This window comes from Geodermatophilus sp. SYSU D00691, assembly GCF_054050275.1.
The window spans coordinates 1-49,140 of the sequence record NZ_JBJGYZ010000041.1 but is presented as its reverse complement, the minus strand read 5'-3'; the positions used below and the strand labels follow the sequence as shown (position 1 = coordinate 49,140).

Annotated in this window: 52 protein-coding genes; 17 read left to right on the top strand and 35 right to left on the bottom strand. The window is 74.6% G+C overall.

What is annotated here, in order from left to right:
- The 11 genes from ACI797_RS23905 to ACI797_RS23855 form a co-directional block, all read right to left on the bottom strand.
- A partial coding sequence (locus ACI797_RS23905; RefSeq protein WP_456862112.1) for an FAD-dependent monooxygenase occupies positions 1 to 2,593 on the bottom strand: 2,593 nt, incomplete at its 3' end.
- Positions 2,590 to 2,934, bottom strand: coding sequence for an antibiotic biosynthesis monooxygenase family protein (locus tag ACI797_RS23900; protein WP_456862110.1), 345 nt, complete (start codon positions 2,932 to 2,934; stop codon positions 2,590 to 2,592). The genes ACI797_RS23905 and ACI797_RS23900, both read right to left, overlap by 4 nt.
- On the bottom strand, positions 2,931 to 4,166 hold the full coding sequence (locus tag ACI797_RS23895) for a beta-ketoacyl synthase N-terminal-like domain-containing protein (protein WP_456862108.1): 1,236 nt from the start codon (positions 4,164 to 4,166) through the stop codon (positions 2,931 to 2,933). Before ACI797_RS23895 ends, ACI797_RS23900 begins: the two co-directional genes overlap by 4 nt.
- Positions 4,163 to 5,455, bottom strand: coding sequence for a beta-ketoacyl-[acyl-carrier-protein] synthase family protein (locus ACI797_RS23890; RefSeq protein ID WP_456862106.1), 1,293 nt, complete (start codon positions 5,453 to 5,455; stop codon positions 4,163 to 4,165). The genes ACI797_RS23895 and ACI797_RS23890 overlap by 4 nt, the downstream gene beginning before the upstream one ends.
- Positions 5,452 to 5,880, bottom strand: a complete 429-nt coding sequence (locus ACI797_RS23885; RefSeq protein ID WP_456541728.1) for a cupin domain-containing protein — start codon at positions 5,878 to 5,880, stop codon at positions 5,452 to 5,454. Before ACI797_RS23885 ends, ACI797_RS23890 begins: the two co-directional genes overlap by 4 nt.
- Positions 5,877 to 6,842, bottom strand: a complete 966-nt coding sequence (locus ACI797_RS23880; protein WP_456862104.1) for an ACP S-malonyltransferase — start codon at positions 6,840 to 6,842, stop codon at positions 5,877 to 5,879. Before ACI797_RS23880 ends, ACI797_RS23885 begins: the two co-directional genes overlap by 4 nt.
- Entirely contained in the window at positions 6,839 to 7,330 is a 492-nt protein-coding gene (locus ACI797_RS23875) for an SRPBCC family protein (protein WP_456541730.1), read from the bottom strand. Before ACI797_RS23875 ends, ACI797_RS23880 begins: the two co-directional genes overlap by 4 nt.
- 1 nt (position 7,331) lies before the next feature.
- The gene (locus ACI797_RS23870) at positions 7,332 to 9,071 is read right to left on the bottom strand and encodes an acetyl-CoA carboxylase biotin carboxylase subunit (RefSeq protein ID WP_456862102.1); all 1,740 of its coding nucleotides are present in this window, start codon (positions 9,069 to 9,071) and stop codon (positions 7,332 to 7,334) included.
- 10 nt (positions 9,072 to 9,081) lie between these two features.
- Positions 9,082 to 9,597: an acetyl-CoA carboxylase biotin carboxyl carrier protein gene (gene accB / locus ACI797_RS23865; RefSeq protein WP_456862100.1), complete on the bottom strand. Its 516-nt coding sequence runs from the start codon at positions 9,595 to 9,597 to the stop codon at positions 9,082 to 9,084.
- 1 nt (position 9,598) lies between these two features.
- A complete protein-coding gene (locus ACI797_RS23860; protein ID WP_456862098.1) occupies positions 9,599 to 11,320 on the bottom strand; it encodes an acetyl-CoA carboxylase carboxyltransferase subunit alpha in 1,722 nt (573 codons plus the stop codon).
- A 35-nt stretch (positions 11,321 to 11,355) separates the two neighbouring features.
- Positions 11,356 to 11,682 (bottom strand): TcmI family type II polyketide cyclase, encoded by a 327-nt coding sequence (locus tag ACI797_RS23855; protein ID WP_456862096.1) that lies wholly within the window; start codon positions 11,680 to 11,682, stop codon positions 11,356 to 11,358.
- A gap of 379 nt (positions 11,683 to 12,061) precedes the next feature.
- On the opposite strand from ACI797_RS23855, the gene ACI797_RS23850 reads away from it, so the two are divergent.
- The 3 genes from ACI797_RS23850 (at position 12,062) to ACI797_RS23840 (ending at position 14,887) form a co-directional block, all read left to right on the top strand.
- On the top strand, positions 12,062 to 12,784 hold the full coding sequence (locus ACI797_RS23850) for a LuxR C-terminal-related transcriptional regulator (RefSeq protein ID WP_456862094.1): 723 nt from the start codon (positions 12,062 to 12,064) through the stop codon (positions 12,782 to 12,784).
- A gap of 206 nt (positions 12,785 to 12,990) precedes the next feature.
- Entirely contained in the window at positions 12,991 to 13,749 is a 759-nt protein-coding gene (locus ACI797_RS23845) for a response regulator transcription factor (RefSeq protein WP_456862092.1), read from the top strand.
- Between the two features lie 61 nt (positions 13,750 to 13,810).
- The gene (locus ACI797_RS23840; RefSeq protein WP_456862091.1) at positions 13,811 to 14,887 is read left to right on the top strand and encodes an alkene reductase; all 1,077 of its coding nucleotides are present in this window, start codon (positions 13,811 to 13,813) and stop codon (positions 14,885 to 14,887) included.
- Positions 14,888 to 14,941: 54 nt separating this feature from the next.
- Here ACI797_RS23840 and ACI797_RS23835 read toward each other — a convergent pair whose 3' ends face one another.
- The 5 genes from ACI797_RS23835 to ACI797_RS23815 are packed head-to-tail and all read right to left on the bottom strand — an operon-like array spanning position 14,942 to position 20,928.
- The gene (locus ACI797_RS23835) at positions 14,942 to 15,595 is read right to left on the bottom strand and encodes an SRPBCC family protein (RefSeq protein ID WP_456541738.1); all 654 of its coding nucleotides are present in this window, start codon (positions 15,593 to 15,595) and stop codon (positions 14,942 to 14,944) included.
- Entirely contained in the window at positions 15,592 to 18,015 is a 2,424-nt protein-coding gene (cutA, locus tag ACI797_RS23830; protein WP_456862088.1) for an aerobic carbon-monoxide dehydrogenase large subunit, read from the bottom strand. The genes ACI797_RS23835 and cutA overlap by 4 nt, the downstream gene beginning before the upstream one ends.
- Complete coding sequence (locus tag ACI797_RS23825; protein ID WP_456862087.1) at positions 18,012 to 18,527, bottom strand: (2Fe-2S)-binding protein; 516 nt, start codon at positions 18,525 to 18,527, stop codon at positions 18,012 to 18,014. The genes cutA and ACI797_RS23825 overlap by 4 nt, the downstream gene beginning before the upstream one ends.
- A complete protein-coding gene (locus ACI797_RS23820; RefSeq protein ID WP_456862085.1) occupies positions 18,524 to 19,399 on the bottom strand; it encodes an FAD binding domain-containing protein in 876 nt (291 codons plus the stop codon). The genes ACI797_RS23825 and ACI797_RS23820 overlap by 4 nt, the downstream gene beginning before the upstream one ends.
- Positions 19,400 to 19,413: 14 nt before the next feature.
- Complete coding sequence (locus ACI797_RS23815; protein ID WP_456862083.1) at positions 19,414 to 20,928, bottom strand: uracil-xanthine permease family protein; 1,515 nt, start codon at positions 20,926 to 20,928, stop codon at positions 19,414 to 19,416.
- Positions 20,929 to 21,110: 182 nt separating this feature from the next.
- Here ACI797_RS23815 and ACI797_RS23810 point away from each other — a divergent pair, with 182 nt between their 5' ends.
- Positions 21,111 to 22,610, top strand: a complete 1,500-nt coding sequence (locus ACI797_RS23810) for an FdrA family protein (protein WP_456862081.1) — start codon at positions 21,111 to 21,113, stop codon at positions 22,608 to 22,610.
- On the top strand, positions 22,607 to 24,025 hold the full coding sequence (locus tag ACI797_RS23805) for a DUF1116 domain-containing protein (RefSeq protein ID WP_456862080.1): 1,419 nt from the start codon (positions 22,607 to 22,609) through the stop codon (positions 24,023 to 24,025). The genes ACI797_RS23810 and ACI797_RS23805 overlap by 4 nt, the downstream gene beginning before the upstream one ends.
- Before the next feature lie 41 nt (positions 24,026 to 24,066).
- Here the strand turns inward: ACI797_RS23805 and ACI797_RS23800 are convergent, their stop codons facing one another.
- A complete protein-coding gene (locus ACI797_RS23800; RefSeq protein WP_456862078.1) occupies positions 24,067 to 24,807 on the bottom strand; it encodes a DUF2470 domain-containing protein in 741 nt (246 codons plus the stop codon).
- Positions 24,808 to 24,873: 66 nt separating this feature from the next.
- Between ACI797_RS23800 and rpsD the strand changes: the two genes are divergently transcribed.
- Positions 24,874 to 25,476, top strand: coding sequence for a 30S ribosomal protein S4 (rpsD, locus tag ACI797_RS23795; protein ID WP_456862077.1), 603 nt, complete (start codon positions 24,874 to 24,876; stop codon positions 25,474 to 25,476).
- A gap of 62 nt (positions 25,477 to 25,538) precedes the next feature.
- Here the strand turns inward: rpsD and ACI797_RS23790 are convergent, their stop codons facing one another.
- A complete protein-coding gene (locus tag ACI797_RS23790) occupies positions 25,539 to 26,027 on the bottom strand; it encodes a beta-class carbonic anhydrase (protein ID WP_456862075.1) in 489 nt (162 codons plus the stop codon).
- Positions 26,028 to 26,111: 84 nt separating this feature from the next.
- On the bottom strand, positions 26,112 to 26,234 hold the full coding sequence (locus ACI797_RS23785) for a hypothetical protein (RefSeq protein ID WP_456862073.1): 123 nt from the start codon (positions 26,232 to 26,234) through the stop codon (positions 26,112 to 26,114).
- 106 nt (positions 26,235 to 26,340) lie between these two features.
- On the opposite strand from ACI797_RS23785, the gene ACI797_RS23780 reads away from it, so the two are divergent.
- The 3 genes from ACI797_RS23780 to ACI797_RS23770 are packed head-to-tail and all read left to right on the top strand — an operon-like array spanning position 26,341 to position 28,749.
- Positions 26,341 to 26,931 (top strand): ArsR/SmtB family transcription factor, encoded by a 591-nt coding sequence (locus ACI797_RS23780; RefSeq protein ID WP_456862071.1) that lies wholly within the window; start codon positions 26,341 to 26,343, stop codon positions 26,929 to 26,931.
- Positions 26,928 to 28,166: an MFS transporter gene (locus tag ACI797_RS23775; protein WP_456862069.1), complete on the top strand. Its 1,239-nt coding sequence runs from the start codon at positions 26,928 to 26,930 to the stop codon at positions 28,164 to 28,166. Before ACI797_RS23780 ends, ACI797_RS23775 begins: the two co-directional genes overlap by 4 nt.
- Before the next feature lie 28 nt (positions 28,167 to 28,194).
- Entirely contained in the window at positions 28,195 to 28,749 is a 555-nt protein-coding gene (locus ACI797_RS23770) for an RNA 2'-phosphotransferase (protein WP_456862067.1), read from the top strand.
- Between the two features lie 43 nt (positions 28,750 to 28,792).
- Here ACI797_RS23770 and ACI797_RS23765 read toward each other — a convergent pair whose 3' ends face one another.
- From ACI797_RS23765 to ACI797_RS23720, 10 genes are all read right to left on the bottom strand, one after another.
- Entirely contained in the window at positions 28,793 to 29,053 is a 261-nt protein-coding gene (locus ACI797_RS23765) for a hypothetical protein (RefSeq protein WP_456862065.1), read from the bottom strand.
- A gap of 13 nt (positions 29,054 to 29,066) precedes the next feature.
- Entirely contained in the window at positions 29,067 to 30,074 is a 1,008-nt protein-coding gene (locus tag ACI797_RS23760; RefSeq protein ID WP_456862063.1) for an SRPBCC family protein, read from the bottom strand.
- A complete protein-coding gene (locus ACI797_RS23755; protein ID WP_456862061.1) occupies positions 30,074 to 31,582 on the bottom strand; it encodes a hypothetical protein in 1,509 nt (502 codons plus the stop codon). The genes ACI797_RS23760 and ACI797_RS23755 overlap by 1 nt, the downstream gene beginning before the upstream one ends.
- 76 nt (positions 31,583 to 31,658) lie before the next feature.
- On the bottom strand, positions 31,659 to 32,402 hold the full coding sequence (locus tag ACI797_RS23750; protein ID WP_456862059.1) for a GvpL/GvpF family gas vesicle protein: 744 nt from the start codon (positions 32,400 to 32,402) through the stop codon (positions 31,659 to 31,661).
- Positions 32,403 to 32,404: 2 nt separating this feature from the next.
- Positions 32,405 to 32,845, bottom strand: a complete 441-nt coding sequence (locus tag ACI797_RS23745; protein ID WP_456862056.1) for a gas vesicle structural protein GvpA — start codon at positions 32,843 to 32,845, stop codon at positions 32,405 to 32,407.
- Positions 32,842 to 33,144 (bottom strand): gas vesicle protein K, encoded by a 303-nt coding sequence (locus tag ACI797_RS23740; RefSeq protein ID WP_456862055.1) that lies wholly within the window; start codon positions 33,142 to 33,144, stop codon positions 32,842 to 32,844. The genes ACI797_RS23745 and ACI797_RS23740 overlap by 4 nt, the downstream gene beginning before the upstream one ends.
- Positions 33,141 to 33,338, bottom strand: coding sequence for a gas vesicle protein GvpJ (gene gvpJ / locus ACI797_RS23735; protein ID WP_456541758.1), 198 nt, complete (start codon positions 33,336 to 33,338; stop codon positions 33,141 to 33,143). The genes ACI797_RS23740 and gvpJ overlap by 4 nt, the downstream gene beginning before the upstream one ends.
- Positions 33,331 to 34,317: a GvpL/GvpF family gas vesicle protein gene (locus tag ACI797_RS23730; protein WP_456862052.1), complete on the bottom strand. Its 987-nt coding sequence runs from the start codon at positions 34,315 to 34,317 to the stop codon at positions 33,331 to 33,333. Before ACI797_RS23730 ends, gvpJ begins: the two co-directional genes overlap by 8 nt.
- Positions 34,310 to 34,702: a gas vesicle protein gene (locus ACI797_RS23725; protein ID WP_456862050.1), complete on the bottom strand. Its 393-nt coding sequence runs from the start codon at positions 34,700 to 34,702 to the stop codon at positions 34,310 to 34,312. Before ACI797_RS23725 ends, ACI797_RS23730 begins: the two co-directional genes overlap by 8 nt.
- Positions 34,702 to 34,974, bottom strand: a complete 273-nt coding sequence (locus ACI797_RS23720) for a gas vesicle protein GvpO (RefSeq protein ID WP_456541761.1) — start codon at positions 34,972 to 34,974, stop codon at positions 34,702 to 34,704. Before ACI797_RS23720 ends, ACI797_RS23725 begins: the two co-directional genes overlap by 1 nt.
- A 261-nt stretch (positions 34,975 to 35,235) precedes the next feature.
- On the opposite strand from ACI797_RS23720, the gene ACI797_RS23715 reads away from it, so the two are divergent.
- Complete coding sequence (locus tag ACI797_RS23715; RefSeq protein WP_456862049.1) at positions 35,236 to 35,616, top strand: hypothetical protein; 381 nt, start codon at positions 35,236 to 35,238, stop codon at positions 35,614 to 35,616.
- A gap of 74 nt (positions 35,617 to 35,690) precedes the next feature.
- A complete protein-coding gene (locus ACI797_RS23710; protein WP_456862047.1) occupies positions 35,691 to 37,226 on the top strand; it encodes a signal peptidase I in 1,536 nt (511 codons plus the stop codon).
- A gap of 1 nt (position 37,227) precedes the next feature.
- On the opposite strand, the gene ACI797_RS23705 is transcribed toward ACI797_RS23710, so the two are convergent.
- Together ACI797_RS23705 and ACI797_RS23700 are read right to left on the bottom strand one after the other, a co-directional pair.
- A complete protein-coding gene (locus ACI797_RS23705) occupies positions 37,228 to 37,818 on the bottom strand; it encodes a hypothetical protein (RefSeq protein ID WP_456862045.1) in 591 nt (196 codons plus the stop codon).
- Positions 37,819 to 37,930: 112 nt separating this feature from the next.
- Positions 37,931 to 38,773, bottom strand: coding sequence for an SDR family NAD(P)-dependent oxidoreductase (locus tag ACI797_RS23700; protein WP_456862043.1), 843 nt, complete (start codon positions 38,771 to 38,773; stop codon positions 37,931 to 37,933).
- Between ACI797_RS23700 and ACI797_RS23695 the strand changes: the two genes are divergently transcribed.
- Both ACI797_RS23695 and ACI797_RS23690 read left to right on the top strand, forming a co-directional pair.
- Positions 38,658 to 39,245, top strand: coding sequence for a TetR family transcriptional regulator (locus ACI797_RS23695; protein WP_456862041.1), 588 nt, complete (start codon positions 38,658 to 38,660; stop codon positions 39,243 to 39,245). The two genes, ACI797_RS23700 and ACI797_RS23695, sit on opposite strands and share 116 nt — an antisense overlap.
- A gap of 46 nt (positions 39,246 to 39,291) precedes the next feature.
- Positions 39,292 to 40,341 carry a zinc-binding dehydrogenase gene (locus ACI797_RS23690; protein ID WP_456862039.1) on the top strand — a complete coding sequence of 350 codons (1,050 nt, stop codon included), beginning with the start codon at positions 39,292 to 39,294 and terminating at the stop codon, positions 40,339 to 40,341.
- 60 nt (positions 40,342 to 40,401) lie between these two features.
- On the opposite strand, the gene bar is transcribed toward ACI797_RS23690, so the two are convergent.
- Positions 40,402 to 41,505 carry a barbiturase gene (gene bar, locus ACI797_RS23685; protein WP_456541768.1) on the bottom strand — a complete coding sequence of 368 codons (1,104 nt, stop codon included), beginning with the start codon at positions 41,503 to 41,505 and terminating at the stop codon, positions 40,402 to 40,404.
- A gap of 13 nt (positions 41,506 to 41,518) precedes the next feature.
- Positions 41,519 to 42,466, bottom strand: a complete 948-nt coding sequence (locus ACI797_RS23680) for a carbamate kinase (protein ID WP_456862034.1) — start codon at positions 42,464 to 42,466, stop codon at positions 41,519 to 41,521.
- Positions 42,467 to 42,703: 237 nt separating this feature from the next.
- On the opposite strand from ACI797_RS23680, the gene ACI797_RS23675 reads away from it, so the two are divergent.
- Complete coding sequence (locus ACI797_RS23675) at positions 42,704 to 43,837, top strand: sensor domain-containing phosphodiesterase (protein ID WP_456862032.1); 1,134 nt, start codon at positions 42,704 to 42,706, stop codon at positions 43,835 to 43,837.
- A gap of 9 nt (positions 43,838 to 43,846) precedes the next feature.
- On the opposite strand, the gene ACI797_RS23670 is transcribed toward ACI797_RS23675, so the two are convergent.
- Complete coding sequence (locus tag ACI797_RS23670; protein WP_456862030.1) at positions 43,847 to 44,374, bottom strand: N-acetyltransferase family protein; 528 nt, start codon at positions 44,372 to 44,374, stop codon at positions 43,847 to 43,849.
- A gap of 41 nt (positions 44,375 to 44,415) precedes the next feature.
- Here ACI797_RS23670 and ACI797_RS23665 point away from each other — a divergent pair, with 41 nt between their 5' ends.
- Entirely contained in the window at positions 44,416 to 44,982 is a 567-nt protein-coding gene (locus tag ACI797_RS23665) for a helix-turn-helix domain-containing protein (RefSeq protein WP_456862028.1), read from the top strand.
- A 4-nt stretch (positions 44,983 to 44,986) separates the two neighbouring features.
- On the opposite strand, the gene ACI797_RS23660 is transcribed toward ACI797_RS23665, so the two are convergent.
- Entirely contained in the window at positions 44,987 to 45,805 is an 819-nt protein-coding gene (locus ACI797_RS23660) for a PHP domain-containing protein (RefSeq protein WP_456862026.1), read from the bottom strand.
- 82 nt (positions 45,806 to 45,887) lie between these two features.
- Here ACI797_RS23660 and ACI797_RS23655 point away from each other — a divergent pair, with 82 nt between their 5' ends.
- Positions 45,888 to 48,119 carry a DEAD/DEAH box helicase gene (locus tag ACI797_RS23655; protein WP_456862024.1) on the top strand — a complete coding sequence of 744 codons (2,232 nt, stop codon included), beginning with the start codon at positions 45,888 to 45,890 and terminating at the stop codon, positions 48,117 to 48,119.
- A 49-nt stretch (positions 48,120 to 48,168) separates the two neighbouring features.
- A complete protein-coding gene (locus ACI797_RS23650) occupies positions 48,169 to 48,798 on the top strand; it encodes an alpha-ketoglutarate-dependent dioxygenase AlkB (protein ID WP_456862022.1) in 630 nt (209 codons plus the stop codon).
- Positions 48,799 to 49,140 lie beyond the last annotated feature (342 nt).

Below are 49,140 nucleotides of genomic sequence, written 5' to 3'. Positions count from 1 at the left end.
ACACCGCGACCTCGCGCTCAGGGGCCGCCGCCCGCCCCCCCCCCCCCAACCCCCCCACCCCCCCCCCCCCCCCCCCCGCCCCCCCCCCCCCCCCCCCCCCCCCCCACAGCAGCAGCGTGGTGTGCGTGCCCCGCGTCAGGTTGAACAGCCGGAGGTCGTGGGCGACGCCGAACCGGCGCAGCCCGAGCACGTCCGGCGCCCGGTGCCCCGGCTCCGGCCCGCCGGCGAACTCGCCGTCCTGCCCGACCAGCGGGCTGCCGGCGTAGTTCATCGTCATCTGCATCTCGAGCAGGAACTGCGCCTTCTCGTCCTCCATGTCCATCTCGTCGGTGAACGCGATGGCGACGGCCCGGTCGACGATCATCTTCCCGGCCGGCCGACGCTCGGCCTCGTAGCTGTCCAGCAGGCCCGGAGCGGCCCGCCCGCGGACCGCGAGGGCGAGCTTCCAGCCCAGGTTCCAGGCGTCCTGGATGCCGGTGTTCATACCCTGCCCACCGGCTGGCGGGTGCAGGTGCGCGGCGTCGCCGGCCACGAAGACCCGGCCCCGGCGGTAGTGGTCGACGATGCCGTGCTTGATCCGGAAGATCGATGACCAGCGCAGGTTGCTCGCCGTCGTCCCGGCCGGGCCGAGGTCGTCGATCGCAGCCTGCATGTCGGCCAGCGTCGGCGGCTCGTACTCCTGCCAGAACCCGGCGGGGACGACGCCGGTGCCGACCGCCTCCTGCCAACGCTGGGGGGCCAGGGTGGCGATCCGGTAGCGGCTGCGGCCCTTGAGCGGGACGCAGACGAGCATCCCGGTGAAGTCGTCGTCGTTCTCGATGCGCACGAACCGCACCAGGTGCCCGGCCGGCAGGTCCCAGTCGACGTCGACGTCCCCGAGCATGAACAGCTGCGGGAACATGGACAGCCCGCCCTCGAAGGACAACCCGAGCCCGGACCGGACGGCGCTGTGTGCCCCGTCGCAGCCGACCAGGTACTGCGCCCGGGCGGCCTCCACCTCGCCCGCGGGATGCCGCAGCTGCGCGGTGACGCCCTCGTCGTCCTGGGTGAACCCGAGCAGCTCGACCCCGCGTTCGACGACGACGCCGAGGGAGGCCAGCTTCGCGCCGAGGATGCGCTCGGTGTCGTACTGCGGCAGCCCGAGGTGGGCGTAGGGCAGCTCGTCAAGGCCGGCCCAGTCGACCTGGTGGGTCTGCACGCCGTTGACGAACACCGTCTGGCCGTACAGCCAGACCCCGGCGTCCATCGCCTCGGTGACGATGCCCTGGTCCTCCCAGATCTCCATCGTCCGGCAGTGGATGCCGATCGCCTTGTCCGCCTGCGTGGACGGGTGGGGCCGCTTGTCCACGATCCGGACGGCGATGCCGCGCCGGGCCAGCTCGATGGCGTGCGTCAGGCCGGCCGGCCCGGCGCCGACGACGAGCACCTCGACCGTGCGCACCGGGGTGCGGTCGGTGCTCCCGACGACGGACGGCGCCGCCACGGCAGCTGCGTGGCTGTCGTCCGGCTTCTCCACGAACTCCTGCACGCTCGCGCTGGGAACCGGGCTGGGCACGGCCTCCTCGACGGGAGCCGGCGGTTGCGCCGGCTCGCTCGGGGTCCGGGCGGCCACCGCCGGCGGTACCGGGCGCGCGCGCAGCTGGAAGACCCGGCGCTCCTCGCCGCGGGCCAGCCAGCGGCCCAGCGGCCCGGCGGCCCAGTTCGCCGGCTCCGCCGCCCAGTCGGTGAACCTCTGCTCGGAGTCCCACTCGGCGACCACGTGGTAGCGCTGCCCGTCGGTCTCGCGGAGCAGCTCCTCGCGGGCGTGGCCGGGAGCGGAGCGGGCGAGCTGCGCGGCGGCGAGGTAGGCGAGCTCGAAGGCCTCCTCCTCCCAGGGCTCGACGGCGACCGCGGAGTCGACGCGCACCCGCTCCACCTCGACGTCCCCACCCGGGGAGAGCAGCAGCGGGAAGTCGTCGTCCGCGCCGGGCCGCTGGCGGATCTCCAGCACCTCGCGCTGGAACTCCACCGAGTGCCACCGGGCCAGCGGTGCCCCGGCGTGCATGTGAGCGGGGTCCTCGAGCCACTGCACGAAGTCGTCCTCGGACGCCCACTCCGCGAAGATGTGGTAGCGCAGGCCGGCGGCGTCGCGGAGCAGCTCCTCGCGCACGTACCCGGGCGAGTCCCCGATCCGCTGGGTCACCGTCGTGTACGCGCGCTCGAACGCCTGCTGCTCGCCGGGCTTGACGCTGGTGGAGAAGTCGATGCGCACCGGGCGCCGCTGCTGGGCCTCCACCGTCGCCAGCACGGCGAAGGTCGAGCGGGTGGCGTCCTCGCGCAGGTCGCGCAGCGCCTCGGTGAGCCTCTCCCTGGCGGCGCTGCGCCCGAAGGCGTCCACGTGGGCCCGGTCGGTCCAGTCGCTGGCGATGGCGAACCAGCGCGGGTCGCCGTCGTCGCGCATGAGCTCCTGCCGCAGGTTGCCGGGCACCCGGCTGATCTCCGCGGCGGCCCGGTGCCAGGCCTCCTCGAACTGCGCCTCGCAGCCTTCCCGGGCGCGCATCCGCAGGATGGTCCGCACCGTCGCCCGGCCGCCGACGCCCGGCGCCGCCGTCATGCCGGCCCCTCGTCCGGGACCTGCCCGCCGGGGATGGTGGCCAGCACCTCGTACGTGTTCCGGGAGGCGTCCTCGCGCAGGTCGCGCAGCGCCGCGGTGAGGGTCTCGCGGGCGCTGCTGCGGCCGAACGCGTCGACCGACGCGCGGTCGGCCCAGTCGGCCGTGATCAGGAAGGTCCGCGGGTCGTCGGCGTCGCGCACCAGCTCCTGCCGCAGGTTGCCCGGCACCCGGCTGATCTCCGCCGCGGCCCGCCGCCAGGCCTCCTCGAACTGCGCCTCGCAGCCTTCCCGCGTGCGCATCCGCAGCAGGGTGCGCACGCCGCCGCCGTCCACCGTCGTCACGCCGCCTCCTCGACCCGGCGCAGCACGAGGCTGCTGTTGAAGCCGCCGAAGCCGCGGGCCAGCACCACGACGGTCCCGACGTCCTGCACCCGGGGGTGCCGGAGGAGCTCGACGCCGGGGGCGTCGACCGGGTCGTCGAGGTGCGCGGTCCCGGGCGCGATCCCGTCGCGCATGGCCAGCAGCGCGGTGGCCACGTCGAGGGCGGAGCCGCCGGCCATCAGCCGCCCGGTCCAGGACGACGGCGCGGTCACCGGCACCGGCGTCGAGCGACCGCCGAACACGTCGGCGAGCGCCTGCAGCTCCAGGGCGTCGAGCTCCGGCGTGCCGGCGCCGTCGGCGATCACGAGGTCGACCTCCTCGGGCCGCACGCCGGCGTCGACCAGCGAGAGCCGGATGGCGCGGGCGTACTGCACGGCGTCGGGTGCGGGGTCCTCGTGGTGGTGGGCGTCGTGCGTGGCGCCGTAGCCGGCCACCTCGCCCCACACGTGACGGACCCCGCGCGCCCGCGCGGCACCGGGCTCCTCGAGCAGCAGGATCGCCCCGCCCTCGCCGATCACCGAGCCGTTGGCCCGCCGGTCGAACGGCCGGTAGGCGTCCTCCGGCCGGGTCGCCGTCGACAGCCGGCCGCTCGTCGCCTGGCAGAGCACCGCGTACGGGCAGATCCCGGCCTCCGTGCCGCCCACCAGCACCGCCGGCGTGCCGCGGCGCACCACGCGCCGGGCCCAGCCGATGCTGTCCAGGCCGCCGGCGCCCTCGCTCACCACGACCCCCGACGGGCCCTTCCAGCCGTCGCGGATGGAGATCTGGCCGGTGCTCGCGGCGTAGAACCAGGCGATCGACTGGTAGGCGCCGACCGACCGCGGTCCCTTGGCCCACAGGCCCTGGATCTCGTGCTGGCTGAACTCGTTGCCGCCCGAGCCGGCGGCGAGGAACACCGAGGTGGCGTAGACGTCCTCGGGCGGCTCGTAGCCGGCGTCCTGCACCGCCAGCGTGGCGGCGGCCAGCGACGTCCACGTCCACCGGTCGGTCTGCACCATCAGCTGCGGCGCCACGTGGTCGCCGGGGACGAAGTCGCGGACCTGCCCGGCCAGGGTCACGCCGTAGCGCGACGCGTCGAAGCCCTCGATCGGCCCGATGGCCGACCGCTCGGCGAGCAGCGAGGACCAGTGCGCCTCGGCACCGATCCCCGTCGGGGCGACGACGCCGATGCCGGTGACGAGCAGCCCGGTCACGGCATCCGCCGCGAGGGGTGCGCCAGCACGATCGCCGACTGGAACCCGCCGAAGCCGCTGCCGACCGACACCGCGACGTCGACCTTCTGCTCCCGGGCGGTGACGGGCACGTAGTCGAGGTCGCACTCGGGGTCGGGGACCTCGTAGTTGGCGGTGGGCGGGACGACGCCGCGCTGCACGGCCAGCGCCGTCGCGGCGATCTCGATGGACCCGATGGCCCCCAGCGAGTGCCCGACCATCGACTTGATCGAGCTCATGGTGATCCGCCGCGCGGTCTCACCGAGGCTGAGCTTGACCGCCGCCGTCTCGTGCCGGTCGTTCTGCTTGGTCCCCGAGCCGTGCGCGTTCACGTAGCCGACCTCGTCGGGGTCGGTGCGGCCCTGGTCCAGGGCCTGGCGGATCGCTTCGGCCATCTCGGTGCCGTCGGGCTTCAGGCCGGTCATGTGGAAGGCGTTGCACCGGTTCGCGTAGCCGGTGATCTCGCAGTAGGGCTCCGCGCCGCGGGCCCGGGCGTGCTCCAGCTCCTCCAGGACCAGGACGGCGGCGCCCTCCCCCATCACGAAGCCGTCCCGGCGGGCGTCGAACGGCTTGGCCGCGTGCTCGGGGTCGGCGTTGTTGCCCGTGGTCGCCCGGATGGTGTCGAAGCAGGCCATCGAGATCGGCGAGATGGGGGCGTCGCTGGCCCCGGAGACGACCACGTCGGCGTCGCCGTCCTCGATCAGCTGGCTGCCGTAGCCGACCGCGTCGATCCCCGACGTGCAGCCGGTGGAGACGACGGTGGCCGGCCCGTGGGCGCCGAACCGGACGGCGAGCTCGGTCGCGCCGCAGCTGGGCACCAGCGCGTGGTGGAGGAACCGGGAGGCGTAGCGGGGGTCGACCAGCCAGTGCCGCCCGGCGTCGCTGACCGCGACGTACTCCTGCTCCAGCCGCATGGTGGCCCCGACGGCGCTGCCGAGGGTGACCCCCACGCGCTCGGGGGGCGGCGCGTCGTCGGCGCCCGAGCCCAGCGCCAGCCCGCTGTCGGCGACCGCCTCGTCGGCGGCGACCAGCGCCATCTGCACGAAGCGGTCGTTGCGGTGCACCTCCTGGGCGGTGAGCCCGAGCAGGCGGCCGTCGAAGTCCACCTCCGCCGCCACCTGCGAGCGGAACCGGCTCGGGTCGAAGAACGTGATCCGCCGGGTCGCCGTCCGCCCGGCGGTCAGCATGTCCCAGAAGCCCTCGCGGCCCATCGAGCCGGGCGCGACGACGCCGATCCCGGTGACGACGACCCGGCGCCCGCCCGCGCTCACCGGGCGCCGTTCGACGCGGCGGGGACCTCGGTGTCGACGTGCCCGAGCTCGGGGCGGGGCGCCAGCGGGCCGCAGAGGAAGACGAAGAACGCCGTCGTCGTCCCGTCGTTGACGATCCGGTGGCGCACGCCGATCGGGATGTGCACCGCCGACTCGGCGACCAGCCGCCGCTCCTCGCCGTCCAGGGTGACCAGGACGTCCCCGCGCTCGCAGTAGAGGTACTCCTCCGAGTACGGGTGCCAGTGCTCGGTCACGACCTCGCCCGGCTCGAGGGTCAGCGTGCCCATGAACCCGGCCGTGGCCCCGACGCTCGTGGGGGACAGCAGCACCCGGATGTCGCCGCCGCGGCGCCGGTTGGGGACGACGTCGGCCCGGTGCACGGTCGGGCCGCAGCGGACCGCCGGGGCGGACTGGATGGTGGTCATGTCTCTCCTCGGGTGGGGACCGGGCTCGCCAGGGCGGGTTCCCGGGGTGCGACGGGGACGGGCAGGTGCGGGCCCGAGGCGAGGCAGACCGGGAGCTCGGGGTGGACCTGCCGGACCAGCGGCCCCAGGACGGGCACGCTGCCGACCTCGACGACGGCGGTCGCGCCGGCCGCCACCAGCGCGGTGGACGTGCCCTCCCACTGCACGGGGGAGGTCAGGTGGGCCCGCAGGCAGGTGGCCAGCCGGTCGCCGTCGCGGGTGGGCACCGGATCGGCGTTCGGCACCACGGGCACGGTCGGGTCCGACCAGTCGAGGCCGGCCAGGGCGGCGGCGAGGCGGACGGCGACCGGCCGCATCAGCGGGCCGTGGCAGGCCGCGCGCCCCGGCAGGCGGACCATGTCCAGGCCGGCCGCGAGCACCGCCCGCCGGGCGCGGGCGAGCTCTTCGCGGGTGCCGGAGAGCACGACCTGCCGCGGGCCGTCGACGCACGCGACGGCCAGCGTGCCGGAGCTGCCGGCCTCGGCGACCAGCATCCGGGCGACCGTGCCGGCCGCCGGGCCGATGACGGCGGCCATGCCGGCGCAGGACGGCCGGGGGGACAGGCTCAGCAGGTCGGCCCGCCAGTGCACCAGCTCGACGACCTGGTCCAGCGGCAGGGCGCCGGCGGCCACCAGCGCGGCGTACTCGCCGACCCCGTGCCCGGCCACGACGACCGGGCGCAGGCCCTGCGCCGTGAGGCTGCGGACGGCGGCCACGCCGGTCACCACCACGGCCAGGTGGGCCGCTGCGGCGTCGGCCATGGCCAGCGGGTCCCGCCACCAGTCGACGACGTCGCGGCCGATCACGGAGGAGGCCTCGTCCAGCACCTCGGCGGCCGGGTCGTCGAACCGCCACGGGGTGGCCAGCCCGGCGAAGGCGCCGCTCTCGCCGGGCAGGACGACCGCGACCGGCCCGGTGCTCACGTCTCCTGCTCCCGCGCCCGGGCCGCCGCCTCGACCTTGTCGCGGATGACGGCCATCTGGACCTTGCTGTTGGTGTCGATCCGCCGGGTCATCCCCGCGGTGTCGATCGGTGCCTCCGGGCGCATCCGGAAGTCCTGGACCCACCGCATCCGGGTGCCGGTGCCCTCCGGCGCGTAGGTCCAGCGGATGTCCATGAACTCGAACGGCCCCGGCTCGAGGCGGCGGGCCACGACCTCGTGGGCGGCCTCGTCGAGGGTGCGCTCGGACACCCAGCTCCACACCCGGCCGGACTCGTCGGGGTGCATCTTGAGCCGGAAGCGGAACGTCGACCCGGTCCGGGCGAGGATCTCCACCTCGGCGTACTCGGTGAACAGCTGCGGCCACGACTCCAGGTCGTTCGTCATCCGCCAGACGTGGTCGAGGTCGGCGTCGATGAAGATCGAGTTGTCGGTGTGGCCGATCGTCTCCCGCTCCAGGGTGCTGCTCATGTCAGGCCATCCCGGCCGGCGCGGAGCCGCGGACCGTGGCGACGATCTCGCCGAACGTGTAGCGGCCCGGGCTGTCGTCGGGCATCTCCACGCCGTAGCGGTCGTGCAGCTCGGTCTGCATGGAGAGGAAGGCCAGCGAGTCCAGGCCGATGTCCTCGAACCGGGCGTCGGGGTCGTCGGTGCGGTCCGCCGGCGGCAGGCCCGCCTTCTGGGTCAGCAGGTCCATGAGGTCGTCGAGGGTGAAGTCGGGGTGGGGCACGGCAGGGGTCCTTTCGCGGGGAGGGAGCGGCTCCGGTCGGTCCGGGGTCGCGGGACGGACGAGCTGCAGCGAGCCGCGCGCGTCGGGGAGGGCGGGCGCCGGCTCCTCGCCGAGCACGGCCGTGCGGGCCAGCAGCTCGGGCAGGGTGCGGTCGAGGAACTGGACGTCGTGCCGGTCGGCGAGCACGTCCGGGTGCCGGAGCAGCGCGCGGTGCAGGTCGGCGGTGGTGTGCACCCCCGGGCCCTCGACCCGCAGCTCCGCCAGGGCGCGGTCCATGCGGCGGACCGCCCGGTCGCGGTCGGGGGCCCAGACGACGAGCTTGCCCAGCAGCGAGTCGTAGTGCGGGGGGACGTCGTCCCCCTGGCGGTAGCCGGTGTCGAAGCGGGTCCACGGCCCGTCGGGCACGCGCAGGACCTCCAGCCGGCCGGGCGCCGGGGCGAACCCGCGGGCCGGGTCCTCCGCGTTGATCCGGCACTCGATCGCCGCGCCGCGGGGGACGACGTCCTCCTGGCGCAGCTGGAGCCGGCGGCCGGAGGCGACCAGGATCTGCTCGCGCACCAGGTCCACCCCGGTGAGCAGCTCGGTGACCGGGTGCTCCACCTGGATCCGGGCGTTCATCTCCATGAAGTAGGCGCGCCCGGCGCCGTCGACGAGGAACTCCATCGTCCCGGCGCCGGTGTAGCCCACGGAGAGCGCGCCGTGGACGGCGAGGGCGCCCAGGCCGCTGCGCTGCGCGGGGGAGAGGTGCGCGGCCGGGCCCTCCTCCAGCAGCTTCTGGTGCCGGCGCTGCAGCGAGCAGTCCCGCTCGCCGAGGTAGACGCCGTTGCCGTGGGTGTCGCAGAGCACCTGCACCTCGACGTGCCGGGCGCCGGGCAGGAACCGCTCCACGTAGACGGCCGGGTCGCGGAACACGGCCCGGGCGGTGGCCCGGGTGGCGGTGAAGGCCTCGGCGAAGTCGCCGGGCGCCGTCACCACGGTCATGCCGCGCCCGCCGCCGCCGGCCGCGGCCTTGATGATCACCGGGTAGCCGATCCGGTCGGCGATCTCCCGGCCCTCGTCGGCCGTGCGGACCGGCTCGACCACGCCCGGCAGCAGCGGCAGGCCGGCGTCGGCCATGAGCCGGCGGGCCGTGGCCTTGTTGCCCATCTGCTGCATCACCGTGGGCGGCGGGCCGACGAAGGTGAGCCCCTCGGCGGCGCAGATCTCGGCGAAGTCGGGGTCCTCGGAGAGGAACCCGTAGCCGGGGTGCACGGCGTCGGCGCCGGTGCGCAGCGCCGCCTCCACGATGTTGGGCACGTGCAGGTAGCTGCACCGCGGGGCCGGCGGCCCGATGTGCACCGCCTCGTCGGCCATCTCGACGACGGCGGAGTGCCGGTCGGCGGTCGAGAAGACGGCGACCACCTCGATCCCGAGCTCGCGGCAGGCCCGGGCGATGCGGACGGCGATCTCCCCGCGGTTGGCGATGAGCAGGCGGCTGATCACCGGGACCGCCTCACGATGGCCGCCGCAGCAGCATGAGCACCTGGTCGTACTCCACCGAATCCGCGTTCTGCACGAGGACCTCGGCCACCACGCCGGCCTCGTCGGCGAGGATCGGGTTCATCAGCTTCATCGCCTCGACGATCGCGAGGGTCTGGCCGACCTCGACCGCCTCCCCGGCGCGGACGAACGGGTCGGCGTCCGGCGACGGGGCCGAGTAGAAGGTGCCGACGAGCGGCGCCCGGACGGCGACGAGGTCCTCGGGCACCTCCTCGGCCGGGGGATCGGTCCGCTGCGGGGGCGCGGCCGGTGCGGGGTCGGCGGCCGCGGGGGCGGGCGTGCCCGGTGCCCACTCGATCTCGATCGCCCGGTCGCCGCTGCGCACGGTGAGCCGGCGCAGGTCGCCCGGCAGCGCGCGGGCCAGCTCCACGACCTCGTCGCGCAGCGCCCGGGCGGGGTCGGCCTGGGGCGAGGGGTGGCCGGACGCGCCGTTCATCGCCGTCCTCGGGGGCTGCTCGGTGGCGGTCACGTCAGTCACCGCCCGGGACGGCGGGCCGCACGGCCCGCAGGAAGAGGGCGTCGTCCCCGCCGATGCGGGACAGCCGCCGGCAGCGGGACCCGACGAGGGTGTCGGGGTCGAGCAGGGACAGCTCGTCGAGCTCGCGGAGCAGCGCCTCGCGCAGCGCCTGCGCGGTCGCGTCCGGGTCGGTGTGCGCGCCACCGGCGGGCTCCGGCACGACGGCGGTCGCGATGCCCGTGCCGTAGAGGTGCGCGGCGCCCAGCCGCATCGCCCGGGCCGCGGTGGGGGCCGCCGCGGCGGTGCGCCAGAGGATGGCGGCGCACCCCTCGGGGCTGATCACCGACAGGTAGGCGTTCTCGAACACGAGCAGCCGGTCCGACGTGCACAGGGCCAGCGCCCCGCCGCTGCCGCCCTCGCCGGTGACGACGGCGACGACCGGGACGCGCAGCCGGCTGCTGCGCTGGATGATCTCGGCGATCGCGTGCGCCTGCCCGCGCTCCTCGGCCTCCGGCCCCGGGTGCGCCCCCGGGGTGTCGACGAGCGTGACCACCGGGAGGCCGAACGTCTCGGCGTGGCCGAGCAGGCGCAGCGCCTTGCGGTACCCCTCGGGGTGCGGCATGCCGAAGTTGCGGGCGACCCGGTCGCGCACCGAGTGGCCCTTCTCGTGGCCGATCACCACGACCGAACGCCCGCCGATGGAGGCCACGCCCCCGACGATCGCGGGGTCGTCGGCGAAGGCCCGGTCGCCGTGCAGCTCGACGAAGTCGTCGAACGCGGCGTGCAGGTGGTCCAGCGTGGTCGGCCGCTCGGGGACCCGGGCCCGCTGCACGACGTCCCACGGGTCCAGGTCGAGCAGCGCGCCGGGCCCGTGCCCCGGCTCGGGCCTCCGGCGGGCCGGAGGGGACGGCGGGCGGCGGCGGTGCAACGCGATGAGCCGCGCCAGCAGCGGGCGCAGCTCCGCGCGGCTCTCGACCCGGTCGACCAGCCCGTGGGCCAGGAGGAACTCCGCCGTCTGGAAGTCGTCCGGCAGCTCGGCCCGGATCGTCTCCTGGACGACCCGCGGGCCGGCGAAGCCGACGTGCGCGCCCCGCTCGGCGACGAGGACGGAGGCGAGGGTGGCGTACGAGGCGGAGACGCCGCCGTAGGTGGGATCGGTGAGGACGCAGACGCTGAGCAGGCCGGCCTCGCGCAGCCGGGCGAAGGCGGCGCTGGCCCGCGCCATCTGGAACAGGGAGAAGACGCCCTCCTGCATGCGGGCGCCGCCGCTGGCGCAGACGGTGACCAGCGGGAGCCCGCGCTCGAGGGCCAGCTCGGCGGCGCCGGAGACCCGCCGGCCGACCTCGGTGCCCATGCTGCCGCCGAGGAAGCCGAAGTCCATGACCGCGACGACGACCGCGTGCCCGCCGATCGCGGCGGTGCCCACGACGACGGCCTCCGACTCGCCCGAGCGCCGGGCCGCGTCCTCGAGCCGGTCGGGGTAGGCGCGCAGGTCGGTGAAGGCCAGCGGGTCGCGAGGGCCGGGCGGGAAGACCGTCTCGGCGAAGCTGCCGGCGTCCACGAGCTGCCCGATTCGCTCCCGGGCGCCGAGCCGGAGGTGGTGGTCGCACTCGGGGCAGACCGAGAGGTTGCGGTCGAGCCGCTTGCGGTAGAGCAGCCACCCGCAGGCCGGGCAGGGGAGCCAGCCCGCCTGGTCGGCCGGCGTCGCGGGGGTCGCCGGGGCCGTCGTCGTCATCTCGTGCCTCTCAGCCGTGTCCGCCGGTGCCGGCGTCACTCGGGGCGGGACGTCCAGTGGTAGAAGCGCTGCGCCATCGCGTCCTGCGGGGAGCGCCAGTTCGGGTCGTAGGCCTCGATGTAGGGCCGGAGCTCGTCGCTCACGGCGCGGAACGCCGGCAGCGACTGGGCGATCCGCATGGCCTCGGGTGCCGGGCGGTCGAAGTCGATGAGGTGCACGTAGAGGCTGTGGAAGCGGAACAGCGACCGGCTGCGCACGCCGATCTCGTGCGGCATCGAGGTGGCGTCGTAGCGGCCGAAGACGGCGGCGACGTCGTCGGCCGAGTCGGGCGCCATCTTCGCGATGATCATGGTCTGGTGCACGGGGTCCTCCGCCGTTCCCCCCGGCCGGATCGGGGATGCTGCGGAACGCTAGGTCGCCGCCGCCGCCGGCCACATCGGCCGGGCGTCGAGTTCGGCGGCGCGCCCCCGGGTGCGTCGCCGGCGGGCCCCGGGGAGCAGGTCGGTCCTCCTCGGGGAGCGCGACCCCCCTCCGGAGGAGGCCGTCCTCGACCCGCGCCGGGTCCCGGTCGCGCGTCCCGGAGGAGGAGACCCCCTACCCGGGTATGAACCCGGCCGCTGACCGGCCGCGTCGCGCCGTGTCCTGTGGCGGCTCGGCAAGGGCATGGCCTAGCTTCCGGTTCCACCACACTGGCGGCGCCGCTGAACGGGGGCGGCTGGGCCGGGACGGGAGCTGGCGAGCATGGTCGGCGAACCGCACCACGACGCCCCCACGGGAGCCGCGGTCGAAGGGGATACGCCGCTGCGAGTGCTGATCTGCGACGACGCCGAGGTGCTCCGCCACGGCCTGCGCACGGTGCTGCGGTGGTCCCGCGACCTGCTGGTCGTGGCCGAGGCCGCCGACGCGGAGGAGGCGCTGCGGCTCGCCGCCCTGCTGCAGCCGGAGGTGGCGCTCGTCGGCCTGGGGGCGCGGGGGCCGGCGGTGCACGCCCTGGTCCACGCGCTGACCGGGCTGGGGTGCCGTGTGGTCCTGCTCGGGGAGACGGGCACCGGCAGCGACTACGTCGACGCGCTGCGGGCGGGGGCGCGCGGGTACGTCCACGCGTCGGCGAGCCCCGAGCGCCTGGTCGAGGGCGTGCGCGCGGTCGCCCACGGCGGGACCGTGCTGGACGCCGCCGTCACCGGCGAGCTCCTGCACCAGCTCGAGGAGCCGCGGGAAGGGCTGCCGGACGCCGAGCGGCCGGGCACGGGGGCGTTGACCGCGCGGCAGCAGGCGGTCTGCGGACTGGTGGCCGAGGGGCTGACCAACGCCGAGATCGCCGACAGGCTGCAGCTGAGCCGCGCGACGGTGAAGGGCCACGTCACCGTGGCGCTGCGCCGCCTCGGCCTGCGGGACCGGACGCAGCTGGCGATCCACGTCCACCGCCGCGGGCGACCGGGCGACGCCGGTTCGCTGAGTGGCTGAGCCGGTACGGCAGGTGAGGCCGCGTCGGGACGCGCCGATCCGCTGTGGATCGGCTGGAGAACCGGTGGGAGTTCTCTGGACAAGACCGATGCATTGCGCGCTATCGTTTCGCACGGAGCGTCAGGACTGACAGGTGCCGGAACCGATTCGGTCACCGTTCTCGGAGCCGACGGCCGGTGGCCCGAGCCGGGCAGGGGGCTTCTTCCATGAGCCATGACCACAACGGCGCCGGACCCGGGCGCGTCCGCCCGCTCGCCGCGCCGTCCAGCCGGTCGACCACCAGGCCGGGCCCGCGCCCCGTCGCCGTCCGCCCGCCGACCTCGTTGGTGCGGGTGGTGCTCTGCGAGGACCAGGAGGTCTTCCGCGTCGGGTTGCGGGTGGTCCTCGAGGCGGAGCCGGACATGGCGGTGGTCGCCGAGACGGCCCAGCTCCCGGAGGCGCTCGCGGCGACCGACGCGACCGGCACGCAGGTCGTCGTCGTCCGCCAGGGCCTGGTGGGCGGGCCCACCCTGCCTCTGCTGCGCGACCTCTGCCGCCGCGGGACCGCCGTGCTGGTGCTCGCCGAGCCGGGCGGGGAGGCCGCGGAGAGCGAGCTCGTCGAGGTGCTGCAGGCCGGCGTCCGGGGCTACCTCCCGCGGCGGTCGTGCGCCCAGCGCCTCGTCGACGGTGTGCGCGCGCTGGCACGCGACGAGGCGGCGCTGGACCCCGCCGCCACCAGCCGGCTGGTGCGCTACCTCGCCGAGCCCGACCCGGGACGGGGCGTGCTCGACCAGCTCACCGAGCGGCAGCGCGACGTCGCCGAGCTGGTGGCGCAGGGGTTGAGCAACGAGGAGATCGCCGGCCGGCTGTTCCTCAGCCTGGCGACGGTCAAGAGCCACCTGACCGCCTCGATGCGCCGCCTCGGCGTCCGCACCCGCACACAGCTGGCCATCCTGGTGAACCGGGGCCGGTCACCCGCCGCGTGACGCTCGCCGCAGTCGTTCCCGTTCCGGAATCCGGGGCGCGCGAGGGCCGGTTGCCCCTCGCATGGACCTCTTCACGCCCGTCACCCTCGGCGACCTCGAGCTGGCCAACCGCGTCGTGATGGCGCCCCTCACGCGGATGCGCGCCGGGCGGTCCGGCGTCCCGAACGAGCTGCTGGTCGAGCACTACCGCCAGCGCGGGGGCGTGGGGCTGGTCATCACGGAGGGCACCTACCCCAACCACGAGTCGCAGGCCTTCGTCGGCCAGCCCGGCATCGTCACCGACGAGCAGGTGGCGGGCTGGCGCCGCGTCGCCGAGGCGGTGCACGCCCGCGGCGGCCGCATCGTGGTGCAGGTGATGCACGGCGGCCGGGTCACCCACCCCGACGTCAACGGCGGGCGCCGCGTCGTCGCCCCGAGCGCGATCGCCATCGACGGCGAGGGGCACACCGAGAAGGGCAAGCAGCCCTACCCGGTGCCGCACGCGCTGACCGCCGACGAGGCGCGGGACGCGCTGCGCGACTTCGTGACGGCGGCGGAGCGGGCGGTCGGGGTCGGCCTGGACGGCGTGGAGATCCACGGCGCCAACGGCTACCTGCTGCACGAGTTCCTGTCCCCGGCGTCCAACCTGCGCACCGACGAGTACGGCGGCTCGCCCGAGAAGCGGGCGCGGTTCGTCGTCGACGTCGTCACGGCCGTCGCCGAGGCGATCGGTCCCGGCCGCGTGGGCCTGCGGATCTCGCCCGAGCACAACATCCAGGGCGCGCTCGAGACCGACCGGGACGACGTCCGGGCCACCTACGGCGCGCTCGTCGACGCGCTGCGGCCGCTCGGGCTGGCGTACCTGTCGGTGTTGCACGTGGAACCAGCGGGGGAGCTGGTGCAGGAGCTGCGCGAGCGCTTCGGCGGCCCGCTCATCGCCAACAGCGGCTTCGGCACCGTGACCACGCGCGCGGAGGCGGTCGCGCTGATCGAGGCCGCGCACGCCGACGCCGTGGCCGTGGGCCGGCCGATCATCGCCAACCCCGACCTGGTCGAGCGCTGGCGGGGCGAGCACCCCGAGAACGAGCCCAAGCCGCACCTGTTCTACGCCAGCGGCGCCGAGGGCTACACCGACTACCCGACCCTCAAGGCCGGCTGAGTGTGCGCGCAGTGCCCTTTCCCGCGAGCGGAAAGGGCACTGCGCGCACAGCGGTCAGCGGCGGCGGCCGAGCAGGTAGCCGATCGCGACGCCGAAAGCGGTGAGCAGGGCGCCGACGCCGGCGCCGAGCAGGAACGTCTGCGTGTCGCTCGGCGCGGCCGCGGCGGCCTTGCCGGTGAACACCTGCGGCGCGGCAGCGGCCGGCGGCGCGCCCACCTCGGCCTCGGCCGGCACCCGCGCCGACGGGGCGGCCGCGATCGGCACCACGCGGCCGGTCAGCTCGTCGTCGATCGCCTTGAAGAACTGGCCCGCCATCCGCTTGGCGACGCCGGTCATCATCCGCTGCCCGACGCCGGCCACCGGCCCGCCGACCACGGCGTCGGCCGAGTAGGTCAGCGTGGTGGCGCCGTCCTCCGACGGCGCCAGGTTGATGGTCACCGTCGCCCGCACCTGACCCGGCGCACCGGCGCCGGACGCGTGCATGACGTAGGACGACGGCCGCTGCTGGTCGGTCAGCCGCACCTCGCCGGCGTAGGTCCCGCGGATCGCCCCGACCCCGACCGAGACGTTCATCCGGTACTCGTCGTCGCCGGTCTGCTCCAGCGACTCGCAGCCGGGGATGGTGCGGGCCAGCACCGCGGGGTCGGTGATCACCGACCACACCTTCTCCGGGTCCGCGTGCAGCACCGCCGAGCCGTCGAGGTTCACGCCATCGCTCCTGTTCCCTCGCGGCGGGCGAACGCCGCGGTCGTCTCGGCGGACTCGTTCCGCATCAGGTCGTACAGCTCCGTCGGCGAGATCGGCATCGACGCGATCCGCCGTCCCGTCGCGTCCTCGATCGCCGAGGCGATCGCCGCCGTCCCCGGGATGACCCCGGCCTCGCCGGCGCCCTTGATCCCCAGCGGGTTCAGCGGCGACGGCGTCTCCTGGTGGTCGATCGCGATGTCGGGCACCTCCGACGCGTACGGCATCAGGAAGTCCATGAACGACGCGTTCTGCAGCTGCCCGTCGCGGTCGTAGGCCATGCGCTCGTACAGCGCCCCGCCCACGCCCTGCGCGACTCCGCCGTGCACCTGGCCCTCGACGATCATCGGGTTCACCACGTTGCCGCAGTCGTGCACCACGGCGTAGTCGACGACCTCGATCTGCCAGGTCGCCGGGTCGATCTCGACCACCGCCGCGTGCGCGCCCGACGCGAACGTCGACCGGATCGGCGAGTAGTAGTCCCGGTGCTCCAGCCCCGGCGCGTCCCCGACCGCCACCGGCGGCTCGTCGTCGCGCGAGGAGACCGCGAACTGCGTCGCCTGCTTCGCCGCCTCGTCGAACGCGTACCGCAGCGGGTTGGACAGCACGGCCACCGTGCGCAGCGGCACCGAGGCGCCGGGCGTGCCCTTCACCTGCACCACGCCGTCGGCGATCTCCAGGTCGCCCGGGTCGGCCTCCAGCACGTCGGCCGCGATCCGGATCGCCTTCTCCCGCACCCCGCGGGCGGCCAGCGCGATCGCGTTGCCGCTCATCACCGCCGCGCGCGAGGCGAACGTGCCCACCGCGTAGCCGAAGCGCCGCGTGTCTCCCGTGGTCACCTCGACGTCCTCGATCGGCACCCCGAGCTCCGAGGCGACGATCTGCGCGAACACGGTCTCGTGCCCCTGGCCCTGCGACGTCAGGCCGGTCGAGACCAGCACCTTGCCGCTGCCCAGCACCTGCACGTGCCCGCCCTCGTACGGCCCGGGCCCGGTGCCCTCCACGTACAGCGCCATGCCGGCGCCGAGCAGCTTGCCCCGCGCCGCGGCCTCGGCCCGGCGGGCCTCCACCGACTCCCAGCCGACCAGGTCCTTGAGCTTGGTCATCAGCCCCGGGTAGTCGCCCGAGTCGTAGATGACCGGCCGGCCGTCCTGGAACGTCAGCTGGTGGTCGTACGGGAACATGTCCGGCTGGATGAGGTTCCGCTCCCGGACGACGGCCCGGTCCAGCCCCAGCGCGTCGGCGATGCGGTCCATCGTCCGCTCCATCGCGTAGCAGCCCTGCGGCCGCCCGGCGCCGCGGTACGGCGTCACGATGACGGTGTTGGTGTAGACGCTCTCGACCTTCACCCGGTACACCGGCAGCGCGTACGGCCCCACCAGCTGGGTCGCCGTCACGATCGGCACGATGATCCCGTAGGGCGTGTACGCGCCGTTGTCGTGCCAGATGTGGACGTCGAGCGCGGTCAGCCGGCCCTCGTCGTCGTAGCCGGCGGTGATCTCCTGCCGCTGCTGCCGCTCGTGGGCCGACGAGATGAAGTGCTCCCGGCGGTCCTCGGTCCACTTCACCTCCTGGCCCAGCGCGATCGCGGCCATCGGCACGAGCAGCTCCTCCGGCCACGGGTGCACGATCTTCACGCCGAAGCCGCCGCCGACGTCGGGCGCGATCACCTCGACCTTGTCCAGCGACAGCTCGAGCTTCGCCGCGATCGCCGCGCGCACCGACGTCGCCGCCTGGGTGCTGGAGTAGACGCGCAGCGACCGGTCGTCGGCGTCCCACCGCGCGTGCACGCCCTTGCCCTCCATCGGCGTGCAGGCGCTGCGCTCGATGTACTGGGTGAAGCTCAGCGTGTGCGGCGACGCGGCCAGCGCCGCCTCGACGTCGCCGGTCTCCTGGTGGTGGACGGCGGCCACGTTGTCCGGCACGTCCGCGTGCACGGCGGCCGCCGCCTCGCGGGCGGCGTCGACCCCGACGACGACCGGCAGCTCCTCGTAGGTGACGACGATCTTCTCGGCGGCGTCCTCGGCCAGGTAGCGGTCGGTGGCCACCACCATCGCCACCGGCTCGCCGACGTGGTTGACCACGCCGTCGGCCAGCGGGTAGCCGGTGCGCGGCGCGTGCAGCTGCGGGTGGGGGATGAGCACCGGCAGCGGCTCGGCCATCGGGCCGGTGAGGTCCTCGTAGGTGTAGATCGCGACCAGGCCCTCGACGTCCAGCGCCGCGTCGACGTCGATGCCGGTGATCCGCGCGTGCGCGTGCGGGCTGCGCACGAAGGCCGCCGCCAGCGCGGAGTGCCCGATGTCGTCGAGGTAGCGGCCCCGGCCGGTGATCAGGCGGGCGTCCTCCCGCCGGCGGACGGGCTCGCCGAACAGCTTCGTCGTCACGCGGGGTCCTTCATCGCGGCGGCGGCGTGCCGGACCGCCTTCTTGATGTTGGCGTAGCCGGTGCACCGGCAGAGGTTGCCGCCGACGATCTCGTCGACCTCCTCCTCGGTGATCTCCGCGGTCCGGTCGCGGTCCTCGAGCCCGGCCTTGATCGTCATGAGGAAGCCCGGGGTGCAGAAGCCGCACTGCAGGGCGTGGCACTCGCGGAAGGCCTCCTGGACCGGGTGCAGCACCTGCCCGCCCTGCCCGTCGTCGCGGGCGAGGCCCTCGACGGTCTGCACCTCGTGCCCCTCGGCCTGCACGGCGAGCACCAGGCACGAGCGCATCGGCGTCCCGTCGACCAGCACGGTGCAGGCGCCGCACACGCCGTGCTCGCAGCCGACGTGCGTGCCGGTGAGCCCGAGGTCGTGGCGCAGCGCGTCGGACAGCAGCCGGCGCACCGGCACGGTCACCTCGTGCGGGACGCCGTTCACGGTCAGCGTGATGTCCCGCTCGGTGTCGACGGAGGTCATGCGGTCCTTCCTGCGGCCTCGGCAGCGGCGGAGGCCAGCGTCCGCTCGGTCAGGACGCCGACCAGCAGGCGCCGGTAGTCGGCGCTGGCGTGCAGGTCGGTGTCCGGCTCGACCAGGCTCTGCGCCAGCTCGGCGGCGGCGGCCCAGTCGGCGGTGTCGACCGGCGCCCCGGCGACGGCCTCGGTGAGGTCGTGCACGTCGGGCACCAGGCCGACGGAGATGTAGGACGCCCGGACGGCGGACACCCGGCGGTCCGCGTCGAGCGTGACGACGACGCCGGCGCCGCACACCGCGTAGTCGCCCTTGCGGCGGGCCACCTCGGCGAACGCGGTGCCCGAGCGCTCCGGCAGGGCGCCGAAGGTGGCGGCGGTGACCACGGCCGGGCCGTGCACCGAGGTCTCCAGCGGGCCGACGAAGAAGTCCCGCCAGGGGACGGTCTCCACGCCGGAGGGGGTGGCGACGGTGACCGAGCCGTCGGTGAGGGCGAGAACGGAGGTCATCTCGCCCGAGGGGTCGGCGTGCGCGATGGAGCCGACCGTCGTCCCGCGGTTGCGGATCGCGGGGTGGGCGACGTTCGCCGTCGCCCGGGCCAGCAGCGGCTGCACCCGGGCGGCGGCGTCGTCCGTGAGGAGCTGGTTGTGCCGGACGAGCGCACCGACCCGCACGCCGTCCCCGGTCGCCTCGACGGTGTCGAGGCCGGGCACCCGGTTGATGTCGACCAGGGTCGTCGGCGCCGCCAGCCGCATCGACAGCAGCGGCAGCAGCGACTGACCCCCGGCCAGCACCTTGGCGCCCTCACCCTCGGACCCGAGGACCGCGAGGGCCTCGTCGAGGGTGCCGGGGTCGGCGTAGCGGAACGGTGCCGGTTTCACGTGTGGAGCATGTCCTATCGCTTGCGCGGGGTGCCGGGGCGGCCGACCTCGTCCACGGACGACGGGTCGGGGGCCTCGTAGCCGACCTCCGCGCCGTGCACGCGGCCGAAGGTCGAACCGGCCGCGGGGTGCGTCCCCTCGCGGGTCAGCGCCGTCTTCATCTCCGCCGGAGCCAACGCCCGGGCGACGTGCCAGAAGAGCACCGCGACGATCGAGCCGAGCGCGATGCCGCTCAGCGAGAAGTTGTCGGTGATCTGCAGCGTGACCGGGCCGATGCCGATGATGATCCCCGCGGCGAGGGGCACCAGGTTGACCGGGTTGGCGAAGTCGACGCGGTTCTCCTTCCAGATCTTCGCGCCGAGCAGCCCGATCATCCCGTAGAGGACGACGGTGATGCCGCCCAGGACGCCGCCGGGGACGATGTTGATCAGCGCGCCGAACTTGGGCACCAGGCCGAGCAGGATCGCGACGACCGCGGCCACGTAGTACGCGGCGGTGGAGTACACCCGGGTAGCGGCCATGACCCCGATGTTCTCGGCGTAGGTGGTCGTGGGGGAGCCGCCGACGGAGCTGGCGACGACCGTGCCGACGCCGTCCGCGAAGACCGCCCGGCCGATCACCGGGTCGAGGTCGCGCTTGGTCATCTCGCCGACCGCCTTGACGTGGCCGGCGTTCTCGGCGATCAGCGCGATCACGGCGGGCAGCGCCAGGAGTGCGAAGTTCACGGAGAAGCTCGGAGCCGTGAACTCCGGCAGGCCGAACCAGTCGGCCTGGCCGACCGAGTCGAAGTTGATGCGGTCGTGCGCGAAGGGGGTGGCTACGCAGTAGGGCCCCTCGGCCTCGCAGGGGTTGCCGTCGGCGTCGAGGAGGTTCTGCCCGGGCAGCCGGGACGTGATCTGGCCCGAGGTGACGTCGAGCAGGATCGACAGCAGGTAGCCGAAGACGAGCCCGAGCAGGATCGAGATGCGGGCCCAGAAGCCGCGCAGCGCGAGCGCGCAGACGATGACGAAGGCCATGGTGGCCAGTGCCACCCACTGGTCCTGCGGCCAGTAGACCGAGGCCGCGACCGGTGCCAGGTTGAAGCCGATCAGCATGACGACGGCGCCGGTGACCGCCGGCGGCAGCACCGCGTTGACCACGCGCACGCCGGCGAAGTGGATGAGCAGACCGACCAGGGCGAGGACGACGCCGGCGATGAGGATCGACCCGACGACGTCGCTGCTGTCCCCGCCCTGTGCCCGGATCGCCACGACCGCGCCTACGAAGGAGGCGCTGGTCCCGAGATAGCTCGGCACCTTCCCCTGGACGATCAGCAGGAAGATGATCGTCGCGATCCCGCTCATCATGATCGCGAGGTTGGCGTCCAGGCCCATGATCAGCGGGAAGACGAATGTCGCGCCGAACATGGCGACCACGTGCTGGGCGCCGATGCCGATCGTGCGCGGCCACGAGAGCCGCTCGTCGGGCGCGACCGCCTCGCCCAGGGGCGGCGTCTTGCCGTCCCCGTAGAGCTTCCAACCGAACGCCATGAGTGCCTCCTCGACGTGCACCTACGACACGATCCGGTCCCGGTGAACGGGCCGTTGCCACACCGGGCCGGAGAACTGTGACACCGTGCACGGTTCCGGCGGAAGTACCTCAGTGCTAAATCGTTATTGCTGCAAGATCTCGATACTTCACCGCTGAGACATCTCTCGGTACGGTCGTGCAGGTGGTCGCCACACCGACGAACGCCCCCGAGGGCGTCCGCTCCGTCATCCTCCGTTCCGGCGTCTACGCCGACTCCGTGCGGCTCATGCAGGTCAGCCGGGACATCGGCGCCCGGGACGGCGTCACCGCCGTCCTCGTCGCGATGGCCACCCCGCTGAACCTCGAGCTGGCCGTCAACATGGGCCTGGCGCCCGCCGAGGAGGCCTCGCCCGAGCAGCTCCTCGTCGCGATCAGGGCCACGGACGACGACGCGCTGGCCGCCGCCACCGCCGCGGTCGACGCCGCGCTGGCCGAGCGGGAGCGCACCAGCACCAGCGCCGCCAGCATCCCGCTGCGCACGATCGGCGCGGGGCTCGACGAGGTCCCCGGCGAGACGCTGGCGATCGTCAGCGTCCCCGGGCAGTACGCGGTGGCTGAGGCGGCCGACGCCATAGCGGCCGGCCGCAGCGTGCTCGTCTTCTCCGACGGCGTCCCGGTCGAGCACGAGGTGCTGCTCAAGCGGGCCGCGCACGACGCGGGCGTGCTGGTGATGGGCCCCGACTGCGGCACCGCGATCGTCTCCGGCGTCGCCCTGGGCTTCGCCAACGTCGTCCGCCCCGGGCCGGTCGGGCTGGTCGCGGCCAGCGGCACCGGCGCCCAGCAGGTGTCCTGCCTGCTCGACATGGCCGGCGTCGGCGTCTCGCACGTCCTGGGCGTCGGCGGCCGCGACCTCAAGGCCGAGGTCGGCGGGCTGGCCACGCTCGACGCGCTCGCCGCCCTCGACGCCGACCCGGCCACCGAGCGGGTGCTGCTCGTCTCCAAGCCGCCGGCCCCGGGGGTGGCCGAGGCGGTGCGGCGCGCGGCCGACGGGCTGTCCGTCCCGGTGCGCTCCGCCGTCCTCTCGCCCGAGGCGCCCGACCTGACCGCCGCGGTCGAGGCGCTGCTGGCCGACATGGGCCTCGACGTCCCGGTCTGGCCCTCGCGGCCCGGGCCGGCCGAGGCCCCGGTGCCCGGCGCGGTGCTCAAGGGCCTCTACTCCGGCGGCACGCTGGCCGACGAGGCGATGCTGCTGGCCTCCCCGGTGCTCGGCGGCATCCGGTCCAACATCCCGCTCCGGCCGGAGCTCGACCTCGGGGCGGACCTGTCCGTCCGCGGCCACGTCGTGGTCGACTTCGGGGACGACGCGCTGACCGTCGGCCGCGCGCACCCGATGATCGACCCGACCCTGCGGCTGGAGGCCATCGCCACCCTCGCCGAGGAGGGCGAGCCGGCGGTGCTGCTGCTCGACGTCGTCCTCGGGTACGGGGCCGATCCCGACCCCGCCGCCGCGCTGGCGCCGGCGCTGACCGCCGCCCGTGCCGCCCGCACGCTGCCGGTCGTCGTCGCCCTGATCGGCACCGAGTCCGACCCGCAGGGCTGGAGCCGGCAGGCCGACGCCCTCGCCGCGGCCGGCGCCGCCGTGTTCGCCTCCAACGCCGCGGCCACGCGGTACGCCCTCGACCTGCTGGGAGCAACCCGATGAGCCTGGGCGACCTCCTCGCCGCGCCGCCGAGCATCGTCGCCGCCGGCGTCGACGTCTTCTCCGACGCGCTGCGCGCGCAGGGCGCCGACGTGCACGACGTCGACTGGCGCCCCCCGGCCTTCGGCGACCCGGCCGACCTCGCCGCGCTGGCGCTCGACGTCCGCCGCGCCGCGGCCAACCGCACGGCGGTCGAGCGGGTGCTGGCCGCCGGCTCGCAGCTGGTCGACGTCCGGCCGGCCCGCGAGGTGCTCGGCCTGCCCGACCGCACCCTGCTGCACGCCGGGCCGCCGATCGAGTGGGCCGACGCCTCCGGCCCGCTGCGCGGGGCGCTGATCGGCGCCTGCCTGTTCGAGGGTTGGGCCGACTCCGTCGAGGACGCCGAGCGGGTCCTCGCCGCCGGGGAGATCACCCTCGACCCCTGCCACCACCACCGCGCCGTCGGCCCGATGGCCGGGGTGACCAGCCCGTCGATGTGGATGTGGTGCCTAGAGGACCCGGTGCAGGGCGGCCGGGCCTTCTGCAACCTCAACGAGGGCCTCGGCAAGGTGCTGCGGATGGGCGCCTTCAACGACGAGGTGCTCACCCGCCTGGCCTGGATGCGCGACGTGCTCGGGCCGGTCCTCTCGGCCGCCGTGCGCGGGGGGCTGGACGCCGGCAGCGAGCCGATCGACGTCAAGGCGATCCTCGCCCAGATGCTGCAGATGGGCGACGAGGGCCACAACCGCAACCGGGCCGGCTCGCTCATGGCCCTGCGCGACCTCTCGCCGCTGATCGTGGCGGTCGACGCCCCGTCGTCGGACATCGCGGCGGTGCTGAAGTTCGCCGGCGGCAACGAGCACTTCTTCCTCAACCTCGGCATGCCGACGGCGAAGCTGGCCATGGACGCCGCCCGCGGGGTCCCCGGCTCCACGATGCTCACCGTCATGGCCCGCAACGGCACCGAGTTCGGCATCCAGACCGCCGGCACCGGCGACCGCTGGTTCACCGGCCCGGCGCAGACCCCGGTCGGCCTCTTCCTCGGCGACTACGGCCCCGAGGACGCCAACCCCGACATCGGCGACTCCGCGATCATGGAGACCTACGGGGTCGGCGGGTTCTCCATGGCCGCGGCGCCGGCGATCGTGCGGTTCGTCGGCGGCACCGTGCCCGACGCCCTGGCCACGACCGAGCGGATGTACCAGGTGACGCTGTCGGAGAACCCGGCGATGGCCATCCCGATCCTCGGCTTCCGCGGCTCGCCGACCGGCATCGACGTCCTGGCCGTCGCCCGCACCGGCTGGCTGCCGCAGATCAACACCGGCATGGCCGGGAGGGTCGCCGGCACCGGCCAGGTGGGCGCGGGCCTCGTGCAGCCGCCGCAGGACTGCTTCGAGAAGGCCCTCGCCGCCCTGGCCGACGAGGCCCGCGCCTCCTGAGGGCCACCCTCGCGCCGAGATCCCGTGATCTCGGCAGGGGGTCAGCCGCCGCAGGCCAGCAGGGCGGTGAGCGCCGGGCCGACGTCGTCCCGGCCGCCGGCCGGGGCCGGGAACGGCATGCGGACGTCGTAGCAGCTCGCCGGGCACTCGACCCGGAACAGGACGCCGAACCGGTCGACGGCGAGCACGTGCACGCGGTCGTCGGTGCCCGCCCACAGCCGCACCTTGCCGCAGAGCACGCCCAGGTCGTCGGCGTGGTCGCGGAGCAGCTCGTCGGCGTCCAGTGGGTCGGGCCGGGCGGCGGCGTAGTCCTCCGGCTCGACGTCGGCGCTCGACCCGGCCTCCTCGAGCTGGATCTCGGCCACGTCCAGCCGCAGCAGCGTCGCGGTCAGCCCGACGTCGAGCAGCACGTCGTCGGGGCAGGACTCGGCGAAGGCCAGCGCCAGGTCGAGCTCCTCGTCGGCGGCCACCGGGGTGAGCCAGCCGACCATCTCCAGCCGGCCGCGCACCGGGTTGCGCAGGGGGAGCGGGGCGCGGTCGGTGACGGTCACCCGCACCGGCAGGTCGCCGAGCGGCGAGCTGCGCACCGCCGTCACCAGCCCGCCGTCCCGGGGGACGACGAGGAGCACGTCGCCGTCCGCGGTCGTGGCGGCCGCCAGCAGGCGGCTGCTGCCCATGCCCGGGACGTGCACGTACGCGGTGCCGCGGCAGGCGATCGTGCGGGCCCGCTCGGCCGCGGTGGCCTCGTGAACCGTCGGCTCGGTGCTTCTGGGAAGGGGCATCGCGTCACCTCGGCGTGGGGTCGTAGAGTGGGAACTAAGGTAAGCCTTACCAAATACGGAGGCCCAGTGAACACCCCTCGTCCCAAGATCCGGCTCAGCCGCAGGCTGGGTCTCCCGCTTACGCCGAAGGCCGTCCAGTACTTCGAGCGGCGGCCGTACCCGCCCGGCGTCCACGGCCGCAAGCGCCGCACGCCCAGCGACTACTCGACCCGGCTGCTGGAGAAGCAGCGGCTGCGCGCCCAGTACGACATCAGCGAGACCCAGCTGCGCCGGGCCTTCGACCGCGCCCGCCGCACCGGCGGCAAGACCGGCGAGGCGCTGATCCAGGACCTCGAGTCGCGCCTCGACGCCACCGTGCTGCGCGCCGGCTTCGCGCGGACCATCTACCAGGCGCGGCAGTTCGTCACCCACCAGCACGTGCTGGTCAACGGCAGGCGCGTCGACCGCCCGTCCTACCGGCTGCGCCCGGGCGACTTCGTGCAGATCGCCGAGAAGTCGCGGACCAGGGAGCCCTTCGTCGTCGCCGCCTCCGGTGCGCACGCCACGCCGCCGGCCTACCTCACGGTGACGCTGGCCGACCTCGTCTGCCGGGTCGAGCGGACGCCGGCCCGCGACGAGGTGCCGGTCGTCTGCGAGGAGCAGCTGGTCGTGGAGTACTACTCCCGCTGACCGCTCCCCCCGCTTTCGGCGCCGAAAGCAGGACCGCTTTCGGCGCCGAGCGCGGGAGTGGCTCAGACGACCTCGTTCAGCTTCCCCGTGGCGACGTCGAAGACGAAGCCGCGGACGCTGCCCTTCTCGGGGATGAACGGGCTGTCGGTGATCCGCTGGATCGACGCCCGGACGTCGTCCTCCAGCTCGGGGAACGCCTCGGAGTGCCAGTGCGGCCGCACCCCCGTGTCCTCCTCGATCGCGGCGCGGAAGTCCTCGTCGGAGAAGGTGAGCATCCCGCAGTCGGTGTGGTGGACCAGGATGATCTCCCTGGTCCCGAGCAGGCGCTGGCTGATCGCCAGCGAGCGGATCTCGTCGTCGGTGACGACGCCGCCGGCGTTGCGGATGACGTGCGCCTCGCCCTCCTGCAGGCCCAGGGCCCGGTAGACGTCGATGCGGGCGTCCATGCAGGCCAGGACGGCGACCTGCTTCGCCGGCGGCAGCGGCAGCGGGCCGGAGAAGGTCTCGGCGTAGCGGGCGTTGTTCTCGAGCAGCTCGTCGGTGACGGACACGGAACTCTCCTGATCTGATCGGTGAGGTAGGGATTTCGTCCCGAGGCGGCCGCGACCGCGCGGGCCCGCCACCGGGGAGGCCGATCAGGGACGACGGGATCGGCTCGGATCGCCGGCGGCGCGCAGCGGCGCGGCCGGTCGACAGAGCCCGTCGAACGCGTCCAGCCGGCGGCTGGGCCAGAAGCCCTCGAGCTCGACGACGCGCACGTGGCCAGCTTGCACCGCTATCCCCCTCCTGACCAGTGCCGCCCCGGCCGGCTGCAGTTTGCCGAAAGGCATTTGCAAATACTCCTTGGGGAACTACGCTCACGCCGTGCCCGTCCGCCGTCTGGAACTCGACGCTGCGACCCTCAAGGCCCTCGCGCACCCGCTGCGGGTGCGGATCCTCCAGGCCCTCGAGCTCCGGGGGCAGGTGAGCGTGACCAGCCTGGCGGAGGAGCTGGGGGAGTCGACCGCGGCCGTCAGCTACCACCTCCGGCAGCTGGCGCGGCACGGGTTCGTGGAGGAGACGGGCGGCGAGGCGCCCGGGCGGGTCCGCGCCGTCGGGCGGCGCCGCAAGAACTGGCGGATGGCCGTCGACGAGGTCCACATGACCGGCACGACCCTGCTCCAGGACGCCGACACCCGGGAGGCGGCGGGCTTCCTGCTGCGCGAGCTGCAGTCGAGCCGCAGCCGCCGGCTCGCGCACTGGTTCGAGACCTCCACGACCTGGCCGGGGGAGTGGCAGCGGGCCGCCAGCGACATGGACGGCTACCTGACCCTCGACCCCGCGCAGACCCGCGCGCTGGCCGACGAGCTCAAGGCCGTGATCGACCGCTACCGCGAGCAGCCGCCGGGCAGGGGGGCCCGCCGGGTCGACGTCCAGTACGCCGTCTTCCCCGCCGCCGGGTCGGACACCCCGTGAGCGCGCTCGGCTCGCGGTTCTGGCGGTTGTTCGCCAGCAGTGCGACGTCCAACCTCGCCGACGGCATCGGGCGGACGGCGCTGCCGCTGCTGGCCGCCTCCTACACGCGCGACCCGGTCCTGGTCTCCGGGCTGGCCACGTTCGCCTTCCTGCCCTGGCTGCTGTTCGCCCTGCTCAGCGGCGCGCTGGTGGACCGCGTCGACCGGCGGTACGCGATGTCGGCGGCCAACGCGGTCCGGGCGTTCTCCCTGGGCGTGCTCGCCCTGCTGGCCGCGTTCGACGCGGGATCGGTCCTGGTGCTCTACGTCGTCGCCTTCCTGCTGGGCACGGCGGAGACGGTGTACGACAGCGCCACCCGCGCGCTGCTGCCCCAGGTCGTCGACCGCCGCCGGCTCGACCGCGCGAACAGCCTGCTCACCGCCGAGGAGTCGCTCGGGCAGCAGTTCCTCGGCTCGCCGCTCGGCGCGGCCCTCTTCGCGCTGGCGATCGCGCTGCCGCTCGCGGTGAACTCGGTCGGGTTCGCCGTCGCGGCGCTGCTGGTGCTCACGATCCGCGGCGTGCGCCGCCCCGAGCACCCGGTCGGCCGGAGGTCGGTCCGCACCGACGTCGCCGAGGGTGTGCGGTGGCTGTGGCGGCACCGGCTGCTGCGCGGGTTCACCCTGGTCGCCGGCGCCACCTGCCTGACCAACAGCATGATCGACGGCGTCCTGGTGCTCTACGTCCTCGAGGTGCTCGAGCTGCCCGAGGCCGGCTTCGGCCTGGTCGTGCTCACGGCAGGCGTGGGCGCCCTGCTGGGCGGCCTGGTCGCGCCCACCGTCGGGCGCCGGCTCGGGCGGGCCCGCGCGCTGACCGCCGGCGCGGTGCTGAGCGCTCTCGCCATCGGCGCGATGGGGTTGGTGCACCACGGGGTGGTGGCCGCCGCGCTGTTCGCCGTCTCCGCCGTCGGCGTGATGATCTGGAACGTCCTCACCATGTCGGTGCGCCAAGCGCTCATCCCCGAGCACATGTTCGGCCGCGTCCAGGGCGCCTACCGCACCGTCGTGTGGGGCGCGATCCCGCTGGGCGCGCTGACCGGCGGTGTGGTCGCCCGGCTCTTCGGCGTGCCCGCGGTCTTCCTCGTCAGCGGGACCGGGCTCCTCGTCCTGGCCGGGGTGCTGTGGCTCCTGCTGCGCGCGCACGCCGGCGCGCTGACCGACGAGGCGCTCGCCGAGCAGCCGCCCGCGGTGCCCGTCTGAAGCGCCGCCCTCCGGGTACCGGGGGGCCGTGGACACCGTCCGGGTGAGCAAGCGCCTGTCCTACGTGCTCCGGCACCGGCCCGAGAGCGTCGGCCTCCGGCTGGACCCGTGCGGCTGGGCCGACGTCGACGCCCTGCTGCGGGGCCTGGCCGCGCACGGTCTGGCGCTCGACCGGGCGGACCTGAAGCACGTGGTCGACACCGACGGCAAGCAGCGGTTCGCCTTCGACGCCCCCGGCACCCGGATCCGCGCCTGCCAGGGGCACAGCGTGGCGGTGGAGCTCGGCTACCGGCCGGTGCCGCCACCGCCGGAGCTGTTCCACGGCACCGTCGAGCGCGCGCTGGCGGCGATCCGCCGCGAGGGCCTGCGGCCCGGCGGCCGGCACGCCGTCCACCTGAGCCCCGACCGGGAGACGGCACGCGTGGTGGGCGCCCGGCGCGGGGACCCGGTGGTGCTGCGGGTGGACGCCGCCGGCATGGCCGACGCCGGCTACCTGTTCAGCCGGTCGACGAACGGCGTCTGGCTGGTCGACGCCGTCCCGCCCGGCTACCTGACCGTCGAGAGCGGGGAAGTCGGGCCCTGAGCGTCCGCCCGGAGCCCGACCTCCCCGATCCCACCTCCGCCGATCAGCTCGACAGGCGGAGCACCCGCTCGATCAGGTGCCGGCTCGGGTACCGGTCACCCCGGATCTTGTCCATCAGGACGTCGGCGTAGTCCTGCCGCCGCCACGGCGTGAGGATCCGCTCGATGTCGTCGAGCATCGCCGAGGACGGGTAGCGGTCGTTCTCGACCTTCTCCAGCAGGAGGTCGAGCACCTGCTCCCGGACGGTGAGCGTGCGCTCGAGCTCCGACTCCGGTGACAGGAGGTCGCCGTCGGTCTGGGTCATGTGTCAGCTCCTCTCACCGCGCGCCGGCGGGTTCGGGTTCGGGTTCCTCTTCTTCCTGCTCCGCCGGCTCCTCCTCGGCCTCCTCGCCGGGCTCCTCCTCGCCTTCCTCCTCGTACTCCTCGTAGTCCTCGTCGACCCGGCCGTCGCCGGCCTGCCGCTCGCTGCCCTCGAGCTCGCGGGGCTCCTGCTCCTGGCCCTCTTCCTCGTCGGGACCGCGGACGACCTCGCCGTCGCGGATCTCGCCGCGCCAGCTCCCGGTGGCCTCGCCGCGCATCATGATGAAGCGGCGGAAGTGCTTGAGGTCCAGCCGGGTGCGACGGCCCTGGGCCCGCCAGATGTTGCCGGTCTTCTCGAACAGGCCCTGCGGGTAGTACTCCATCACCAGCAGGATCTGGGTCAGGTCGTCGGCGAGCGGGTGGAACGTGACGACGCCCTTGACCGTGCCCTTCGCACCCTCGGTGGTCCAGGCGATCTTCCGGTCGGGGATCTGCTCGGTCACCGTCGCCTTGAAGTTGCGACGGGACTTCGCCACCTTGACCCGCCAGTTGCTGTTGACGTCGTCGGACTGGTCGACCGAGTCGACGCCCTTCATGAAGCTGGCGAACTCCTGGAACTGGGTCCACTGGTCGTACGCGACGTTCACCGGCACACCGACCGAGATGTCCTCGACGATGTTCATGAACTTCTTGTTGCCGCTCCCGCCGCTCTTCTTGCGGCCGAAGAGCCCGGAGACCTTCTCCTTGATCCCGGCGCCGACGCCGCCGAGCGCCGCCTTGACCGGGCTGTCGCCCGAGACCAGGCGCTGCACGGCCGTGCCGGCGGCGGCGGCCTTGAACCCGCCCCCGTCGGCGGTGTCGTTGAGGGACCCGGTCACGCCGGTGACCTTCTCGCCGACCTTCCGGGCGGCGTCCTGCCCGCGGGCGACGGCGTAACCCTTGGCCGCCTCCCCGAGCTTGGAGACCGCCCCACCGAGGAGGCCGCCACCACCCTGCTGGTTCTCCTGCTCACCGCTGCTGGTCATCAGCGGGCTCCTTCCTCGACGGAACGACGGGGGCTGCGTCCGGCCGGTGCCGCCCGCTTGCTGGGAGCCGGGACGGCCGTCGGGTCGGGCACGCGCTTGCGCGGCGCCTGGCCCTGCCCGGTGCCGGCCCGCTGGGGCTCGGCCTTCCGCGGCGCACCCTTCTTCGCCGCCTTCTTGCCGGCCTTCTTCGCAGCCTTGCGGGGCGGGGCCTCGGCGCGCGCCGGTTCACCGCCGCCGGCCTCGGCCTCGTCGCCCTCGGGCTGCTCCTCGGCCTGGTCGGTCTCGGCGGTCGCGCCTTCCTCCGCCTCGGCCTCGGCTCCGTCGCCCTCGGGCTCCTCCTCCGCCTCGTCGGCCTCGGCCTCGTCGGCCTCGGCCTCGTCGGCCTCGGCCTCGTCGGCCTCGGCCTCGTCGCCCTCGGGCTCCTCCTCGGCGGTGTCGGCCTCGGCGGTGTCGGACTCGTCCTCCTCGTCCGCGTCGGCGTCCTCGTCCTCGTCCTCGTAGTCCTCGGCCTCGTCCGTGTCGGCCTCGTCGGTGTCGGCCTCGTCGGCTTCGGCGGTGTCGCCCTCGTCGGCCTCGGCCTCGTCGCCCTCGGGCTCCTCCTCGGCCTCCTCGGCCTCGTCGGCTTCGGCGGTGTCGGTCTCGCCCTCGGCCTCGTCGCCCTCGGGCTCCTCCTCGGCCTCGTCGGCTTCGGCGGTGTTGGTCTCGCCCTCGGCCTCGTCGCCCTCGGGCTCCTCCTCGGACTCGTCGGCTTCGGCGGTGTCGGTCTCGCCCTCGGCCTCGTCGCCCTCCGGCTCCTCCTCGGCCTCGTCGGCTTCAGCGGTGTCGGCCTCGTCGCCCTCCGGCTCCTCCTCGGCCTCGCCCTCGTCCGTGTCGGCAGTCGCGCCCTGGGGCTCGTCCGCCTCGCTCTCGAAGGTCTCGTCCTCGGCCCGCGCCGACTCCTCGTCCGCCTCACCGGAGTCCTGGGCCGGGGCCTCCTCCTCCGGCTGGGCCTTGGACTTCTTGCCCCTGCCCAGCAGGCCGGTGACCTTGCCGACGCCGCTGGACAGCGACGACGCCTTCTTCCCGGTCTCGCCCGCTGCGCCCTGGGCGGTCTTGCCGGCCTGTGCGGCGGCGTCCTGCGCGGTGTCGGCCGCCTCCTTCGCGCTGTCCGCGGCCTTCTCCGCGGCCTGGCCGGCCTGCTGGACGCCGGCCGCGAGCGCGGCCGTGCGCTTCTCCAGCGCCGAGGTGAGAGCGGCCACCTGGCTCTCGATGGTGGCTCCCGCGGCCTTCTTGCCGGCCTCGAGCATCGGTCCGCGGAGCTGCGTCAGCAGCTCCTTGCCCTCGTTGGAATTGGCGATGGACAGCAGCCCCTGGCGGAGCAGCTCCTTCGGGTCCATCTTCACGCCGGCGGCCCACATGGCCAGGCCCACCGCCGCCTTGCCCTTCTTCATGCGCCCGAGCAGGTAGGCGGCCAGGGCCACGCCACCGAGCTTGAGCACCCCTGGGTTGGGGATGGGGCTTTCGGTCATTGCACTCCTCCTCTGGAGTTCGGGTACGTCCGTGTTCCCGTGACGACGTCGGCCCCCGTGCCGACGGTGTGGCTGCTCACCACCCCCATCTCGACCGCGGCTCGGGCTCCGGGCCCGCCGGCAGGTCGTCCAGGAAGCTGTAGATCGGTAGCGGGCCGACGTACTCGACCTCGGCGCGGCCGGCGGCCGCCTCGCGCAGCCGTGCCACGGCGGCGTCGGCGTCGGCGATGCGGTCGCGCCGCACGCACCACGCCGTGCGTCGCGCCTGCTCGTCGGCGGAGAGGACGGCGGAGCGCTCGGCGACGCCGGCCAGCTCCGCGGTCCACTCCTCGGTGAGCGCGGCCTGGGCGTCGGCGACCCGGGCGGCCACCGCCTCGCCCAGGGCCATCCGGTCGCCGAACCCGGCGCCCGGGGCCCGGCTGCGCGCGGCGAGGTGCTCGATCTCCGGGTCGTCGGCGGCGATGTCGGCGACGAGGGCGTCCGTGTCGAACAGGAGGTCCAGCCGCAGCTCCACCAGGTCGGCGACCGCGGCCAGCTGCTGCTCGAGCTGGTCGGCGGCGGGCGTGAGCACCTCCTCCCGGACGGCGTCGTCGTCCGGGGCCGTGGTGCCGAGCGGCAGCGGCAGCACCGGGACGTCGGCGGCCAGGGCCACCAGCAGGTCCAGGTGGGCGACCGCGTCGTCGGCCGTGAGGCCCGACTCGGGCGCCTCCGAGACGGCGGCGGCGAGCCCACCGGCGGCGACGACCCGCACCGGGCCGGCCTCCACCCGCTCGAGCACGTCCCGGTCGTGCTCGCGCAGGAGTCCGTGGACGAGCAGCACGATCAGCCCCGCGACGGCGCACGCCGCGACGCCGGGGCCCCGCGCTCCTCGCGCCGCCCGCCGTCGCCCCGGCCCTCGTCCTCCTCGTCGTCCCCGCGCCCGGTGATCGACCCGATGACCTCGCGGGCCTTCTCGCCGGCGCCCGACAGCGCGCCGCGGGTCTTGGCCTTGGAGCCGCCCTCGGACAGCTCGCGCATCAGGCCGGGCAGGCCGGCGACCTGGTCCTGCGGCTGCAGGTCGAGCCGGTTCACGGCCTCGGCGAAGCGCAGGTAGGTGTCGACGCTGGCGATCACGATGCGGGCGTCGATGGTCAGCAGCTCGATGCCGACGAGGGCCACGCGCACGTACGCGTCGATGACGATGCCCTTGTCGAGGACGACGTCGAGGACGTCGGCCAGGCTGCTGGGCCGGGGGGCGCGGTTGACGCTGCTGGCCATGGTCATGGGGTTCTCCTCATCGGTTCGGTGCGGGCGAGGCTTGCCAGGTCGAGCGGCAGGTACAGGTCGTTCGGGACGACGCCGAAGTGGTCGATCAGCTCGTCGAAGGTGTCCTCCAGTTGCATCAGGGCCTGTCCCAGGCGCTCGACCTGCTCATCGGAGAGGTCGCCGGACTCCACCCGGCGCAGCGCCTGGCGCTCCACCACCTGGCGCACCGCCTCGAGGAGGGTCACGACGAGCCGGCCGAGGCTGCGGCCGACGTCCTCGCCCGTGCCGGAGAGCCGGGTGCTGCGGGGAATGGTCACGACCGCACCTCCCCGGCCGAGTCGGCGACGGCGGTGAGCAGCAGGCGCAGGTCGAGGCGGACGAGGTCGATGCCGGCGAGGCAGATGGTCACGTCGCCGCTGACGTACGCGCCGCGGTGCACGACGCGGTCGAGCAGCTCCACCAGGCTGGTGCCGCCGGAGTCGCCGCCGAGGATGCCGGGCTGCTCACGCATCGCCGTCCTCCAGCGCGGCGAAGGAGTACGGCGGCCAGGGTCCGCTCACCTCGACCTCCAGGCCGTCGGGCTCCAGCCGCTCCCGCAGCTCCGCCGCGGCCGCGAGGAACGCCGTCTCGCCCTGCGGCGGGACCAGGAAGGCCATGTCGAGGAGGAGCGAGGAGCCGGGGGCGCCGCCCCGGCGGAGGGACTCGGCGACGTGCGGTCGCAGCGTCTCCTCGAGCAGCTCGGCGGCCTGCTCGGCGGCGGCCTCCGCCTGGTCGTGCCGCTGCAGCGCCTGGCGGCGGCGGGCCAGGTACTCGGTGCCGGTGACCCCGGCCCGGTCGGCCGGCCGGGGCCCGGCCGGCACCGGCTCCGCGTCGAGCCGGCGGACCAGCTTGACGCCCCACTCGCGGGTGTCGCCGATGCGCCCCAGCTGCGCCCGGGCGGCCGCGCCGTGCGCCTCGAGCAGCCGGTGGGCGCCGGTCTCGTCGGGGACGACGGTCCCGAACCGCAGCGGCAGCACCGGCCCCACCCCGGCGGCGGCCCGGACGACGGCGTCGTGGCCGCGGGCGAGCGTGGCCAGCCGGCCGCTCTCGGACAGGTCGTCCTCGTCGATCCGCAGCTGGTCGGGTGTGACCCGGCTGACCAGCAGGGCCAGGTCCCCGTCGGTCACCCGCTCCAGCGGCGCCCCGGTCAGCGCCGGTACCTCGGCCGGCAGCGGCAGGGCGGCGAGGGTGATGCCGTACGCGTACAGCGCCTCGCGGGGCTCGTCGTCCATCTGGTCGTCCGGATGGAAGGCCGGTCCCGGGGGCGGTGCCTCCGGCGGCCGGGGCTCCGGGGTGGCCGCGGGGACCGCCGCGGTCAGGGCCTGGGCGACGATCGCGTCGGTCAGCAGGTCGGCCAGCCGGGCGACGGCCCGCTCGCGGGCGCGCTCCAGCGCCGCCGCCAGCACGTCGGGGACGGCGTCGCGGGCCATCCGCTCGAGCTCGTCACCCACGGTCGCCCTCCTCGGGGAGGGCCTTCGGGGCGGCGGCGCCGTCCTCCAGGCCGGCGCGGCGCACGAGCTCCTCGAGCTGCGCGACCCGCTCGCGCAGCGCGCGGGTCTCCTCCTCGTCCCGCTGCTCGACCGCGGCCTGCCCGGAGAAGAACGGGTCGCGGCTCCACCAGTCCATGCCCATCTCGCGGGCGGTCTCCGCGGAGGAGACGAACAGCCGCAGCTTGAGCGTGAGCAGCTCGATGTCCAGGACGTTCACGACGATGTCGCCGGCGATGACGATGCCCTTGTCGAGCACGCGCTCGAGCACGTCGGCGAGCGAGTCGGGCTGCCGGCCCAGGGCGCCGGAGCCGATCCCGCCGGCGCGGCGCAGCGCGGGTTCGCTCATCACTGGTCCACCGATCCGCGCACGAAGCGGCGCAGCCGCTCGTACCCGCACAGGTCGCCGTTGCCGTCGAGGTCCACCCGGTAGGTGGCCATGACGCTGGTGGTGGACGGGATCCGCTCCAGCTCGACGACGTCGACGAGCACGGACCAGCCGTCCTTCTCCCGGCGCACACCTGTGGCCGCCGCCGGCTCCAGCTGCGTGAGCTCGGCGAACTGTTCCAGCGCGCTGCGGACCGCGCTGACGATCCCCCCGTTGTCTCTGCTCTCCGCCACGAGACAACCCTTTTCCGGTCGGCTTCCGAATCGTGGGGTCGCCTACCCGGAGCGACGTGCGGGCCAAACGAGCAGGTCGCCCGAAAGTGCGTCCGGTACGGAGCAGGACCGTCCGCTACCCCTCCGCGACGTCCCCTGTGGTCACTCAAGTCCCACCCGCACCGTGCCGATGACGGTGTGTCAGCACAGGAGCGCAGGCGTCACCGGACCGGGTGAAGGACCCGGCAAGCCGTGCGCGACATCCCACGGAAGGGAACCCCCATGATGCGCACGTCCAAGCTCGTGCTCGCGGGCGCCGGCATCGCCGCCGCCACCGCGGTCGGCTCGGCGTTCACCGCCAGCAACACCGTCGCTGCCAGCGTCGCCGGTTACGGCGAGGGCACCGTGACCGGTACCGCGGTAACCGACATCGACTACACCCCCGTCACCGGCGACGCCAGCCGGCTGGACTCCGTGGTCTTCACGACCACCGAGGACAACAGCGGCCGCAACGCCCGCCTGGTGCTGAAGAACAACGGGTCCGTGGTCGGCTCGCAGTACACCTGCTCGATCACGACGACGACGATCACCTGCAACCTCGGTGACGACCCGGCCTTCACCACGTTCAACACCGTCGGCCTCAGCGTCTACGACAACGAGTGACCCGTCCCCTCTTCTGACCGTCCGGGGCGGGCGGCCCACGCCGCCCGCCCCGGACCCGGACATCGGAGCCCTTCGTGCGCAAGGTCGTGCTCGCCCTCACCACCGTGCTGCTGGCAGCAGCCGGTTGGCTGCTGTGGCCGGCGACCCTCGGCGGGGGCACCAGCTACCTCCTCACCCACGGCGCCAGCATGGCGCCGCGCTTCGAGACCGGTGACCTGGCGGTCCTGCGGGCCACCGGCGACTACCGGGTCGGCGACGTCGTCGCGTACGACAGCCCCTCGCTCGGCACCACCGTCATGCACCGCATCGTCGAGCTCGACGGCGCCGGCTTCGTGACCCAGGGCGACAACAACGACTGGCTGGACCCCGATCGTCCGACCGCCGCCGACCTCACCGGCGAGCTGTGGCTGCACGTCCCCGGGGTCGGCTCGGCGATCGACGCCATGGTCTCCCCGTGGGTCCTCGCACTGGCTGCCCTCGCGGCGGTGGGCGTGCTGTGGCCGACCCGCCGCCCTCGAGGACGGCACCGGGGCGTCCCCCGCCCGGTGCGCGTCACCCGGAGCCGGTCCGCGCCGGCTCTCCCTCCGCACCTCCGTGGCCGCCTGCACCAGGTGGCACGCGGCGCCGGCGCCGCGACCGCGGGCGCCGCGATCGCCTCGGCCGTCCTCTTCGCCCTGCCGTCGACCGCGACAGAGGGACGTACGGTGCCGGTCACGCAGCAGGGCACCTTCGACTACGCGGGCACGGCGGCCCGCAGCACGACCTACCCGGACGGCGTGATCGCGACCGGCGATCCGGTCTACGTCCGGCTCGCGGGCCCGCTCACCGTCGCCTTCGCCCACACCGCCACCGGCGAGGGGATCGTGGCCGCGACGGGCACCCTGCGGCTGGACGTCGCACTCACGGCCCCGGATGGCTGGAGCGCCCCGCTCGCCGTCGGCGGGCCGGTCGCACTCCAGGACGGTGCGGGTACGGCCACGGTCGTCCTCGACCTTGCCGCCGCATCCGACCTGCTCGCGCGGCACAACGGCGAGGTCGGCGCGAGCGGCGAGAGCGCCACGCTCACGGTGACCCCCGTCGTCGACGCCGACGCCGTCGTGGACGGCGCCGACATCACGCTCGCGTCCTTCCCCGCGCTGTCCTTCGCGCTCGACTCCACCGCGCTACGGCTCCAAGGGGATGCAGCGGTCCTCGCGCCCTCCGCAGAGGCGTCGGCGACCGTCCAGCAGATCGTCCCGCGCACCTTCGACGTGTACGGCGTGGTCGTCCCTCTGCGCACGGCCCGCATGGCCGCCCTCGGCCTGCTGGCCGCCGCCGCGGCGGTCACCGCCCTGGCGCTGTGGTCCGGCCGCGCGCCGTCCGCCCTCGCCGGCCTCGACGAGCGCCTGGTGCCGGTCGGCTCGTTCACCCCCACCGGCACCGTCGTCGACGTCGCCGACCTCGCCGCCCTGCGGCGGCTGGCCGAGCGGTTCGACACCGTGGTGCTGCACGGCAGCGGTCCGGACGGCGAGACCTTCGCCGTCCAGGACGGCGCGACCACCTACCGCTGCACCGCGCCCGCCCCGGTCGCCCCGGTGGCCGCGCCGCGGGCGCGGCTGCGGATCGCCTGACCTACCAGAGGTCGTAGGTCACCGGCACGTTCGCCGGGGCGACGGTGAGCCGGTAGACGACGTCGAGGGCGAACTCCTCGCCGAACCCGCCGACCGCGCGCAGCACGTGCTCGCCCAGCGGCAGGCCGGGGACCAGCCCCCACAGCCCCCAGACGCGCATCTCCACCGGCTTGGTGCGCGACGTGATCGCGTTGAGCGCCTTGCCCGCGACGGGGAACGGCGCCGGCGTGTAGATCTCCTGCGGCTCGTACGCGACGCCGTCCACCGCGAGGGAGCCGGTGCCGCCCTCCGCGCGGAGCTCGCCGTCCTCGGCCCGGGCCCAGAAGTTGAGCAGCGGGATGAACAGGTCGCGGCCCTCGGGGACGACGCAGGCCCGCTCGACGCGCTTGCCGTAGGAGCCGGCCAGGAACCAGACGTCGTCGGGCTGGTTCGCGGCGCCGAACTCGCCGGTCTTGTCCTGGATCGGGTCGTCGATGCCGCCCGCGGCGACCCACTGCACCCAGCGGGCGGCCAGCCCCTCGGGGGACCGGGGGTCGTAGGGCAGCACCGGGGCCTCGCCGGCGGCCTGGCCACGGCGCGAGAAGAGCGACATGGCCGCGGAAGTTACGAACTGCTCCGGGCCGCGCGCGGCAGGCAGGCGGTGGCGGGGTCCCAGGGGTCCCGGGGGTGCCTCCCCGCACCAGGCGTCCGCCGGCCGCGCCGGGTCAGCGGGCCAGCGTGCCGAGGTCGACCGGCAGCTGGATGCCGGTGACGTGCCGCGACTCCTCGGAGGCCAGGAACGCCACGGCGTGGGCCATGTCCTCCGGCGTGGAGATCGGGTCGGGCAGCGACCCCATGGAGACCGGGCCGAGCGTCGCCGCGTACTTCTGGGTCAGCTCGAACATCTCTCTGGGCTGCATGCCCGTGGCCACGCCGTGCTTGCTGGCGGCGTAGTCGGCGAGGAACGGCAGCCCGCGCAGCCCCGCGACCGAGCTGGTGATGATGATCGAGCCGCCGGTGCCCTGCTCGATCAGCGTCGGCACCGTGGCCGTGACCGTGAGGAACGCGCCGGTGAGGTTGGTGGCGATCGTCTCCCGCCACTTCTCCACGGGGATCTCCCACGACATCGCGGCCGAGCAGATGCCCGCGTCGGCCACGACGACGTCGATCCGGCCGAGCTCGGCGACCCCCTCCTCCACGACCGCGGACAGCCCCCCGAAGTCGCGGATGTCGGCCGGGCGGGTGATGAAGCGGCGGCCTGCTCCTCGACCAGGCGGGCGGTCTCCTCGAGGTCCTCGACGGTCGGGCGGGGGTAGGACGTCGTCTCGGCGTCCCGGCAGGTGTCGAGGGCGATGACGTCGGCCCCCTCCGCGGCGCGCCGGACGGCGTGCGGGCGCCCCTGCCCCCGCGCCGCGCCGGTCCTGGCCAGGGGAAGCGGCTACCGTGACCGGCGTGCCAGCGCTGCCGGTCCGCGAGGCGAGGCGGCGCGAGAGCTGGCGGTCGCTGCAGGCGGCCGCCGTCGAGCTGGTCGGCCGCCGGGGCTTCACCGCCGTCACCGTCGACGACATCGCGGCGGCGGCCGGGGTCTCCCGCCGGACCTTCTTCAACCACTTCGCCACCAAGGCCGCCGCCCTGTTCGACCCCGATCCCGAGGACGCCGAGCGGCTCGAGCGGCTGCTCGACGAGGCGGACGGCGCCGCCGACGTGTGGGCCGCGCTGGGCGGGGTGTGGCTGTCCTACCTCACCGGCCACCGCCACCTGCTCGCCGTCCGCCGCCGCCTGGTGGACGACCCGGAGCTGTCGGCCTACCAGCGCACCGCCTACCGCCACGTCGAGGCGTCGATCGCCGGCTGGATGCACCGGCAGCTGCCCGGCGACGCCTACCTGGCCGCGCTGGTCGCCTACTCGTCGGGCGCGGTGGTCGGCGCGGCCTTCACCGCGTGGTCGCCGGACCAGCCGCCGGAGCAGCTCCTGGAGCTGGCCGACCGCGGCTTCCGCCAGCTGGCCGGCGCCGTCGTCCTCACCCCCGACCGCAGCTGACCCGCCGCTGACCGGCCGCCTCGCCGCGGCTGACACAGTGGCGGGCATGGCGGCGACGATGCGTGCCCAGCGCTTCTACAAGGCGACCCGCGAGTGGGCGGTCGAGGACGTGCCCGTCCCCGAGCCCGGCCCCGGCGAGGTGCTGGTCCAGGTGGAGTACTGCGGCATCTGCCACTCCGACCTCAGCCTGATCGACGGCGTCTTCGGCGGGCCCGGCGTCCCCGACGTGATCACCCAGGGGCACGAGGCCTCCGGGACGATCGCCGAGCTCGGCCCCGGCGTCGTCGGCTGGGCCGTGGGCGACCGCGTGGTCCCGGCCGCGGGCCGGCCCTGCGGCGTCTGCGAGTTCTGCCTGCACGGGCGGTTCGGCGAGTGCTCGAACCTGCGCCTGATGGCGTTCGCCTACGACGGCGCCTGGGCGGAGTACACGGTGGCGCAGGCGTTCGGCCTCACCCGGGTGCCCGACGGCGTCCCCATGGACCAGGCCGCGATCCTCGCCGACGCCGTCTCGACGCCGTTCGGCGCGGTCGTGCACACCGGGCAGGTCCGCATCGGCGAGGCGGTCGGCGTGTGGGGGATCGGCGGCGTCGGCACGCACGTCGTCCAGCTGGCCCGCCTCGTCGGCGCCCACCCGATCGTCGCGTTCGACCTCGGCGAGGAGGTCCGGGCGCGGGCGCTGGAGGTGGGCGCCGACCACGCCTTCGACTCCCGCGACCCCGATCTGCAGGCGCAGGTCGCCGCGGTGACGGGGGGCCGGCTGCTCGACGTCGCCTTCGACGCCGTCGGGCTCAAGGTCACGTTCGAGCAGGCGCTGCAGCTGATCCGCCCCGGCGGCCGGCTGGTGGGCGTGGGCATGAGCGGCCAGGACGTCTCGCTCGGCCCGACGATGGTGTTCAACCTGCTGCGCAAGCAGGTGCTGGGCCACCTCGGCTACAAGAACGAGGACATCGGCACGCTCGCCGCCCTCGTCGCCGCCGGCCGGCTGGACCTCTCGCGGTCGATCAGCGCCGTCGTCGGGCTGGAGGACCTCGGGGAGGGGATCCGCCGCCTGCACGAGCGCGACGGCAACCCCATCCGCATCCTCGTCAAGCCCTGAGACGACGACGGCCTGTCCCGCTCTCGGCGCCGAGAGCGGGACAGGCCGTCGTCAGGGAATTCAGGCCTTGACGATCGCGGCGACCGGGCCGCCGCCGGACGGGCCCTGGTGCACCGCCGCGACCGAGACGAACACCGCCGGGTCGCCGGTCACCGAGGCGGCGACACCGCCGACGGTGGCCTTGATCTGCCGGTGCCAGAAGACGTCGGAGTCGTCGAGCATCGCGTTGCGCCGGCCGCGGACGTAGCCGGTGGGGTCGGCCTCGCACTTGAGGAAGACGTTGACCAGCCGGTCGCCCAGGTCGCTGACGTGCGGGCGCTCGGGCAGGTCGAGACCGGCCTGGCGGATGGCGTCCCAGATGCCGTCCTGGTCCAGGGCGTCCTTCATCACCGAGTGGCCGATCCGGTAGTTGCCCCCGTGGCCGCGGGCGTTGCCGACGACGACGATCTGCGCCCGGTCCAGCTCGACGCCCGAGGAGCAGGAGGCGACCGCGCTGTAGAGCGACAGGTCGCGCATGACCTGCTCCTGCTTCGGCATCTCGATCTCGCCGAGGGCGACGGCGATGCCGAGCGCCGTGGTGCCGTTGGACAGGTCCATCGAGCCGTGCGGCTCGTCGTAGTAGGTGTCCTTGCCGCGGTTCTTCGCGTCGCGGATCGTCTCGATGGTCAGCAGCGGCGTCTTCGTCTGCACGTAGTGGACGTCGGCGGGGTCGGTGATGCCGGCCTCGGCCATCGCCCGGCGCACGCCCTCGGCCACCTTCTCGACCATGGAGATCCGGCCGATGTCCTCGGGCAGGAGGACGTCGCTCATCGCGTACCCGACGGTCAGCCGCGGCTCGTCGGTCTTCTCGACGGCGTCCTCGGGCAGCGTGGCGAAGATCGTGGCGTGCGGGCTGATGACGCCGTCGGTGCCGCCCGACCAGACGATCGGGATCTGCGCGACGTCCTCCTTGCTGCGGGTGCCCTTCTCCAGCAGCACCTCGCGGAAGGCCCGGTCGGCGATGATCCGCGTGTAGTCGTTGACGCCGCCGTTGCCCTCGGTCTTGCCGATCACGGCGATGACCCGGTCGGCCTCCATGACGCCGTCGTCGATGAGCTTGGCGAGCTCGGAGGCGTCGCTGACGTTGTGCAGCGGGACCTTGCGGACCTCGATCGGTGCGGGCATCGGTTTCCTCTTCCTAGACGGACAGAACTGTTCCGACGTCGTCACCGGTGACGGCGTCGGCGATGTGCTCGAGGGACGTGATGACGGAACGGGACCCGCCCCGCTCCACGAACCGCAGGGCGGCCTCGACCTTGGGGCCCATGCTGCCGCGGGCGAACTGGCCGGCGGCGGCGTGCTCCCGCAGCTCGGCCGCGGTGACCCGGCCGAGCGGCCGCTGGGCCGGCGTGCCGTAGTCGATCATCACGTGGGGGACGTCGGTGGCGATGACCAGCGTGTCCGCGCCCAGCTGGTGCGCCAGGATCGCCGCGGTCAGGTCCTTGTCGATGACGGCCTCGACGCCGCGCAGGGCGGTCGCCCCCGCTCCGTCGCCCACGACCGGGACCCCGCCCCCGCCGGCGCACACGACGACGAAACCGGCCTGGGCGAGCGCGTGGATGGCCGGGTAGTCGACGACCGACCGCGGCTCGGGGGAGGCGACGACGCGGCGCCAGCCGCGCTCGCCGCGGTCCTCCCAGGTCTGGCCCAGCGCGATGAACCGCTCCGCGTGCTCGCGCGGCAGGAAGCGGCCGACCGGCTTGGACGGGTCGGCGAACCCGGGGTCGTCGGGGTCGACGAGGGTGCGGGTGACCAGGGCGGCGGTGCGCCGGTCCAGCCCGCGGGCGGCCAGCGCCGCGTCGAGCTCGTCGCACAGGGTGAAGCCGATCGTGGCCTGGGTCTGCGCGACGTTCCAGTCCAGCGGCACCGGCGGGACCTCGTGCGCGGCGAGCTCGTTCTTGACCAGCAGGTTGCCCACCTGCGGGCCGTTGCCGTGGGTCAGCACCACCTCGACGCCGGCGGCGACCACCTCGGCGACGTGGTCGGAGGCCGCGGCGATGGCGTCCCGCTGGGCAAGCGGGGTGGCCGACCCGTCGGGGCCGGTCATCGCATTGCCGCCGAGGGCGATGACGACGCGCGCGGACACGGGAGAGACCCTAGCCGCAAGTTTCTTAGCGGTGAAGTACTTCGTCCGAGACCGCACGGGGCCGCAAGGTGGTGGCGATCGGCCGCCGTTCGGTACAGACTCCCGGGCAGAGCCGGCTCCCCACGTCTCGCTGTCGGGACGGCTCGGCCCAGCAGCGGCGAGCCGGTAGGGAGGCGGAGCGGACCTGTGTCTGCCCCAGCAGGGAGCGTCCTGGACCGCATCGTCGGGGACCCCTGGGTGACCTGGCTGCTGGACACCGCGCGCGAGCGGGTCGGCACCGACGTCGCCTACCTGGCCGACTTCACCGACCGGGAGCAGCGCGTCCGGCTGGTGGCCGGCCACCTCGACACCGTCGACATCGCGGCGGGGCTCTCGGCCCCGATCGAGGGCACGTTCTGCGTGCGCGTCCTCTCCGGGCTGGTCCCGCCGGTCGTGAACGCGGCCGGCCGCGACAGCCGCACCCGCGACCTGGCCGAGCCGGTCGGCATCGGCGCCTACGTGGGTGCCCCGATCCGGGCCGCCGACGGCCGGGCGGTGGGCATGCTCTGCTGCCTCAGCCAGAGCGAGCGCGCGCAGCTCGACGCCGACTCCGCCCGCTTCGTCGAGTTCCTCGCCGAACTGGTCAGCCAGCGCATCGGCGTGCTGGACGACGAGGAGCGGGCCCGCGACCGGTTCGTCGAGGAGCTGCCGGGCCGGGGCATGCGCACGGTCTTCCAGCCGATCGTGGAGATCGGCAGCGGCCGGACCGTCGCCTACGAGGCGCTGACCCGGTTCGACGGCGCCGACACGGCGACGGTCTTCGCGCAGGCCGCGCTCAGCGGGCGGGGCACCATCATCGAGCGCGTCGCGCTGGCCGCGGTGCTCGACGTCCTGGACGCGCGGCCGCTCGACGTCCCGGTCTCGGTGAACCTCTCGCCCGACGCGCTGGTCGACGCCGACGTCCTCGACCTCCTGCTCACCGACCGCCCGCAGGTCGTCGGCGTGGAGATCACCGAGCACCGCCCGATCCGCGACTACACCGCCGTCCTGCGGGTGCGCGAGCGGCTGCGGCGGGCGGGCCTGCCGGTCAGCGTGGACGACGCCGGCGCCGGCTACGCCTCGCTGCGGCACGTCCTGCGGCTGGAGCCCGACACCATCAAGCTCGACGCCGGTATCGTCAGCGGGGTGCACGCCGACCCGGCCCGGCAGGCGCTGGTGACGGCGATGGTCGGCTTCGCCGAGGGCATCGGCGCGTCGGTGGTGGCGGAGGGCGTCGAGGTCCCCGCCGAGCGTGACCTGCTCGCCGCCCGCGGGATCCAGCTCGGTCAGGGCTGGCTGTGGGGCCGCCCCGGTCCGCTGCCGGCCGAGGACGCGCTGCCCGAGGCCGGCTGAGCCGGCGCGTCAGCGGGGCTCGGCGGGCGGGTCCTCGCCGTCGGTCAGGCTCTTCTGCAGCCACGTCACGTCGTGCCAGCCGCTCAGCTTCCAGCCGATGGCGCGGTAGGTGCCGACCGGCTCGAAGCCCAGCGCCCGGTGCAGCCCCTCGCTGGCGGGGTTGGGCAGCGTGACGCCCGCGACGGCGGTGCGGTAGCCGCGGGCCACCAGCCGGTCGAACAGCGCCTCGTAGAGCGCCCGGCCCGCCCCGGTGCGCCGCCGTCCCGGCTCGAGGTAGACGCTCACCGCGCAGGCCCACCGGTAGGCCGCGCGCTCGTTCCACGGGACGCCGTAGGCGAACCCGGCGACCCGGCCGCCGTCCTCGAGGACGAGCCAGGCGTGGGCCTGCCGGGCGCGGGCGATCCGGGCGCTCATCTCGGTCGCCGTCGGCGGCTCGTACTCGAAGGTGATGACGGTGTCGGCGACGTACGGCGCGTAGACGGCGGCGCAGGCGGCGCCGTCGTCCGGCGAGGCGTCCCGGATCGCGAAGGCGCTCACGGATTACGAAAGTAGCCGCTCCCGCTCCTATGGTGAGCACCGTGACCGATCCACTGACCGCGTCGCTGGCCGGGACGCTGCGCTCCGCCCGGCGCGCACGGGGCTGGTCGGCCGCCGTCCTGGCCGAGCGGTCGGGCGTCTCGCGGGCGATGATCGGCAAGGTGGAGCGCGGCGAGGCGCAGCCGACCGCGGCGCTCCTCGGGAGGCTGTCGGGGGCGCTGGGCATGACCCTGTCCGAGCTCGTGGCCCGGGCGGAGGGCGGCGCTCCCCGCCGGCTGGCGCGGCGGGCAGAGCAGCCGACCTGGACCGACCCCGCCACCGGCTCCCTGCGCCGCGCGGTCTCGCCGTCGACGGGCGGGCCGCTCGAGCTGGTCGAGGTCACCCTCCCGGCCGGGGCCGAGGTCGCCTACCCGGCCGACTCCTACGCCTTCACGCACCACCAGATCTGGGTGCTCGAGGGCCGGCTCGCGTTCCGGGAGGGGGAGGTCGTGCACGAGCTGGCCGCCGGGGACTGCCTGGAGCTCGGCGAGCCGCAGCCGTGCGCCTACCTCAACCCGGGCCCGGCGAGCTGCCGCTACCTGGTCGCGGTGACCCGCCGGCCGGCCTGACCGGTCAGCGCCGCCAGAAGTCGAACCGGTCGCGGCCGGGCCGGAAGCCGGCGGACTCGACGACGTCGACGGCGAGGTCGAACCGCTGCCCGACCGACCGCGGCTGGTGTGCGTCGCTGCCGAAGCTGACCGCCTCCCCGCCCTCCTCGCGGAACCAGCGCACGAGGTCGGCCGAGGCCAGCGGGCTGCTCGTGTTGACCTCCAGTGCCCGGCCGGTGCCGGCGAGCGCGCGGAACGCCGCCCGGTACTCCTCCTCGAAGTCCTTCTCGACGAACCGGTGCGTCCCGCCCGGCCAGTACCGGCGCGGGAAGTCGACGTGCGCGAGCACCTGGAAGACGTCGCTGGACTCGACCATGTCCACCACCTCGGCCAGGTAGCGGCGCATCGTCCCGACGGGGTCGGACCACAGCAGCCGGGTGACGCCGACCAGGTGACCGTCGAGCTCGAGGGAGTGCAGCGAGCCGAGGACGCGGTCGACCGGCGACAGCTCCAGGTGCCGGCCGATGCTGGCGGCGAACAGGTGCGGCTCGCCGGCCTCGATGCCCGACCAGATCCGCAGCTCGGGGAAGCGCTCGCGGCACTCCGCGATGTCGGCGAAGTAGCCCTCCACGTCGATGGGCAGCTGCTGGCCGGGGTGCCGGCCGAGCAGCCCGGACGTCGTGGCGAGGTCCTCGTCGTGCCAGACGGTGAAGTCGAGGTGCTCGGTGAAGGCGATCGCCGGCAACCCCTCGGCGACCGCCCGCGTGCAGGCGCTGATCATCGAGGCCGAGTCGGCGGTGTCCCACGACCACTCGGTGTGCACGTGGTTGTCCGGCGGTCGCATCACCGTCGATTCTGCTCCCCGTCCCCAGCTCGTGGTGCCGCGACCCCGCTCCGGTCGGTGGCCGTGCCTACTGTCGGACCCCGTGAGCACCGCTGTCGCGCCGTCCGGGCTGTCCACCTCCGTCGGGGAGGAGGCCCTCGCCGTCCTGCGCGAGCTGACCGGCCGTCCCGACGCCGTCTTCCGCGAGGGGCAGGATGTCGCCGTCGCCGCGCTGGTCGAGCACGGCCAGCGGGCGCTGGTCGTGCAGCGCACCGGCTGGGGGAAGTCCGCGGTCTACTTCGTCTCCACCGCCCTGCTGCGCCGCCGGGGCACCGGCCCGACGCTGCTGGTCTCCCCGCTGCTGGCGCTCATGCGCGACCAGGTGGCGGCCGCGTCGCGGGCCGGCATCCGGGCCGTCGAGATCTCCAGCGCCAACGCCACCGAGTGGGACGACGTCGCCGCGCGGCTGGCCGCCGACGAGGTCGACGTGCTGCTCGTCTCCCCGGAGCGGCTCACCAACCCGAGGTTCCGCGAGGAGCAGCTGCCCGACCTCGTCCGCCGCTGCGGCCTGCTGGTCGTCGACGAGGCGCACTGCGTCTCCGACTGGGGGCACGACTTCCGGCCGGACTACCGGCGCATCCGCGACCTGCTCGGTTCGCTGCCCGCGGGCACCCCCGTGCTGGCCACCACCGCCACCGCCAACGAGCGCGTCGTGGCCGACGTGGCCGAGCAGCTCGGCGCCGGCGGCGTCGAGGTGACGACGGTGCGCGGCCCGCTGGCCCGCGACTCCCTGCGCCTCGGCGTGCTGCGGCTGCCCACCGACCGGGCCCGGCTGGCCTGGCTGGCGGCCCACCTGGGCGACCTGCCGGGCAGCGGCATCGTCTACACGCTCACCGTCGCGGCGGCGGAGGAGACCGCCTCGTTGCTGCGGGACGCGGGGTACGACGTGCGCGCCTACACCGGCCGCCTCGACGACGCCGACCGGCGGGAGGCCGAGGAGGCGCTGCGCTCCAACACGGTGAAGGCGCTGGTCGCCACCTCGGCGCTGGGCATGGGCTTCGACAAGCCCGACCTCGGCTTCGTCGTCCACCTCGGGGCGCCGTCGTCCCCGGTCAGCTACTACCAGCAGGTCGGCCGCGCCGGCCGCGCGGTCGACAAGGCCGACGTCCTCCTGCTGCCCGGCCCGGAGGACCTGGCGATCTGGCAGTGGTTCGCCACCTCGTCCATGCCGCGGGAGGACCACGCGGCGGCGGTGCTCACGGCGCTGGCCGACGGCGGGGCGTGGTCGGTGGCGCGGCTGGAGACGGTCGCCGACGTCCGCCGCTCGCGGCTGGAGCTGCTGCTCAAGGTGCTCGCGGTCGACGGCGCCGTCGAGCGGGTCCAGGGCGGCTGGCGCTCGACCGGGCAGCCGTGGGTCTACGACGCCGACCGCTACGCCCGGGTGCACCGGACCCGGGAGGCGGAGCAGCGGGCCATGATCGCCTACGCCCGCCCGGTCGACGAGGCGCAGTGCCGCATGGCCTTCCTCCAGGAGGCGCTCGACGACCCCACCGCCGCGCCGTGCGGCCGCTGCGACGTCTGCGCCGGCCCCTGGTACCCGGTCGACGTCCCGGCGGGCGCGGCCGAGGCCGCCGCCGCGGTGCTCGACCGGCCCGGCGTCGAGCTCGCGCCGCGGGCCCAGTGGCCCACCGGCGCCGACCGGCTCGGCGTGGGCGTGAAGGGGAAGATCGCCGCCGACGAGCAGGTCCAGCCCGGCCGGGCGATCGCCCGGCTCACCGACCTCGGCTGGGGCCAGCGGCTGCGCACGCTGCTCGGTGACGACGGCGTCGGCGGGGTGGTCGACCTGGAGGCGCCGGGGATCGAGGAGGACCCGGACGCGGCCTTCGACGTGCCCGTCCGCCGGGCCGTGACCGACCGTGCTCCGGACGAGGAGCTCATGACCGCGTGCGCGAGAGTCCTCAAGGCCTGGGACTGGGCCGAGCGCCCCGGGGCCGTGGTCGCCATGCCGTCACGCCGCCGGCCGCAGCTGATCACCGGCGTGGCCGAGGGGTTGGGGCGGATGGGCCGGTTGCCCTACCTCGGTGCGCTCTCGCTGGCGCACGGCGGGCCGACCGGCCAACCCGGCGGGAACAGCGCCTTCCGCCTGGCCGGGGTGTGGGAGCGCATCGTCGTCGGGCCGGAGCTCGCCGAGGCGCTGCGGTCGATCGGGGACGCCCCGGTGCTGCTCGTCGACGACCTCGCCGACTCGCGGTGGACGGTGACGGTGGCCGGCCGTGCGCTGCGGCGGGCCGGAGCTGCGGGGGTCCTGCCGTTCGTCCTCGCGCTCACCGCCTGAATCCACAGCTTTTCGCACACATGTGCGAAACCTGCGCTAGCGTGCAGCCATGACGCTGGCGCACCAGCCCTCGATGTGGGACCTGGCCGAGGAGGCCGCCCTCACCCCGCTGGCCGGCTCGGTGGTGCGGCACACGCTGAGCAGCGGCGCGTGGGTCGACCACCTGCCGGGCTGGGTCACCGGCTCCGACGCCGTGCTCGAGGTGCTGCTCGGCGACATCGGCTGGCGGGCCGACCGCCGGCAGATGTACGAGCGCGAGGTCGCCGTGCCCCGCCTGCTGCGCTGGTACGGCGGGCACGAGGAGCTGCCGCACCCGCTGCTCACCGAGGCGCGGGAGGCGCTGAACCGGTACTACGCACCAGAGCTCGGCGAGCCGTTCGTGTCCGCGGGGATGTGCCTGTACCGGGACGGGCGCGACAGCGTCGCCTGGCACGGCGACCGGATCGGCCGCGGCCGGACCCAGGACACGATGGTCGCGATCGTGTCGTTCGGCTCGCCGCGGCCGCTGATGCTGCGACCCGTGGGCGGCGGGGAGAGCGTCCGTTTCCCCCTGGGGCACGGGGACCTCGTCGTCATGGGCGGCTCCTGCCAGCGCACGTGGGAGCACTGCATCCCCAAGACGGCGAAGCCCGTCGGACCGCGGGTCAGCGTGCAGTTCCGCCCCGCCGGGGTGGCCTGAGAACGGGACGGCGCCGCGTCGCCGGGGGGCCTTCGGGACCCCCCGTGCACGCCCCTCCGGGGACGTGTATGGTTCTTCCTGCACCGAGCGAGAACGGACCGGGCCGCAAGGCCTGGGAAACCGCCGGCCGAGCCCCTGAGGTTCGACTGCTGCGGAGCCCGGTGTACAGTGGGGACACCGCCGCGAACAAAGGCCGCAAAACGGCTGGAGATCGCGCGCGTCCGCTCCTTGAGAACTCAACAGCGTGCCGAAAGTCAGTGCCAAGTAACAACCCCCGATGCCCCGGCTCGTTTCGGGTTGGGGTGGGGATTCCTTTGGTTGATTGACATCAAGAGTGCTAGC

Bases quoted from the DNA above. Each gene is read 5' to 3' on its own strand.
- ACI797_RS23815 (WP_456862083.1), bottom strand. From the start codon at position 20,928: ATGGCGTTCGGTTGGAAGCTCTACGGGGACGGCAAGACGCCGCCCCTG.
- ACI797_RS23660 (WP_456862026.1), bottom strand. From the start codon at position 45,805: ATGCGACCGCCGGACAACCACGTGCACACCGAGTGGTCGTGGGACACC.
- ACI797_RS23755 (WP_456862061.1), bottom strand. From the start codon at position 31,582: ATGACCGAAAGCCCCATCCCCAACCCAGGGGTGCTCAAGCTCGGTGGC.
- bar (WP_456541768.1), bottom strand. From the start codon at position 41,505: ATGCCCGCACCGATCGAGGTCCGCAAGGTCCCGCTGCACAACGTCAGC.
- ACI797_RS23885 (WP_456541728.1), bottom strand. From the start codon at position 5,880: ATGACCACCATCCAGTCCGCCCCGGCGGTCCGCTGCGGCCCGACCGTG.
- ACI797_RS23840 (WP_456862091.1), top strand. From the start codon at position 13,811: ATGGACCTCTTCACGCCCGTCACCCTCGGCGACCTCGAGCTGGCCAAC.
- gvpJ (WP_456541758.1), bottom strand. From the start codon at position 33,338: ATGCGTGAGCAGCCCGGCATCCTCGGCGGCGACTCCGGCGGCACCAGC.
- ACI797_RS23690 (WP_456862039.1), top strand. From the start codon at position 39,292: ATGGCGGCGACGATGCGTGCCCAGCGCTTCTACAAGGCGACCCGCGAG.
- ACI797_RS23745 (WP_456862056.1), bottom strand. From the start codon at position 32,845: ATGACCATGGCCAGCAGCGTCAACCGCGCCCCCCGGCCCAGCAGCCTG.
- ACI797_RS23705 (WP_456862045.1), bottom strand. From the start codon at position 37,818: ATGTCGCTCTTCTCGCGCCGTGGCCAGGCCGCCGGCGAGGCCCCGGTG.
- ACI797_RS23805 (WP_456862080.1), top strand. From the start codon at position 22,607: ATGAGCCTGGGCGACCTCCTCGCCGCGCCGCCGAGCATCGTCGCCGCC.
- ACI797_RS23850 (WP_456862094.1), top strand. From the start codon at position 12,062: ATGGTCGGCGAACCGCACCACGACGCCCCCACGGGAGCCGCGGTCGAA.
- ACI797_RS23700 (WP_456862043.1), bottom strand. From the start codon at position 38,773: ATGTCGTCGACGGTGACGGCGGTGAAGCCCCGGCGGCCGACCAGCTCG.
- ACI797_RS23800 (WP_456862078.1), bottom strand. From the start codon at position 24,807: ATGCCCCTTCCCAGAAGCACCGAGCCGACGGTTCACGAGGCCACCGCG.
- ACI797_RS23875 (WP_456541730.1), bottom strand. From the start codon at position 7,330: ATGAGCAGCACCCTGGAGCGGGAGACGATCGGCCACACCGACAACTCG.
- ACI797_RS23760 (WP_456862063.1), bottom strand. From the start codon at position 30,074: ATGACCAGCAGCGGTGAGCAGGAGAACCAGCAGGGTGGTGGCGGCCTC.
- ACI797_RS23860 (WP_456862098.1), bottom strand. From the start codon at position 11,320: ATGACGACGACGGCCCCGGCGACCCCCGCGACGCCGGCCGACCAGGCG.
- ACI797_RS23650 (WP_456862022.1), top strand. From the start codon at position 48,169: ATGACGCTGGCGCACCAGCCCTCGATGTGGGACCTGGCCGAGGAGGCC.
- ACI797_RS23765 (WP_456862065.1), bottom strand. From the start codon at position 29,053: ATGACCCAGACCGACGGCGACCTCCTGTCACCGGAGTCGGAGCTCGAG.
- ACI797_RS23715 (WP_456862049.1), top strand. From the start codon at position 35,236: ATGATGCGCACGTCCAAGCTCGTGCTCGCGGGCGCCGGCATCGCCGCC.
- ACI797_RS23845 (WP_456862092.1), top strand. From the start codon at position 12,991: ATGAGCCATGACCACAACGGCGCCGGACCCGGGCGCGTCCGCCCGCTC.
- ACI797_RS23825 (WP_456862087.1), bottom strand. From the start codon at position 18,527: ATGACCTCCGTCGACACCGAGCGGGACATCACGCTGACCGTGAACGGC.
- ACI797_RS23725 (WP_456862050.1), bottom strand. From the start codon at position 34,702: ATGAGCGAACCCGCGCTGCGCCGCGCCGGCGGGATCGGCTCCGGCGCC.